At 52.8% G+C, this 57671-nt stretch carries 52 protein-coding genes, 3 tRNA genes and 1 other RNA gene (2 of these 56 cut by a window edge); 28 read left to right on the top strand and 28 right to left on the bottom strand.

Annotated elements, in window-relative coordinates; all coding sequences use genetic code 11:
* Window positions 1-2229, bottom strand: partial view of a type VI secretion system tip protein VgrG gene (locus ACXI0A_RS10635; protein ID WP_476148975.1) — the 5' portion only. The gene continues 288 nt to the left of window position 1, outside the view; the window shows 2229 of its 2517 coding nt (coding positions 1-2229); its start codon is at window positions 2227-2229; its stop codon lies off the left edge, out of view.
* Window positions 2230-3594: 1365 nt separating this feature from the next.
* Here ACXI0A_RS10635 and ACXI0A_RS10630 point away from each other — a divergent pair.
* Window positions 3595-4623: a zinc-binding dehydrogenase gene (locus ACXI0A_RS10630; RefSeq protein WP_476148977.1), complete on the top strand. Its 1029-nt coding sequence runs from the start codon at window positions 3595-3597 to the stop codon at window positions 4621-4623.
* Between the two features lie 32 nt (window positions 4624-4655).
* Here ACXI0A_RS10630 and ACXI0A_RS10625 read toward each other — a convergent pair whose 3' ends face one another.
* The gene (locus tag ACXI0A_RS10625; protein WP_476148979.1) at window positions 4656-5345 is read right to left on the bottom strand and encodes a CTP synthase C-terminal region-related (seleno)protein; all 690 of its coding nucleotides are present in this window, start codon (window positions 5343-5345) and stop codon (window positions 4656-4658) included.
* A 652-nt stretch (window positions 5346-5997) separates the two neighbouring features.
* Between ACXI0A_RS10625 and dtpA the strand changes: the two genes are divergently transcribed.
* From dtpA to gstA, 3 genes are all read left to right on the top strand, one after another.
* Entirely contained in the window at window positions 5998-7506 is a 1509-nt protein-coding gene (gene dtpA / locus ACXI0A_RS10620; RefSeq protein WP_224928770.1) for a dipeptide/tripeptide permease DtpA, read from the top strand.
* Window positions 7507-7662: 156 nt separating this feature from the next.
* The gene (locus tag ACXI0A_RS10615) at window positions 7663-8571 is read left to right on the top strand and encodes a LysR substrate-binding domain-containing protein (protein ID WP_476148981.1); all 909 of its coding nucleotides are present in this window, start codon (window positions 7663-7665) and stop codon (window positions 8569-8571) included.
* 74 nt (window positions 8572-8645) lie between these two features.
* Entirely contained in the window at window positions 8646-9251 is a 606-nt protein-coding gene (gene gstA, locus ACXI0A_RS10610) for a glutathione transferase GstA (RefSeq protein WP_476151083.1), read from the top strand.
* 81 nt (window positions 9252-9332) lie between these two features.
* On the opposite strand, the gene pdxY is transcribed toward gstA, so the two are convergent.
* From pdxY to anmK, 5 genes are all read right to left on the bottom strand, one after another.
* Window positions 9333-10196: a pyridoxal kinase PdxY gene (gene pdxY / locus ACXI0A_RS10605; RefSeq protein WP_224930258.1), complete on the bottom strand. Its 864-nt coding sequence runs from the start codon at window positions 10194-10196 to the stop codon at window positions 9333-9335.
* A gap of 65 nt (window positions 10197-10261) precedes the next feature.
* Window positions 10262-11536, bottom strand: coding sequence for a tyrosine--tRNA ligase (tyrS, locus tag ACXI0A_RS10600; protein WP_224928776.1), 1275 nt, complete (start codon window positions 11534-11536; stop codon window positions 10262-10264).
* Between the two features lie 138 nt (window positions 11537-11674).
* Window positions 11675-12331 carry a pyridoxamine 5'-phosphate oxidase gene (gene pdxH, locus ACXI0A_RS10595; RefSeq protein ID WP_224928779.1) on the bottom strand — a complete coding sequence of 219 codons (657 nt, stop codon included), beginning with the start codon at window positions 12329-12331 and terminating at the stop codon, window positions 11675-11677.
* Between the two features lie 14 nt (window positions 12332-12345).
* Window positions 12346-12675, bottom strand: a complete 330-nt coding sequence (locus tag ACXI0A_RS10590) for an MliC family protein (protein WP_476148984.1) — start codon at window positions 12673-12675, stop codon at window positions 12346-12348.
* A 10-nt stretch (window positions 12676-12685) separates the two neighbouring features.
* Window positions 12686-13807: an anhydro-N-acetylmuramic acid kinase gene (gene anmK / locus ACXI0A_RS10585; RefSeq protein WP_224928783.1), complete on the bottom strand. Its 1122-nt coding sequence runs from the start codon at window positions 13805-13807 to the stop codon at window positions 12686-12688.
* A gap of 285 nt (window positions 13808-14092) precedes the next feature.
* On the opposite strand from anmK, the gene slyB reads away from it, so the two are divergent.
* Entirely contained in the window at window positions 14093-14560 is a 468-nt protein-coding gene (gene slyB, locus ACXI0A_RS10580; RefSeq protein ID WP_034821586.1) for an outer membrane lipoprotein SlyB, read from the top strand.
* Window positions 14561-14601: 41 nt separating this feature from the next.
* Here the strand turns inward: slyB and slyA are convergent, their stop codons facing one another.
* Complete coding sequence (slyA, locus tag ACXI0A_RS10575) at window positions 14602-15039, bottom strand: transcriptional regulator SlyA (protein ID WP_224928786.1); 438 nt, start codon at window positions 15037-15039, stop codon at window positions 14602-14604.
* 152 nt (window positions 15040-15191) lie between these two features.
* On the opposite strand from slyA, the gene ACXI0A_RS10570 reads away from it, so the two are divergent.
* From ACXI0A_RS10570 to ACXI0A_RS10560, 3 genes are read left to right on the top strand one after another with little or no spacing between them, the layout of a single operon-like run.
* Window positions 15192-15428 carry a DUF1656 domain-containing protein gene (locus tag ACXI0A_RS10570; RefSeq protein ID WP_038647264.1) on the top strand — a complete coding sequence of 79 codons (237 nt, stop codon included), beginning with the start codon at window positions 15192-15194 and terminating at the stop codon, window positions 15426-15428.
* Between the two features lie 6 nt (window positions 15429-15434).
* Window positions 15435-16292, top strand: coding sequence for an efflux RND transporter periplasmic adaptor subunit (locus ACXI0A_RS10565; protein ID WP_476148987.1), 858 nt, complete (start codon window positions 15435-15437; stop codon window positions 16290-16292).
* A gap of 7 nt (window positions 16293-16299) precedes the next feature.
* Window positions 16300-18300 carry an FUSC family protein gene (locus ACXI0A_RS10560; RefSeq protein ID WP_476148988.1) on the top strand — a complete coding sequence of 667 codons (2001 nt, stop codon included), beginning with the start codon at window positions 16300-16302 and terminating at the stop codon, window positions 18298-18300.
* Here the strand turns inward: ACXI0A_RS10560 and ACXI0A_RS10555 are convergent, their stop codons facing one another.
* The 4 genes from ACXI0A_RS10555 to ACXI0A_RS10540 all read right to left on the bottom strand — a co-directional run bounded on the left by ACXI0A_RS10555 (window position 18301) and on the right by ACXI0A_RS10540 (window position 20711).
* On the bottom strand, window positions 18301-18768 hold the full coding sequence (locus ACXI0A_RS10555; protein ID WP_224928795.1) for a hypothetical protein: 468 nt from the start codon (window positions 18766-18768) through the stop codon (window positions 18301-18303).
* A 134-nt stretch (window positions 18769-18902) separates the two neighbouring features.
* On the bottom strand, window positions 18903-19421 hold the full coding sequence (gene sodC, locus ACXI0A_RS10550; RefSeq protein ID WP_476148990.1) for a superoxide dismutase [Cu-Zn] SodC: 519 nt from the start codon (window positions 19419-19421) through the stop codon (window positions 18903-18905).
* 81 nt (window positions 19422-19502) lie between these two features.
* Window positions 19503-20399: an aldo/keto reductase gene (locus ACXI0A_RS10545; RefSeq protein ID WP_476148992.1), complete on the bottom strand. Its 897-nt coding sequence runs from the start codon at window positions 20397-20399 to the stop codon at window positions 19503-19505.
* Window positions 20400-20471: 72 nt separating this feature from the next.
* Window positions 20472-20711 (bottom strand): DUF1289 domain-containing protein, encoded by a 240-nt coding sequence (locus ACXI0A_RS10540; protein WP_476148994.1) that lies wholly within the window; start codon window positions 20709-20711, stop codon window positions 20472-20474.
* A 227-nt stretch (window positions 20712-20938) separates the two neighbouring features.
* Here ACXI0A_RS10540 and eptA point away from each other — a divergent pair, with 227 nt between their 5' ends.
* The 5 genes from eptA (at window position 20939) to rnt (ending at window position 25654) form a co-directional block, all read left to right on the top strand.
* A complete protein-coding gene (gene eptA, locus ACXI0A_RS10535) occupies window positions 20939-22576 on the top strand; it encodes a phosphoethanolamine transferase EptA (protein WP_476148996.1) in 1638 nt (545 codons plus the stop codon).
* A gap of 39 nt (window positions 22577-22615) precedes the next feature.
* Entirely contained in the window at window positions 22616-23212 is a 597-nt protein-coding gene (locus ACXI0A_RS10530; RefSeq protein WP_476148998.1) for a TetR family transcriptional regulator C-terminal domain-containing protein, read from the top strand.
* Window positions 23213-23262: 50 nt separating this feature from the next.
* The gene (nemA, locus tag ACXI0A_RS10525; RefSeq protein WP_476149000.1) at window positions 23263-24360 is read left to right on the top strand and encodes an N-ethylmaleimide reductase; all 1098 of its coding nucleotides are present in this window, start codon (window positions 23263-23265) and stop codon (window positions 24358-24360) included.
* 109 nt (window positions 24361-24469) lie between these two features.
* Window positions 24470-24877, top strand: a complete 408-nt coding sequence (gene gloA, locus ACXI0A_RS10520; protein WP_224928815.1) for a lactoylglutathione lyase — start codon at window positions 24470-24472, stop codon at window positions 24875-24877.
* Window positions 24878-24985: 108 nt separating this feature from the next.
* Window positions 24986-25654, top strand: a complete 669-nt coding sequence (gene rnt / locus ACXI0A_RS10515; protein ID WP_224928818.1) for a ribonuclease T — start codon at window positions 24986-24988, stop codon at window positions 25652-25654.
* 70 nt (window positions 25655-25724) lie between these two features.
* Here the strand turns inward: rnt and ACXI0A_RS10510 are convergent, their stop codons facing one another.
* Complete coding sequence (locus ACXI0A_RS10510) at window positions 25725-26060, bottom strand: Grx4 family monothiol glutaredoxin (protein WP_197079559.1); 336 nt, start codon at window positions 26058-26060, stop codon at window positions 25725-25727.
* Window positions 26061-26424: 364 nt separating this feature from the next.
* Here ACXI0A_RS10510 and ACXI0A_RS10505 point away from each other — a divergent pair, with 364 nt between their 5' ends.
* The gene (locus ACXI0A_RS10505; RefSeq protein WP_224928821.1) at window positions 26425-27213 is read left to right on the top strand and encodes a C40 family peptidase; all 789 of its coding nucleotides are present in this window, start codon (window positions 26425-26427) and stop codon (window positions 27211-27213) included.
* Between the two features lie 85 nt (window positions 27214-27298).
* Here the strand turns inward: ACXI0A_RS10505 and cydH are convergent, their stop codons facing one another.
* Complete coding sequence (gene cydH, locus ACXI0A_RS10500) at window positions 27299-27388, bottom strand: cytochrome bd-I oxidase subunit CydH (protein ID WP_097119278.1); 90 nt, start codon at window positions 27386-27388, stop codon at window positions 27299-27301.
* Between the two features lie 274 nt (window positions 27389-27662).
* On the opposite strand from cydH, the gene purR reads away from it, so the two are divergent.
* A complete protein-coding gene (purR, locus tag ACXI0A_RS10495; RefSeq protein WP_476149003.1) occupies window positions 27663-28688 on the top strand; it encodes an HTH-type transcriptional repressor PurR in 1026 nt (341 codons plus the stop codon).
* On the opposite strand, the gene punR is transcribed toward purR, so the two are convergent.
* Entirely contained in the window at window positions 28685-29596 is a 912-nt protein-coding gene (gene punR / locus ACXI0A_RS10490; RefSeq protein WP_476149004.1) for a DNA-binding transcriptional activator PunR, read from the bottom strand. The two genes, purR and punR, sit on opposite strands and share 4 nt — an antisense overlap.
* Before the next feature lie 108 nt (window positions 29597-29704).
* Here punR and punC point away from each other — a divergent pair, with 108 nt between their 5' ends.
* Window positions 29705-30907, top strand: coding sequence for a purine nucleoside transporter PunC (gene punC / locus ACXI0A_RS10485; protein WP_476149005.1), 1203 nt, complete (start codon window positions 29705-29707; stop codon window positions 30905-30907).
* A 309-nt stretch (window positions 30908-31216) separates the two neighbouring features.
* Window positions 31217-32365, top strand: a complete 1149-nt coding sequence (cfa, locus tag ACXI0A_RS10480) for a cyclopropane fatty acyl phospholipid synthase (protein WP_224928834.1) — start codon at window positions 31217-31219, stop codon at window positions 32363-32365.
* Window positions 32366-32411: 46 nt separating this feature from the next.
* Here cfa and ACXI0A_RS10475 read toward each other — a convergent pair whose 3' ends face one another.
* Window positions 32412-33062 carry a riboflavin synthase subunit alpha gene (locus ACXI0A_RS10475; RefSeq protein ID WP_224928837.1) on the bottom strand — a complete coding sequence of 217 codons (651 nt, stop codon included), beginning with the start codon at window positions 33060-33062 and terminating at the stop codon, window positions 32412-32414.
* A gap of 198 nt (window positions 33063-33260) precedes the next feature.
* On the opposite strand from ACXI0A_RS10475, the gene ACXI0A_RS10470 reads away from it, so the two are divergent.
* The 6 genes from ACXI0A_RS10470 (at window position 33261) to ACXI0A_RS10445 (ending at window position 37333) form a co-directional block, all read left to right on the top strand.
* Window positions 33261-34634: an MATE family efflux transporter gene (locus ACXI0A_RS10470; RefSeq protein ID WP_476149007.1), complete on the top strand. Its 1374-nt coding sequence runs from the start codon at window positions 33261-33263 to the stop codon at window positions 34632-34634.
* A 154-nt stretch (window positions 34635-34788) separates the two neighbouring features.
* Window positions 34789-34865, top strand: a tRNA-Val gene (locus ACXI0A_RS10465).
* 3 nt (window positions 34866-34868) lie between these two features.
* A tRNA-Val gene (locus ACXI0A_RS10460) sits at window positions 34869-34945 on the top strand.
* A gap of 12 nt (window positions 34946-34957) precedes the next feature.
* A tRNA-Val gene (locus ACXI0A_RS10455) sits at window positions 34958-35034 on the top strand.
* Between the two features lie 344 nt (window positions 35035-35378).
* The gene (gene pykF, locus ACXI0A_RS10450; protein ID WP_224928843.1) at window positions 35379-36791 is read left to right on the top strand and encodes a pyruvate kinase PykF; all 1413 of its coding nucleotides are present in this window, start codon (window positions 35379-35381) and stop codon (window positions 36789-36791) included.
* A 305-nt stretch (window positions 36792-37096) separates the two neighbouring features.
* Window positions 37097-37333: a major outer membrane lipoprotein gene (locus ACXI0A_RS10445; protein WP_007374746.1), complete on the top strand. Its 237-nt coding sequence runs from the start codon at window positions 37097-37099 to the stop codon at window positions 37331-37333.
* A gap of 69 nt (window positions 37334-37402) precedes the next feature.
* Here the strand turns inward: ACXI0A_RS10445 and ACXI0A_RS10440 are convergent, their stop codons facing one another.
* Genes ACXI0A_RS10440 through sufA form a run of 7 tightly spaced genes read right to left on the bottom strand, consistent with a single transcriptional unit; the run spans window position 37403 to window position 44069 of the window.
* Window positions 37403-38440 carry a L,D-transpeptidase family protein gene (locus tag ACXI0A_RS10440; RefSeq protein ID WP_476149009.1) on the bottom strand — a complete coding sequence of 346 codons (1038 nt, stop codon included), beginning with the start codon at window positions 38438-38440 and terminating at the stop codon, window positions 37403-37405.
* Window positions 38441-38500: 60 nt separating this feature from the next.
* Window positions 38501-38917, bottom strand: coding sequence for a cysteine desulfuration protein SufE (gene sufE / locus ACXI0A_RS10435; protein WP_038647304.1), 417 nt, complete (start codon window positions 38915-38917; stop codon window positions 38501-38503).
* A gap of 20 nt (window positions 38918-38937) precedes the next feature.
* Entirely contained in the window at window positions 38938-40161 is a 1224-nt protein-coding gene (sufS, locus tag ACXI0A_RS10430; RefSeq protein WP_476149010.1) for a cysteine desulfurase SufS, read from the bottom strand.
* Window positions 40158-41435, bottom strand: a complete 1278-nt coding sequence (gene sufD, locus ACXI0A_RS10425; protein WP_476149012.1) for a Fe-S cluster assembly protein SufD — start codon at window positions 41433-41435, stop codon at window positions 40158-40160. Before sufD ends, sufS begins: the two co-directional genes overlap by 4 nt.
* Window positions 41410-42156, bottom strand: a complete 747-nt coding sequence (gene sufC, locus ACXI0A_RS10420) for a Fe-S cluster assembly ATPase SufC (RefSeq protein ID WP_034821684.1) — start codon at window positions 42154-42156, stop codon at window positions 41410-41412. The genes sufD and sufC overlap by 26 nt, the downstream gene beginning before the upstream one ends.
* A 39-nt stretch (window positions 42157-42195) precedes the next feature.
* Entirely contained in the window at window positions 42196-43689 is a 1494-nt protein-coding gene (gene sufB, locus ACXI0A_RS10415) for a Fe-S cluster assembly protein SufB (protein WP_038647310.1), read from the bottom strand.
* Between the two features lie 5 nt (window positions 43690-43694).
* Complete coding sequence (sufA, locus tag ACXI0A_RS10410) at window positions 43695-44069, bottom strand: Fe-S cluster assembly scaffold SufA (RefSeq protein ID WP_224928858.1); 375 nt, start codon at window positions 44067-44069, stop codon at window positions 43695-43697.
* A gap of 390 nt (window positions 44070-44459) precedes the next feature.
* On the opposite strand from sufA, the gene ACXI0A_RS10405 reads away from it, so the two are divergent.
* Window positions 44460-44864 carry a hypothetical protein gene (locus ACXI0A_RS10405; protein ID WP_100699891.1) on the top strand — a complete coding sequence of 135 codons (405 nt, stop codon included), beginning with the start codon at window positions 44460-44462 and terminating at the stop codon, window positions 44862-44864.
* A gap of 30 nt (window positions 44865-44894) precedes the next feature.
* Here the strand turns inward: ACXI0A_RS10405 and ydiJ are convergent, their stop codons facing one another.
* Window positions 44895-47948: a D-2-hydroxyglutarate dehydrogenase YdiJ gene (gene ydiJ / locus ACXI0A_RS10400; protein ID WP_476149014.1), complete on the bottom strand. Its 3054-nt coding sequence runs from the start codon at window positions 47946-47948 to the stop codon at window positions 44895-44897.
* Between the two features lie 206 nt (window positions 47949-48154).
* Between ydiJ and ydiK the strand changes: the two genes are divergently transcribed.
* Window positions 48155-49267 carry an AI-2E family transporter YdiK gene (ydiK, locus tag ACXI0A_RS10395; RefSeq protein WP_476149015.1) on the top strand — a complete coding sequence of 371 codons (1113 nt, stop codon included), beginning with the start codon at window positions 48155-48157 and terminating at the stop codon, window positions 49265-49267.
* A 315-nt stretch (window positions 49268-49582) separates the two neighbouring features.
* Window positions 49583-49691: antisense sRNA RprA (gene rprA / locus ACXI0A_RS10390), an RNA gene on the top strand.
* 99 nt (window positions 49692-49790) lie between these two features.
* On the opposite strand, the gene ppsA is transcribed toward rprA, so the two are convergent.
* Window positions 49791-52178, bottom strand: coding sequence for a phosphoenolpyruvate synthase (gene ppsA / locus ACXI0A_RS10385; protein ID WP_476149017.1), 2388 nt, complete (start codon window positions 52176-52178; stop codon window positions 49791-49793).
* Window positions 52179-52627: 449 nt separating this feature from the next.
* Between ppsA and ppsR the strand changes: the two genes are divergently transcribed.
* Window positions 52628-53455, top strand: a complete 828-nt coding sequence (gene ppsR, locus ACXI0A_RS10380; protein ID WP_058959746.1) for a posphoenolpyruvate synthetase regulatory kinase/phosphorylase PpsR — start codon at window positions 52628-52630, stop codon at window positions 53453-53455.
* A gap of 148 nt (window positions 53456-53603) precedes the next feature.
* The gene (locus ACXI0A_RS10375; protein WP_476149019.1) at window positions 53604-54650 is read left to right on the top strand and encodes a 3-deoxy-7-phosphoheptulonate synthase; all 1047 of its coding nucleotides are present in this window, start codon (window positions 53604-53606) and stop codon (window positions 54648-54650) included.
* Window positions 54651-54655: 5 nt separating this feature from the next.
* On the opposite strand, the gene ACXI0A_RS10370 is transcribed toward ACXI0A_RS10375, so the two are convergent.
* The 3 genes from ACXI0A_RS10370 to ACXI0A_RS10360 all read right to left on the bottom strand — a co-directional run.
* A complete protein-coding gene (locus ACXI0A_RS10370) occupies window positions 54656-56095 on the bottom strand; it encodes a protein adenylyltransferase SelO family protein (protein WP_476149020.1) in 1440 nt (479 codons plus the stop codon).
* A 97-nt stretch (window positions 56096-56192) separates the two neighbouring features.
* On the bottom strand, window positions 56193-56936 hold the full coding sequence (locus tag ACXI0A_RS10365) for an EAL domain-containing protein (RefSeq protein WP_476149022.1): 744 nt from the start codon (window positions 56934-56936) through the stop codon (window positions 56193-56195).
* Between the two features lie 312 nt (window positions 56937-57248).
* Window positions 57249-57671 carry the 3' portion of an NlpC/P60 family protein gene (locus ACXI0A_RS10360; protein ID WP_200571625.1) on the bottom strand. It continues 39 nt past the right edge of the window, so 423 of the gene's 462 nt are visible here — the last part of the coding sequence; its start codon lies off the right edge, out of view; it ends in the stop codon at window positions 57249-57251.

The raw sequence follows: 57671 nt of genomic DNA, 5'->3' as shown, positions 1-57671 counted from the left end.
ACCGTTTCCTATTCGAAGATAAGCACCACCGCTACCCACCAGCACAATATCCTGTTTAGCACGAATAATGATGTTGCCTTCGCTACTGCTGATACGTACATCTTTCAGTGCATCCAGAGCAATCTCGTCAGACTGAGCCTGAATTTCAACTCTCCCCTTCGCTGCAAATAACTTAAGGCCTAGCTTCTGAGCAAACAGACTGATTGCTTCGCCCGCCGCGACCGTGAAGGATTTAAATGCGCTGAAGTCGGTATTTTTACAGCTGGTTGCAATGAGGTTTTCACCCGCTGAAAGTTGTAAGCTTTTAGCCGTGGTGTGCGCGATGCCACTAGGCGCAGAGAGTAATAGTGCAGACTGTTTGAGCTCGGTGAGAGCATCACTCAGCAGCGTTTTTTGAGTTTGTAAATCCGCCAACTCGGCCTTTGCCGTCTCCGCTGCGCCCCGCAAGGATTCGGTTAACTGTTGCGCCTTATTAAGTTCCCTGAGAGCATCCTGCATCGCTAACATTTGGCCATGCGCCTGCGGCTGAATATCCGCACTGATAAACACGCCTTTGCCACCACGAATAGCGATATGATTATCAGTGCGCAGTTCTGCACCTTCGCCACGAAGCTCACGCCGTGCATTGACATTGTGCCCCAGATTCAGCTGCGTCTTCCCGCCATACTCCGTACTGAGTTTAATATGCTCCTCTCCACGCTTGTCTTCCATGCGCAGCTTGTTTAGCCCTGCCGTACGGATAACATTACGGGTGCTGTTTTTCTCGGTGACGTGATCCACATGCCGTGAATCATGCAGCGCATGAGCGATATAAGGCTGGTCCGGGTCTCCCTCACGAAACGCTATTGCCACCTCCGTCCCCTGTATCAGCGGGAAATGGAAGCCGTACATATCCCCACCGTAAGGTTTCGCGAGGCGAACGGGCATGCTTTCCAGTCCGCGCTCTCTGCCCTCCTCGTCCGCATCAAACAGCACACGGTATAAACCAGACGCATCCTGCCAGGCATAGATGTCGTTGTCTTTCGCGCTGGTTACGCGCGCCGTCATGGTGCCGCTGACTTTAGGACGAGCAAGCAGTGCGGGGCGCCAGCAAAGCGTCTCACTATAGGGCACAGCATTCAGCGTGGCCTGGAAGGCTGAACGCCGGCTCGCACTGACATTGAGTCGGGTTATTAATACTGGACTCTGCAACTGTGCAGGCAGAGTGGGTATGCCTGTTTCGGTAACAGATAAAACATGTCCGGGGCTGATAAAAGCATCGTTGCAAATACCGGATATCAGCGTCTGCCGGGCAAGAAAACGTTCATGATCGAGACGGGCATAAAAGTTTGCGGTCTCGGTCTCGGGAACAAACTTATCACCGCTGTAGAGATGACGGGGACGATAGTGATAAACCTCCCCGTAAGAGATATTGTCACCATCACCTCGCGTCATATCGGCCTTCACTGACCGCAGCACGCGCTGTGCCTCTCGGTGGTTGTAATCCTTTGCTATTACACCCGCTTCGACTACGGTATGGGTCAGATTCAGGTTCCAGATGGATTCCTGAGCGTTATCTTCCTGACCCGAGGGACTGTTCAGCGGCAGCGACCTCTGATCTGAATAACCGCTCTGCGCGTCACCAAAACGGATGACCTCAGTCTGCGTGTCCGGCTGAAGTGTGAAGTAGTAGAAGATGCCAATTTCGGACAACAGACGCTGAACAAACTTCAGGTCACTCTCATGATACTGGTTAATCTGCTCTCTTTTAGGGTAGTCATGCTTCAGGCTGAACTCATATTCCCACCCCTGAAAACCATGCTCATCCAGGATCTGACTGACAACTTGCGGAACGGATTTATTCACAAAGAAACGGTGTGAGCGGAATTGCTTATCCAGAAGCGCAAAGCGGGGTTCAATGACGATAAGATAGCTGACCTGATCCGCGGAACCCGTCAGACGACGGAAGTCGGTGATATAGCCGTGAACAATCTTCTTCGATTCGGGTTCCAACAGTGAGCCGGTTCCCATAGTCAGCGTTACCGCTTTACGCAGCATCTGCTCTGGTGAAATGTCTTTATCCGGGCTGGTGAAAAGCACGCTGTAAAGGTAATTCAAACTCAGCGCCTCCATTCCCGTCAGGTTTTCCACGTCAATAGATGAATTGCAGGCTGGAATCAATAAAGAATAACGATTGAGTGTTGAGGAAATTGCCGATGCTGTACCTTGTATTAGGTCAGAGTGGATCATTGTCATTCTCTCCGTGATGACGAATTGTTATATCCCTCGTTAATTGCAGAGAGAATAAAGTCTGTAATATTCTTATTTGTTTATTAACGGTAGCTGCATTTTTATCAAGTTCACAAGAATTGACGTCATTGACATCTCATGCTTTTTTCATTGGGAATAACCGCCCCCTGTTATTGTCATGCGACTGCTGTGTCTACCAAAATCGATAAAGTCATATCCCGAACTCTTTAAACGCACCGTATTTTTCGTACCCGTAAAAATTGAGGCTCTTTGGCAACTCACTCGTAATCTGAAGCTGGAATAGCAACGGTCTAAGCACTGATGGAATTTGATGTTTGAACAGGCTGCTAACGTTGCGCGCGGGCATCCAGCAGCAGTTGGTGTTCCATAAGTGCTCACTCCATTTCAGGCACGCTACCGCCCCTGGCCGTTAACCGAGGCCTATAAGGTCTGAGGCATCTGTAAATCGGTGTATTTTTCAGAGGCGTAACCGCGCGGAGGCGAACTCCTGAAAAAGCGGACAGTGAACCGGTCACAGGGCTTACGCGGGGGCGCGATCGTTTCAGGAATCGGAATGAATGATTTTAAACTCCTTGTAAGTACAGGTTTTTATTCACGGCGCAGTTCAATCTGCTCCTGGTTGTTGTGCTTCTTTTTAAAAGTACCCTTGATGTCGTGCATCACTGGATTAACCTTCGCCACCCTACGTTCTCCATATAAACGAGAGGGGTAGCTCGATTTACTTATGCCCCCCTGTGGTGTGTAAGCTCGGACGTAAATTGAAACGGACTTTCAGAGCCCCAATTCAATAAGACTCCCTAATTATTTATCTCGAAAAAATATTGACAAAGAACATTGAGATCCTACCTATCCAGTAAATTTGATCGCGAATATAAAATAAATAACGGACCTAAATCAACACCCTGCCGTGATCGCTTGCAGCTGATTTATATAAGGAAATTCTTAAAATTTACTTTAAGTCACTGATAGCTAGCTCATAATTTAACCTGAATTATCTGAAAAAATTTTTAAGAAAATTTATTTTCAGGCCGTCACTTTGTTTACATCAGCACAAATCAGTAAGCCAAATTAACAACTTCCAGTGAGGGATTACTTTGGTGGGTTATTGCTGAAATCATTGCGCCCGGAGCGCATTGTCGGGGTTGAGGGTGGTGGAAAAAGCGCCGGCTCTCTCTGTTACACAAATAGCACTCAGTCTGGAACACGTGATCCTCAGTGATGCCGGCAGATCTGAGCTCTCACAGAAGGGGGATATAATCCAATGCGTTACGGGTTGCTATAAATGGAAAAAAATCAAAAATGCTCATGTAGAATCAGAATAAATCGTCCTTAGGCTAAAATCTTATGACAATAAATAATGGTTTTTTTGGACTTCACCATCCTTATTCGACGCCAAAACCGAAGTCTGAGTCCATGCCGATAGCCGGTCGCAATCTCGCGCTCTGGTATCGGCAGTTTGGCGATCCTGTAGATGTGCTGACGCTGGAATCCTCCTCTTTAGCCCCTTGTTCCGCTGACCTGATGCGTGTGCAAATGCACTTTGCGCCGATTAACGCGTCTGATCTGATCCCGATTACCGGTGCTTATCGTCACCGTGTCGCGCCGCCACAGGTGGCCGGCTACGAAGGTGTGGGCACCGTGATCGCCGCACCTCCCTCTTTACAGCATCGGGTAGGCCAACGCGTCTTGCCGCTGCGTGGCGTGGGCTGCTGGCAACGTTATGTGGATATCGATCCACAGCTCGCCGTTCCGGTTCCGGACGATATCGTGAGTACGCTGGCCGCACGCGCCTATATCAATCCGCTGGCCGCCTGGCTGATGCTGCAGCAATGGCCGGTCAGCGGTAAAAACGTACTCATCACTGCCGGTGGATCCGCGTGCGCGCTTTTGCTGGCTCAGTGGGCACACCTGCACGGTGCACAACGTGTGGTGGTGGTGTATCGGTCATCAGCGCATGCAGAAAGGTTGCAAGCTCTGGGCCTGACGGCATTGCAGGACACCGAATGGGAAGCGATGGGTGCAGTAAGTGCGCAAACAGATATCGTGTTTGATGCGGTGGGCGGCGAGACGGGACAATACATCTTGCAGGCGCTGCCTGAGCACGCGCACTTTGTGGCTTATGGCGTCCTAAGCGGCACGCCGGTGCGCGTTAACGCCGCTCGTCCGGCACTGCACTGGTTTCATGTACGGCACACTTTGGGCGATATTGGCGCGGCACAGTGGCAACAGCTTTTCTCGGCGCTCTGGCCGCTGCTGCGCGACAGCGAGTGTGGTGAGGTCGAAATTTTCCCATTGAGCGAGTGGCGCGCGGCTATCGAAAGTTATCACCAGTCGGGTCGTGCGCGTAAACCCCTGCTGTGTCTGGACAAGTGAAGAGAGGCAAAGCACCCTCTCTGTTCAATCGATTATTTGGCCGCGGCCTGCAGCCAGGCGACCACCAGCGGGGATAGTCGATTTTGCAGCGCCGCTCGCTCTGACTGAAACAGCGTCGCAACATAGAACGGATGATCGGTCAGTTCAACGCCACGGACATCCTGATCCAAATCCCACGAGGTAATCTTCAGATTATTGGTCGCCAGCGCGGCGCTAAATTCTGGATTCACGCCGAAATTGCAGTGATAGCCTTCATTACTTTCGAGCGCGCCGTAGGCCTGCGCAATGCGTGAGCCTGCTTCGAATGTCACCGTGCCACGCTGTTCCACCAGCGAACAGGCTAGCGGGGCAATCACCCAGCGTCCACCTTCATCCGTTTCCGCATGTCCGGCATCTTCCCAACCCAGCACATTGCGGGCGTACTCCACCACCGCATACTGGAAACCGCCACACGAACCCAGGAAAGGTTTGTGGTTTTCTCGCGCCCAGCGGATCGTTGCAAAGACACCTTCGTCGTTCAGATACGGGCTACCTGGCACAACCCAGATGGCATCGTAATCGTTCCAGTTGTGTTGATGAATATCAGGAGTGGCGATCCAGTCGGCGGTAACGTCGAGCGAGAGGGATTTTGCGGCAAACTGTACAGCAGGAGGAATGGCTTGATGTGCAACGGCATTGGCACGGTAATCGCCAACAAGGGCGACACGAACTGACTGCGTCATGGCTACGTCCTTTTAGGGAAAAAACGAGGTTACAGCAAACATCACGACCTGTCTAAGCGCATTTCCGCGCGATATCACTCACTTTCGCTTGCGCGCATTGTGGTTAAAGCCTGCATTTTATGCGGTTAAAGACTGCCCTTTATGGTGATTAACTCGACAGACGTCGACCGCGCAATCGTTTACTTCTTTTACGGATTTAATTAATTCGTAATTTTGTGCGCAGGATCAACAAATTAGCCTATTGGAAACTTTAACCCGCCCATTACGCTCAACAATCAAGCAATTGTGCTTAGTAAGTGTGCAACCGCAAGCTTTATATTGGTATAAATAATCATCTACAGCGTTATATTCTGTAAAATACGCCTTAAGGAGTTTATATCAGGAAAATGATCCTCAGGATCTCCAGTTAGCACGATTATTCTGATATAATGCCACCCAGCAATATTTAACACTGATTTACAACTTCTTATAACGGCATTAACCCTACCTGTTACAAGTATTTCAGCGTGCAAAAAATGCTTGCCCTGATGGCCTGATTCAGCCAAATTAGGCGCCGTTTTTCCTTTCTAATAACAATGTTGCGCGGGATTGCTCAGCCCGACGCAGACTTAATTCCTGTCGTAAAACAGGCTATGTATAAACTGAGGTACACGTGTCAACTGCAAACAAACACACTGACGAGGCAGTAAGCCTCAACGCGTTCAAGCAACCGAAAGCGTTTTATCTGATTTTCTCCATCGAACTGTGGGAGCGTTTCGGCTACTACGGTCTGCAAGCCATCATGGCCGTTTACCTGGTGAAACAGCTGGGGATGTCCGAAGCGGACTCCATTACCCTGTTCACCTCGTTCAGCGCCCTGGTCTACGGCATGGTCGCGATTGGCGGCTGGCTGGGCGATAAAGTATTGGGCACCAAACGCGTGATTGTGCTCGGCGTGATCGTGCTGGCTCTCGGTTATGCACTGATCGCCTTCTCAGGCCACGATACCGCGATGGTGTACGTTGGCATGGCGACCATTGCCGTGGGCAGTGGCTTGTTTAAAGCCAACCCCTCTTCTCTGCTGTCTACCTGCTACGAGAAAGATGATCCGCGCATCGACGGTGCTTTCACCATGTTCTACATGTCGATCAACATCGGTTCACTGTTCTCGATGATGCTGACACCGTGGCTGGCTGCACATTACGGCTGGGGCGCTGCCTTCTCGCTCTCCGTAGTGGGTCTTGTGATTACCTTGCTGAACTTCCTGTTCTGCCAGCGCCTGGTAAAAAACTACGGCTCTAAACCTGACTTTGCACCGCTGAACGTCAGCAAATTGCTGATGACGCTGGTGGGTGTAGTGGCTCTGGTGGCGATCGCGGCCTGGCTGTTACATCACCAAACCATCGCACGCATTGCGCTGGGCGTGATTGCCATCGGTATCGTGCTGGTGTTTGCGAAAGAAGCTTTTGCGCTGCAGGGTGCGGCACGTCGTAAAATGATCGTGGCCTTCCTGCTGATGGTCGAAGCGATTGTGTTCTTTGTGCTCTACATGCAGATGCCAACCTCACTCAACTTCTTTGCCATTCGTAACGTTGAGCATGCCATTCTGGGCATCACTTTCGAACCCGAGCAGTTCCAGGCGCTGAACCCGTTCTGGATTATGCTGGCTAGCCCAATTTTGGCAGCGGTATATAACAAGCTGGGCGACAAACTGCCTATGCCGCACAAATTCGCCATTGGTATGGTGCTATGCTCTGCTGCGTTCCTGGTGCTGCCATTTGGTGCCAAATTCGCTAACGATGCCGGTATTGTCTCTGTGAACTGGCTGATCATCAGCTATGCACTGCAGAGTGTGGGCGAACTGATGATTTCTGGTCTCGGCCTGGCGATGGTGGCTCAGTTAGTCCCACAGCGTCTGATGGGCTTCATCATGGGTTCGTGGTTCCTGACCACTGCGGGTGCCGCAATGATTGCCGGTAAAGTGGCTAACCTGATGGCCGTGCCGAGTGATGTGACCGATCCACATGCCTCACTGGAAGTTTACAGCCATGTGTTCCAGCAGATTGGTATTGCTACCGGCGTGATCGCTATCCTGATGCTGATCACCGCGCCACTGCTGAACCGTATGACGCAGAGTGATGCTCCACAGCCTGAACTGAAAAGCGCTAACGCGAATCAGTAATGAAGGTGATGTGAACAAGCCGGGCAAACGCCCGGCTTTTTTATTTCCTGTTACTCATTTCTTCCCACCGCTTTAACGTTTCCTGCTGCCAAAGCTTCGCTTTTAATCCACTTACCCGCATGATGACGGCTTCTTGTTTATCAAGCGGTAATCATCATGGACCGATTCGAAGAGCTGCAGGTATTTGTCGCGGTGGTTCAGCAAGGCAGCCTGGCCGGCGCCGCACGTCTGCTACAGCGATCCCCACCGGTCATCACACGATCGTTAAACGCACTCGAATCCCGTCTCGGCACCACCCTGATTGAACGCACCACGCGTCAACTCGCGCCGACAGAAGCCGGCTGGCAGCTGTTTGAACGTGCGCAGCAAATATTAGGTGATTATCAGCACGCGCTGGACAGCGCGCATCACAGTGGCCTGCAGGGGTTGCTGCGTATCACTGCGCCCGTGCCTTTTGGTCGACGCCATATCATGCCGCTGGTCAATGCCTTTTTGCAGCAGCATCCTGAGATGCAGATCGAAGTGGTATTGAGCGACAGCTATCAGGATTTGATAGAAAACGGACTGGATATCGCGCTGCGCATTGGAGAATTACAGGATTCCTCAATGGTGGCACGTAAAGTGGGCAGCGCGCGTTCGACATTGGTGGCGAGCCCAGAATATCTCAGGCTTGCGGGTGCGCCTGCACATCCAACAGAGCTCCAGCAACATACCGTGATCACCAGCTTACGCCACACAAGAGAGTGGCGCTTTGCGCAGGATTTACGCGTGCGCATTTTGCCACGTCTGCGCGTTAACGATATTGAAAGCCAGCTGGAAACGCTGCGGGGTGGCCAGGGGATTGGTCGTTTGCTGTCGTACCAGGTGCTGGATGATATTCGTGATGGCAAACTGATCCGTCTATTACCCGAGTGGGAACCTGCCCCATTGCCAGTACAGCTGGTCACACAGCGGGTTAAGAACATGACACCCAAGGTACGGCAGTTCTGGGACTATGCGCTGGAACAATTGCCTTCGCTTCCTTGTTTTGCTCAAGAAAAGTTAAAAGCGGACCGTAATTCCTGATCGCGGTCACTGGTAAATTATTTTCGCAGATTTATGCTAATTCGATCACAACCACACTTCCAGGAGAAGCCATGATGAAACTCTATTGCAAGCCCGGTGCCTGTTCGCTATCACCGCATATTGTTGCGCTTGAATGCGGGCTGGACTTTACCCAGGTCAATGTCGATCTGCAGAAAAAGGTCACCGAGCAGGGAGAAGATTACTGGCAAATTAACCCCAAAGGACAGGTTCCCGCGCTGCAATTTGATGACGGCAGCTTGTTGACCGAGGGCGTTGCCATTGTGCAGTATCTGGCGGATCTGAAGCCAGACCGCAATTTGCTGGCACCGACCGGCAGCCTGACGCGCTACCACACCATTGAATGGCTGAGCTTTGTCAGCAGTGAACTGCACAAAACCTTTTCTCCGCTGTTCCGTCCGGACACACCGGAAGAGTACAAAGCGATTGTGCGAGCGCAGTTAGAGAAGAAATATCAGGCGGTAGATGAAGCGCTGCAAGACAAGCAGTGGCTGATGGGCCTGCGTTATACCGTGGCCGATGTCTATCTGTTCGTGGTCACACGCTGGGCAAAAGCCATCAAGCTGGATTTGAGCGGGTTAACGGCGCTTGAAGCCTGGTTTGATCGCGTCGCGGAACGCCCTGCGGTGCAGGCAGCGTTGAAGGCGGAAGGTTTGGTTTAAGACGATTCAGGCGCACACTGTGCGCCTGTTTTGCATCGTGTCTGCAGGCCATCGGATGGTTGCCTGCAGATTTCGCAGCTGTTACAGCTTCTCAGCAGCAAAATGCTGAGTCGGTTGCGCAATCGCGTCCTGTGCCGCCACCAGTTGCAGCTCATACTCGCCCATCTCATGGGTTTTCAGCATCACTTCATACACTGCTGCGGTAACGTGCTCCAGCGCATCCTGCAACGATTTACCGTGAAGCAGATCGACCAGCAGTAAACCACTGGTGAGATCGCCGACGCCTACTGGCTGACGTACCCCGAAATCCACCAGCGGACGGCTGATGTGCCAGCACTCGTCAGCGGTGACCAGCAGCATCTCAAAGCGATCGCTGCGGCGTCCGGCACGCGCCAGATGCTTCACCAGCACCACTTTCGGTCCTTGCGCGACTAAGGCACGGGCGGCAACCACCGCCTGCTCCACGTTAGACACTTCGTGACCGCTGAGCATTTCCAGCTCCAGCAGGTTCGGGGCGATGATATCGCTGGCCGGCATCGCCATCTTGCAATGGAACTCCGCGACGCCGGGCGCCACGATGCAGCCCTTCTCAGGATGGCCCATCACCGGATCGCAGAAGAACCACGCGTTCGGATTGGCGGCTTTCACCTGACGCACGATCTCCAGAATCTGCTCGCCCTGCTCTGCAGACCCTAAATAGCCGCTCAGCACCGCATCACAGGTCTTCAGACGGTCAATCGCCGCAATGCCTTTGACGATGTCGGTCAGATGCGTAGCGGGCATCACAGTGCCGGTCCAGTGACCGTACTGCGTATGGTTAGAGAACTGTACGGTGTTCAACGGCCAAACGTTTGCGCCCATACGACGCATTGGGAATTCGGCGGCGCTGTTACCAGCGTGGCCGTAAACCACATGAGACTGGATTGCGAGGATATTTTTCATTATTGCCCTGTACTGATTGCCCTGTACTGCCTTGCCATAAAAAAGGGCCGGAAACCGGCCCTCGAACCTTACTGCCAGTTAATCAGGCAGTAGTGTTTTTTACCGCGACGCAACAGCGTGAAGCGACCAAACAGTTTGTCGCTGTCGCTGAAACGATACTCGGCGTCAGATTGTTTTTCACCGTTAAGCGACACGGCGTTAGAACCGATCATGGTACGCGCCTGGCCACGAGACGGCACCAGTTCAGCGGCCACCAGCGCCTGCTGCAGATCGTCTTCCGCATTCAGGTTAATCACCGGCATACCGTCCTGAGCTAACTGCTCGAAGTCCGCTTCGGTCATTTCGGTCAGGCTGCCTGAGAACAGGCTGTCGGTGATACGTTTTGCCGCGGTCAGACCCGCTTCGCCGTGCACCAAACGAGTAACTAACTCTGCCAGCACATACTGCGCACGTGGCGCCTTACCGCTGTTCTTGTCTTCCTCTTCCAGAGCATTGATCTCTTCAATGCTCATAAAGGTGAAGAACTTCAGGAAGCGATACACGTCAGCATCGGCCGTGTTGATCCAGAACTGGTAGAACTTGTACGGGCTGGTTTTCTTCGCATCAAGCCAGACTGCGCCACCTTCGGTTTTACCGAATTTGGTACCGTCTGATTTGGTGATCAACGGAACGGTCAAGCCCCACGCTTGCTGCTGATGCAGGCGACGCGTTAGGTCGATACCTGAAGTGATGTTGCCCCACTGATCGGAACCACCAATCTGCAGCACCACATCGTGACGCTTGTTCAGCTCCGCGAAGTCATAACCCTGCAATAGGTTGTAGGAGAATTCGGTGTAAGAGATACCCTGATCTTCACGATTCAGACGCTGCTTCACCGCTTCGCGGTTGATCATCTGGTTAACGGAGAAGTGCTTGCCGATATCGCGCAGGAAGGTCAGCACGTTCATGCCGCCGAACCAGTCGTAGTTATTAGCCGCAATGGCGCTGTTGTCACCGCAATCGAAGCTAAGGAACGGCGCCACCTGGTTGCGGATCTTCTCGACCCACTCGCCCACGGTATCAGCGGTGTTGAGTTTACGTTCTGCTGCTTTAAAGCTGGGATCGCCAATCAGACCGGTGGCACCACCCACCAGCGCGACCGGCTTGTGTCCGGCGTCCTGAAAACGTTTCAGGCAGAGCAGCGGCACCAGATGGCCCAAGTGCAAGCTATCAGCGGTCGGATCGAAGCCGCAATAGAGTGCAATTGGCCCTTGCGCCAGTCGCTCTGCTAACGCTTCCTCGTCCGTTACCTGGGCGACTAAGCCCCTTTCTTGCAATTGTTGTATCAGGTTACTGCTGGTCATCACTGACTCCAAATTGATCAGACTGCACCTAGGCTGGTACACAGCTTTCCGCTGAGATGCGGATACGAAAAAAAAGAGGGCTATAGCATAAAGCGCTGACGCCAACTGCGCCAGCGTTGAAAGGGGATAAACGCAGTTTTACGGGGCTAAACGGTCAATCGTCCAGCCATCGGCTTCACGTTGATAGAGGAAGCGATCGTGCAGACGATGCTCGCCGCCCTGCCAGAACTCCACGGTGTGGAATTTGACGCGATATCCGCCCCAGAAACTGGGTAAAGGCACTTCGCCTTGCTGGAATTTCTGCTTCAGTTCAAGGAACTTGCCCTCCAGCACGCCGCGCGCCGAAATACGGCTCGATTGCTTCGACACCCAGGCACCAATCTGGCTGTCACGCGGACGGCTGCTGAAGTATTTCAATACTTCCAGTGGCGTCAGTTTCTCAACTTCACCCAGCACCATCACCTGACGCTCAAGGAAGTGCCACGGGAAGTGAAGCGAGATGCGCGGATTATCGGCCAGTTGCAGCGCCTTACGGCTGCCAAGGTTGGTGTAAAACACCATACCTTGCTCATCATAATGCTTCAGCAACACAATGCGCTGATAAGGCTGACCGCTGCTGTCCACGGTGGCGACGGTCATCGCCGTGGGATCAGGCAATTGCGCATCGCACGCCTGCCTGAGCCAATGTTCAAACAGCGCCAGCGGATTGTCTGGCAGATCGTTACGTCTCAGTCCGCCGCGGGTGTACTCACGACGCAAATGGGCAATATTTTGCAAGCTATCACTGTCGCTCATGCTGATTCTCTTCGTTACTGGGCGGACGCATCCGCATTTTGCAATTCACAGTCATTAATCACGATTTTGTCATTGCGCTCAACAAAAGCGCCATTGCCTTTCGACCAGAAGACATAAGTGCCGTCGCTGTAGCGCGCGCCGGAGGCCGATACGGTTTGCGTCAGAGTGAGCGGTTTACCATCCAGAATAAAGCTCACCTGCTGCTTTGGATTATCCAGTGTCACTGTCAACGGCAAAGTGCCGCACTGGTAGCGCAATGTCTGGGGTGCTGGCTGCTCTTTGTGCATCATGCCGCAACCACTCAGCGCAACGACACAGCCCAACATCATAGCGATTTTTTTCATCGTTCACTCCTTAACGTGTTAATCGGGCATTCGCCGGATAAATGGCGCCCAACACACTCATTTCTCGTGCACCGGTCACCGCTGGTAAATTACCAGGCAGACCCGATAAAGTGCGAAACGCCAGCCAGGCGAACGCCAACGCTTCCATATCATCGCCACTGATCCCGGCTTCATCGGTCGTCCCGACTTCCGTTCCCGGCAGATAAGCTGCCAGTCGGGCCATCAGCACCGGATTGCGACTTCCACCACCACAGACCAACAGGCGATCGCAGCCATCGTTCAGCTGAACTTGCTGAGCAATGGTTAGTGCAGTGAGTTCGCTAAGTGTGGCCTGCACGTCCTGCGGTGCCAGTGCCGGGAAGCGCTGTAGTTGGCGCTCAACCCAGCCAAGATTGAAATATTCACGGCCGGTACTTTTCGGTGGTGGCAGCGCAAACCAGGGATCGTTGAGCATCTCATCCAGCAGTGCAGGCACCACCTGACCACTGCGTGCCCAGCTGGCATCCTTATCATAGGGCACGCCCTTATGGCGCCAGATCCACGCATCAATCAGCATATTGCCGGGGCCGGTATCAAAGCCACGCACCGGCTGTCCAGGGATCAATAACGACAGATTGGCAATTCCGCCAATATTGAGCACCATGCGCCTCTCAGTGCTGTCCATCAGTAGCGCCTGATGGAACGCGGGAACCAGTGGCGCACCTTGTCCACCTAAAGCCATGTCGCGACGTCTAAAATCGGCCACTACTGTCACTCCCGTGGCTGCGGCGATCTGATTGCTATCACCAATCTGCAGCGTATTCGGCGCGTCGCTCTGTGGCTCATGCCACACGGTCTGACCATGGCAACCTATTGCCATGATGTCGCTGGCTTCCAGAGATTGCCGCTGCATCAGAGTCAACACCGCTTCTGCAAACAGCTTGCCCAGTCGGGTATCCAGTTGGCCGAGTTGCGACAGGGTCAACGATTGTCCCTGACAGATGGCCAGCACCTGTTGGCGAATTTCCTGCGGCATCGGGTGGCAATAGCTGGCCTGCTGCGCCACCATATGCTCATCAATGACCGCCAGCACCACATCTACCCCGTCGAGGCTGGTGCCGGACATCACACCAATATAGCGTCCTGATTTCATAGCGGTTCCTTACCCACGTGCGAGTCTTCAATACGATTCTGTTTAGCCTGGCAAATATCAGCGGCTAATTCTATGATAAAATTCCGCTTTTCAACCGCACAGCACACAGCATTTCAGCGCTAAAATATTTTCAGCACGAAATTGAATTTTTGTTGAGGGGCAATGGTCTATCCTTCGCCTAAGCCGCGTATTATTTGGACATAGAGTCAATTGCCAGCTTTCTGTCTTATACTCTTGCTGTAGAGGACGAGAACATGGCGTTTTTTTGCATTAAGGAGCTTTCTGATGATTAAGCGTTTTGTAGCCGTGGCACTGACCGGCCTGACGCTGGCAGGTTGTGTCAGCAATGACACCCTTTCCGGTGATGTGTATAGCGCCAATGAAGCCAAACAAGTACAAAGTGTTTCTTACGGTACTCTGGTGTCGGTTCGCCCGGTTAAAATCCAGGGTGGCGATGAAAATAACGTGATTGGCGCGATTGGTGGTGCGGTGCTGGGTGGTTTCCTCGGTAACACCATTGGTGGCGGTACCGGTCGTAGTCTGGCTACGGCAGGGGGTGCGGTACTCGGCGGCGTCGCAGGTCAGGGCGTACAGGGTGCAGTTAACAAGTCTGACGGTGTTGAGCTGGAAATCCGTAAAGACGATGGCAACACCATTATGGTGGTGCAGAAGCAGGCTGCAACCCGTTACTCCGTGGGTCAGCGCGTCGTGATGGCGTCTAACGGCAGCCAGGTGACCGTTTCACCACGCTAAGCGAACAGATAAAAAAAACCGACGCCAGCGCGTCGGTTTTTTTATTTCTCGCGGTTCTGGAACTCGAGAATGTTTTTTTCCAGCCGTGCAATCAGCGTGACCATCTGATTGATCTCTTCAAGGCTGATGCCTGAAAGGATGTCATCACGGGTGGCGTCAATCACATTTTCAACCTTCTCGATGATCGGCTCGGCCTGCTTAGTCAGCTTGATGCGCTTGGCACGACGATCGTTAGCGCAGGTGGCACGGGTGATTAATCCCTTCTCTTCCAGCTGATCCAGCGTACGCACCAGTGAAGGCTGTTCAATACCAATGGCTTTTGCCAACTGGATTTGCGACTGCTCTGGCGGGAGTTGATGAATATTGTGTAACGTCACCCAATGCGTTTGTGTCAGCTCAAGCGGCTTCAAACGCTGGTCAATCAAGGCACGCCAGATGCGTACCAGCCGAGACAGGTCTGTTCCGAGGGGCGTATCCATTTCATCTCCTTATAATTAGCTTGCTAGCTATCAAGCCAGATTTTACACTATTCTGCGAGTTTACAGGACAAATTACAAATCTCAGGCCAGACGGCACGCTCTCTTCTACGCTAGTTATAGAGAGAACCTGGGACCATGAAGGATGAAAACACGTGTCCATTACCGCACTTTCCGCCACCGCTCCGCTTACTGACCTGGTATTTGGTGCCTCGCTGTTCTTTCCGCCGCTGTTTAAAGCCGTGCTGCTGGGGTTCTTTTTCTGGTTACTGATTCATCCCTTGCTGCGCGGCTGGATGTACTCGGGCGACATCTGGCATCCCACCTTGATGGATCTTTCCCTGTTTGTTCTCTGCGTCACTGGCGCACTGTGGATACTGAGCCTCGGATAAATCACCATGAAATTCAACCCTTTTAAATACTTTTCAACTCTGGTGGTGTTTGCCCTGGCCCTGATTGCCGGCTGGTGGATGTGGAACTACTACATGCAGTCACCGTGGACGCGTGATGGCAAAGTGCGCGCTGAGCTGGTGGATATCACACCGGAAGTTTCAGGGCGAATCATTGATCTGAAGGTGCATGACAACCAGTTTGTGCATAAAGGTGACGTCCTACTGAAAATCGATCCCGTACCCTGGCAAATTGCCCTGGATAACGCAGATGCCCAGCTGGCGAAGGCGCAATCCGATCTGGCCAAAGCTCAACATGAGGCCAATCGCCGCGCCAGCCTGCCGCGCAACGTGATTTCAGCAGAAGATATGGATGCCGCGCGATTAACAGCAAACGCCGCCACCGCCACCACTAAAGCGGCACAGGCCAGTCTGGATCAGGCGCGCTGGAACCTGCAGCAAACCACCCTTACCGCCCCCACCGACGGTTGGATCAGCAACCTGACACTGCGTCCCGGCAATTACGCCACCGCCGGAACGCCACTCTTCGCGCTGGTGGATAGCCACTCTTATTACGTGATGGGTTATTTCGAAGAGACCAAGCTGCGTCACATTCAGCCCGGCGCAGACGCGCAAATCGTGCTGTACAGCAACGGTGCTCGCTTACAGGGCAAAGTGGAGAGTATCGGGCGCGCCATTTACGATCAGAGCGTTGCAACAGACAGCGGATTAGTGCCGGACATCAAACCGAATGTGCCTTGGGTGCGACTGGCGCAGCGGGTGCCGGTGCGCATTCGATTGGATGCAATTCCGGATGATGTTCCGCTGGTGGCGGGCACCACCTGTACGATTTCCATCGCACATTGAGGCCGCCATGAATCTGCAGTGGCTGGCCTGGCAAAATCTACCCTGGATTAAAGCAACCGGGAGCGAATGGCGCTATGCCTTACGTAACGCGATTGCCATGTGTCTGGCGCTGACCATCGCCTATGCGCTGCAACTGGACGAACCCTATTGGGCGATGACGTCCGCCGCTGTGGTGAGTTTCCCGACCGTGGGCGGCGCGATCAGTAAAAGTCTGGGTCGCATTGTCGGCAGTTTGCTGGGTGCCACGGCAGCCCTGTTGATTGCCGGACACACGCTCAACGAGCCCTGGCTATTTGCCTTTTTTATGGCTGGCTGGCTGGCGTTCTGTACGTGGATCGCCAACCACTATCAAAACAATGTTGCTTACGCGTTCTCACTGGCCGGATATACCGCGGCGATCATTGCCTTTAGCAGCGTCAACATTACCGATGTGACCCAGCTGTGGGATATCACTCAGGCACGCGTTTGCGAAGTGATTTCAGGCATTCTGTGTGCCGGTCTGATGATGATGGTTTTGCCCAGCACGTCGGATGGCAACACCTTAATGAACTCGCTGCGGCAGATGCACGCCCGTCTGCTGGATCATGCGGTTTTACTGTTGCAGCAAAGCAGCACCGATAACGTGCGCACCGCGCATGAGAATGTCATCAGCCAGATTCTCACCATGAACTTGCTGCGTATTCAGGCGTTCTGGAGCCATTACCGCTATCGCCGTCAGAACAACGTGCTCAACTATGTTTTGCACCAGCAGCTACGCCTGACCAGCGTTCTCTCCAGCCTGCGCCGCATGCTGCTTAACTGGCCGGATGCGCCTCCGGAACTCTACGCCGCCATTCAGCAACTGTTGCACGAACTGGCATTACCGCAGTGTGATAAGTATCGACTGGCGCGCATACTGCGCAGCGTGACACCGGAAGCAACCGGCGATTACCGCCAGCGCGCCTTTGTTCAGCGTCTGCGCTACTTCTGTTGGGTTTACCTCAACGTCAATCGCTGGATACGCTTGATTGAGCGCGCTGACGCCGATACGCGCTTTCAGCCCCCGGATGTGCCCTCTTTGGCACGTGAAAGCGACAGCGCTGAAGCCGGCTGGAGTGCGTTACGCACCTTCAGCGTTATCATGCTGGGCTGTGCCTTTTGGATCGGCACACAGTGGGATGCGGGCGCGGCAGCCCTGACGCTGACAGCGATTGCCTGCGTACTCTACTCTTCTGCTCCCTCCCCCAGTGGCAGCGTGTCACTGTTGCTGAAAACCCTGCTGTGGCTGTCGGTGTTCAGTTTTCTGCTGCAATACGGATTGATGGTGCAAATCAGCGCCCTGTGGCAATTTCTGCTGGTGCTGTTTCCGCTACTGATTACCTTGCAACTGTTTAAGCTGCAGCAGAAAAAACGCGCGGGGATGTGGGGGCAATTTATTGTGTTTATGGGTTCATTTATCGCCGTCACCAATCCGCCGGACTGGGATTATCAAAGCTTCCTCAACGATAATCTGGCCAAGGTGTGCGGCGTGCTGCTGGCATGGATGGCATTTCAGGTACTGCGTCCGAGTTCCGATGCGCGCCGAAGCCGCCGGCATATTCGCGCGTTACGCCATGCGTTTCTTGACCAGCTGCGACGCCATCCACGCCTAAGCGAAAGCCACTTTGAATCGCAGATCTATCATCACATTAGCCAGTTGAGCAATAGCCGTGATGAACAGGCGCGTGTCTGGCTGCTGCGCTGGGGCGTGGTGCTGCTCAACTGTTCTCACATCGTCTGGCAATTACGTGAGTGGCGACCCGCCTCAAGCACTCTGGCACAGATGCGCGATAGTAGTTTGCAGGATTTACAACGGATTATGAGCCTGCGCGGCGTGCGTCACACTTCGTTGCAGGCCACGCTGGATGAGCTGGAAGGTATGATTGCGCAACTGCAGCAGCAGCCTGATAGCGAGGCCAATACGTTGGCGGGCATTTTATGGCGCCTGCGCTGCTCACTGGCACAGTTAAGTCAGGCGGTGCCGGATTGATTACTGGCAATACTGCGTGGTCTGACGGTTGAAATCATCCTGCAACTGCTGCAAGGTTTTGTGCCCTTCAAAACGGGTTTTGTCCTGCTCGGTCATCGGCTCAATCACCAGAAATCGCTCTTCATACGAATAGATAAAGCGGCGATCGAGATAGGTGCCGGTGAAACTTTTACCCCGAATTGAGCCACACACGGTAGTTAACGCGCGGTGAAAAAACTCGGTGTGCAGGAAATTGGTTTCGGTGGCGCTGCGCAGCACGTTCTGGCAGCCCTGCGCCTGTAACCGCTCAAGGGTGTGCTGAGTCAGCCATTCCCGGCCACGGGCAATATCCTCACAACTTGCACGCAGCGGGTTGGTATCAATGGTGCGCTGTAGCTGGCGGCTGGTATCTAACCTCAACTGCGTTTCGTTGGGTTGATCACATCCCGCGAGTAATACACATAACAGCAAAATCCCACGCGTTTTCATTCCTGCCCCTGAGAGGTTCTATTCCTGAATCAACATCATAGGACGGATATCGTGCGGAGTGTAGCGAGAAAATGGGTCAGAATTTTTCCGGCAGTGAAAAGATGCAGACGGCAGATTGCCTGCCGCCTGATAGTTTAAATCACACCGCAGGCAAATCGGGCACCGCCTCCACCCAGCGGCTGCGGATGGTCAGCATGATTATCGCCACCCACATGAACCATTAACGCCTTACCTTTCACTTCGCTCAGCGATTTTATACGTGGCGCAACCACCGGATAGTCGGCCTTGCCATCGTCGGTGACATAAAGCGCAGGCAGATCGCCCAGATGACCGTCAGCGTAAGGTCCGAGGTGTTTGCCAGTATTCTGGGGATCAAGGTGTCCACCGGCCGCGCCGGCCGCAACGGGTTTGCCATCCGATTGTCCCGGCTCACAGCTGCCTTTGGCATGCACGTGGAAACCATGGACTCCCGGTTTAAGACCCGTCAGCGCGGGAGCAAACTGCAAACCATATGGCGTTTCACTGATAGTGACTTTGCCGATGGCGGCGCCGATACCTTGTGCAGTGACCTCATGCAGTGTCACCTCTTCAGAGGCGGCCTGAGCCCCAGCAGCACAGGCCAGCGCCAGTGTGGCGATGAGAATTTTCTTCATAACGTCTCCTTACGGTTGAAATGCCCTGTAAGCCTGGACTGGAATAGGCGAGGCTGCCGTAATTTGACGTAGTTTTACGCTTCAGGGCACATCAAAACCGAGCGCCGCTTTACGAATGCGGAACCACTGCTGACGATCGAGCGTCAATTGGCAAGCACCTGCTGCTTCGCTGACGCGCGTGGCTTTACCGGATCCGATGATCGGCAATGGGCGGCTTGGCAATTTCATCACCCAGGCATACACCACCTGTTCGATGCTACTCGCACCGATTTCCTGTTTCACCTGCTCAAGCTCATCACGCAATGGCTGATAATGCGCATCGTTAAACAGGCGCCCACCACCCAAACATGACCAGGCCATTGGGCGGATACGCACCTGCTGACACTGATCGAGCGTGCCGTCGAGCAGCGTTGACTGTTCCAGCGGAGAGATTTCCAGTTGGTTGGTGACCAGGCTAAACGGCAGGCGAGATTGCAGCAGCGTGAACTGGGAAGCGGTAAAGTTCGACACGCCGAAATGGCGCACTTTGCCGCTCTGGTGCAGCGCCATAAAGGCCTCGGCGATTTCATCCGCATCCATTAAGGGATCCGGACGATGAATCAGCAGCAGATCAAGATAATCGGTGTTGAAGTAGCGCAGGGAATTTTCCGCACTGTGCAGGATGTGGCTGGCTTCGGTAATGTAATGACCGATTTTATGTTCTGGTTTGGCGCGCGTCGCAATGCCGCACTTCGTCACAATCTGCAGTTTTTCACGCAGCCCCGGCGCCAGACGCAGCGCCTCACCAAAGGCGGCTTCACAACCGTAGTCACCGTAAATATCGGCGTGATCCACGGTGGTAATGCCTAATGCCAGATGATGCTCGATAAAGGCCACCAACTGCTGCGGCGTCATACCCCACTCCAGCAGGCGCCAGTAGCCGACGATCAACGGTGAGAATTGAGGCCCCTGTGGGGCGATAGTTTGCGGTTGTAACATCGGTAAACTCCCTTGAACGCGAATGCGGAAAGCGAATCTGGGAGTATAACGGAAAGGCAAATCATCGTTTTCTTAAAACAGTGAGGGTTGTTCCGGATCATGATTTTCATCGACTTTTTGTTGTCGATGCGAGCGCAGCCAGCGTTGACGACATAACCTCAACACATCGCGTTTTTGCGCATCGGTAAACGTCATCCAGTTAAAACGTTCCTCACGGCTACGCAGGCAGCCACGACAGTATCCACGTGCGTCACTCTGACAGATACCGCGACAGGGGCTGGGTACAGGGAAGAACTCTAATTGCTCGGCCACATCCACTCCGATTTAACAACAGGCTTCATATTGATAACAGCATAGTGACATTGTGCAAAGCGTATACGCAGTTCGGCCACATTTCATCCAGTCATGACTACGGAAATGGATATTTACCATTGATGCCAGCGCAGAAACCTTTGGTTCGGTACTGTTTAATAAGCGTTAAGGTTTTCCTCATGTTGAATTCATACGATTGTCACATTCCATCCTGCTACTGAGTTTTCATGAAATTCCCGAACAAGTTACAGTGCCATGCCAGCAGTTTTAATCTGATCGCCGCCCTGTTTTTTACCCTCGTGCTCAACGCCCTGTTTCTGCTGCGCGCCTGGGAAATTATCCCTTACGATCGCATTCACGATTACCTGTTTGCAGCCAGCATTCCGGTGGTTTTGGCCTCTGCGTTCTATCTGATTTTCTCGTTGCTGGCATGGCCCTATGTTCGCAAGCCGCTGCTTATTCTGTTGGTGCTGGCCAGCGCCGCCGCTAACTACTTTATGCACAGTTTCGGTACGGTGATTGACACCAATATGATCGAAAACGTGTTTGAGTCGGATGCTCAGGAAGCTGGAGCACTGATCAGCAGTGGTTATGTGGTGTGGATGATCTTGATGGGGTTGGTGCCCGTCGCCGCCATCTGCATGGTACGCATCAAAACCGGGCAACGCTGGTGGTGGAGCCTGCTGCAACGCCTGGCCGGGGCGCTGGGTGCGATTTTGCTGATTCTGCTGATGGCGGTGCTGTTCTATAAAGATTACGCCTCACTGATTCGCAACAATAAAGGGCTGGTGAAAATGATCACTCCGGCCAATATTGTTAGCGGCACCGGTCATTACGTTGATCAACGTTATCTGCAAGGCAGTCAGGCGCTGGTAAAAATTGGCCAGGATGCCAAAAAAGGCCCGCTGATCGCTGCTGAGCCGAAGAAAACGTTGGTGGTATTAGTGGTGGGCGAAACCGGACGTGCCGAGAACTTTTCACTGGGTGGCTATGCGCGTGAAACCAACCCTGAACTGAAAAAACAGCAGGTCATTTACTACCCCGACGCCAGCTCCTGCGGTACCGAAACGGCCATTTCCGTTCCCTGTATGTTCTCCAACATGCCACGTGAGCATTACGATGCCAATTTGGCGCATCATCAGGAAGGCGTGTTAGATATTCTCGCCCATGCTGGAGTTAGCGTACTGTGGCGTGAAAATGATGGCGGCTGTAAAGGTGCCTGCGATCGCGTGCCACACACCGATATGACGCAGTGGAATCTGTCGCAATATTGTCACGATGGTTTCTGCCTGGATGATGTCCTGCTGCATCGTTTTGATAACTATGTTGATAGTCTGCACAATGATGGGATTATCGTGTTGCATCAGATGGGTAGCCATGGGCCGGCCTATTATCAGCGCTATCCGGCGGAATTCCGTCGCTTCACGCCAACCTGCGATAGCAACCAGATTCAGGATTGCGACCATCAGGCGTTGGTGAATACCTATGACAACTCTCTGCTGTACACCGACGATATGGTGAGTCGCACCATTGATAAACTCAAAGCCTTAAGCGATCGCTTTAATGTAGCGCTGGTCTATCTCTCGGATCACGGTGAATCGCTGGGCGAACACGGTATGTATCTGCATGGTGCGCCCTATATGTTTGCCCCTTCACAGCAGACACACATCCCTCTGCTGATGTGGATGTCGCCTGGCTATGCTGCGGCCTACCACATTAATGAGCCCTGCTTACGTCAGCAGGCCGCGAGCGAGAAAGTGTCGCAAGACAATCTTTTCCATACCGTTTTAGGCATGTTCAACATTCAGACGCAAGAGTACCAACCGCAGCTGGACATGATCAGATCGTGCCAAAGTGCCGGATAAGGTTTGCATTAGACCGACTGGTCTAATACTGTGTGGCCCATGAACAAGACTGTGCAACGCAACGAAACCCGTGAACATCTGCTCGCCACTGGCGAGCAGGTTTGTTTGCAACGTGGTTTTACCGGAATGGGCCTGAGCGAAATGCTGGCGCTGGCAGAAGTGCCGAAAGGATCGTTTTACCACTACTTCCGCTCCAAAGAAGCATTTGGCGTCGCGTTGCTGGAACGCTATTTCGTTAACTACCTGCAGCAGGTCGAACAGCAGTTAAATCAGCCGGGCTTGTCAGCGCGTGAACGTTTGCTGACGCACTTCCGCTATGGCGCAACGCTGTTTATCGAGCAAGGCCATATTGTGGGCTGTCTGGGTGTGAAGTTATCCGCGGAAGTTTGCGATTTGTCAGAACCGATGCGTGATGCTTTACAACACGGTGCCAGCGCCATGATCGCGGCTTATGCACGCTGTCTGAGCGAAGTCGCCGCGGAGCAGACACTGCCGTATGGGCAAACGCCAGAGCAACTGGCTCAGCGCTGTTACCTGTTGTGGCTAGGTGCCAGTTTGCAAAGCAAGATTTCACGAGAGTCAGGCCCGATTAGCCTGGCACTTGAAACCATTGAACAGTGGTTAAATGACCACTGATTTTTAAAAACCGTAGTTTCTAGACGACCGGTCTACTTATAGGAGTCATCATGGCGAGTAAACAGTTGTTCTCCCCACTCAAAGTGGGCGCGATTACCGTACCTAACCGCGTATTCATGGCGCCGCTGACGCGTCTGCGCAGCATTGAGCCAGGCGACATCCCGACTCCGCTGATGGCGGAATATTATCAGCAGCGTGCCAGCGCCGGTCTGATCATTACTGAAGCAACGCAGATCTCTTTCCAGGCGAAAGGTTATGCTGGCGCACCGGGTTTGCATACTCAGCAGCAAATCGCCGCGTGGAAAGTGATCAACGAAAGCATTCACGCTGCGAAAGGTCACAGCGCCGTGCAACTGTGGCACACCGGCCGCATTTCGCATAATAGCGTTCAGCCGGAAGGCAAAGCGCCCGTTTCACCTTCTGCTATCGCCGCTGGAACGCGTACCTCACTGCGTGCTGAAGATGGCACCGTTTACCGTGAAGACACCTCACTGCCGCGTGAACTGAGCGTGGCGGAAATTCAGCAGATTGTAAAAGATTTCGGTCAGGCCGCGGCGAACGCGCGTGAAGCCGATTTCGACCTGCTGGAACTGCATTCTGCTCATGGCTACCTGATGCACCAGTTCCTGGCGCCCGCTTCCAACCAGCGCACCGATGAATACGGCGGCTCAATCGAGAAGCGTGGTCGTTTCGCGCTGGAAGTGGTGGATGCGGCGATTGCTAACTGGTCTGCCGATCGTATCGGCATTCGTATCTCGCCAATCGGAGCCTTCCAGAATCTGGAAAATGGTGCCGATGAAGAAGCTGCCGCGCTGTGGTACATCTCCGAGCTGGGCCAACGTGGTCTCGCGTATCTGCACCTGTCTGAGCCAGACTGGGCCGGTGGCCAGCCTTACAGCGACGCTTTCCGTGAAAAAGTGCGTGCGCTGTTCCCAGGCGTGATCATCGGTGCGGGCGCTTATAGCGTTGAGAAAGCTGACGACCTGATCGCCCGCGGCTTGATCGATGCTGTGGCGTTTGGCCGCGACTTTATTGCTAACCCGGATCTGGTTGAGCGTCTGCAGCAAGATGCACCGCTAAATCCACAGCGCCCGGAAAGTTTCTACGGCGGCGGCGCTGAAGGCTACACTGATTACCCAAGCCTGTAAGAATCAAGCTGCCGCACCGGATGTGCGGCAGTGCTGTTTCTTCAGGGCATTAACTGGCTATACTTGCTAGTCTTTGTCATTCCCTGATGACTTTTCAAAAGAGGATGTTATGCGTTTACTTCACACCATGTTACGCGTTGGCGATCTGCAACGTTCTATCGATTTTTATACCCGCGTGCTAGGCATGCGCGTACTGCGTCAGAGCGAAAACACCGAATACAAATACACCCTGGCTTTCGTGGGTTACACCGAAGAGAGTGAAGGTGCAGTGATTGAACTGACCTACAACTGGGGCGTGGATAAGTACGACCTCGGTAATGCTTATGGTCACATTGCGTTGGGCGTCGATAACGTCGCAGAGACCTGTGAGCGCATCCGCAGTGTCGGTGGCAACGTGACGCGTGAAGCCGGTCCGGTTAAAGGCGGCAGCACCATTATTGCGTTTGTCGAAGATCCCGATGGCTATAAAATCGAACTGATCGAAAACAAACACGCTGGTCACGGCCTCGGTCACTGATGCCGTTAGTCAGTCTGCTAATTTGCAGGCTGACTTCCCTCTCCTGCTGCACCCTCCTGTAATTTTTGCCATAATGCGCGCTGCCCCATTTCTTGCTATGAGATCCTGATGTCTGAATCGAACGCCTTAAACGCTCTTCATCAACGCTTCCGTGGTTTTTATCCAGTGGTTATTGACGTCGAAACCGCCGGCTTTAACGCGCAAACCGATGCACTGCTGGAAATTGCGGCCACCACGCTCAAAATGGATGAGGACGGTTGGTTACACCGTGATGAAACCCTGCACTTTCACGTTGAACCGTTTGAAGGCGCGATCCTTAATCCTGCAGCGCTGGCGTTTACCGGTATCGATCCCACCAATCCTTTGCGCGGCGCGGTGAGCGAATACGAAGCCCTGCATGCCATTTTCAAGATGGTGCGTAAAGGCACAAAAGATCATGGCTGTAATCGCGCGATTATCGTGGCGCACAATGCCACTTTCGATTTGAACTTTGTGATGGCCGCCGCCGAGCGTGCCAGCCTGAAGCGTAATCCCTTCCATCCGTTTGCCACTTTTGATACTGCGGCGCTGAGCGGTTTGGTGTTGGGACAGACGGTTTTGGCAAAAGCCTGCAAAGCTGCGGGGATGGAGTTTGATAGCACGCAGGCGCACTCTGCGCTGTACGACACCGAGCAAACGGCCACGCTGTTCTGCGAGCTGGTGAATCGCTGGAAACGTCTGGGGGGTTGGCCACTGGCTTTCAATGAAGAGCAGACTGAAGACGACGCCTCTGCCTGATGGGCTGAAGGGCTGGCTGATTGCCGGATGAGTACGCAAAGAAAAGGCCGACATTTGTCGGCCTTCGCAATTATTCCGCTTCTTTATACTTCTCAGCGGTTTCTTTCACCAGCGGCTGCAATTCGCCACGCTGGAACATCTCAACGATGATGTCGCAACCGCCGACCAGCTCACCATCAACCCACAGTTGCGGGAAGGTTGGCCAGTTAGCAAATTTCGGCATTTCAGCACGGATATCCGGGTTCTGCAGGATATCGACATACGCGAAGCGCTCACCACAGGCAGAAAGCGCCTGCACAGCTTGTGCAGAGAAACCGCAGCTTGGCAGTTTCGGGGAACCTTTCATGTATAACAGAATCGGGTTTTCTGCGATCTGGCGCTGAATTTTTTCAACAGTACTCATTATTGCCTTCCTTAATCCTTCACTTCGTGTTTGTTTATTGTAGCGACTTCAGCCCCACACTGAAAACGGGATTTTGCGTTACCGACCTGCTGATCGCCATGTTTGTTAAGTTCAAACAGGATAGATAACATTTCCCTATCATTAATAAGCATGAACAAATTAATAATTAGCAATAATTTCGCTGCGTTAAACAGCTGAAATCGCTCAATTTAGCGACATTATCCACCTGGTAACAGATTAATAGAAAAAGGCCTTACCTTTTAGAAAAAAAGTGGATTAGAATTGCTTCGGCGCTGATCGTTGATCAGATTTCTCTTACTCTGCCGCAGCCTGCTTTTTGCCAGACTGCTTAACCTGTAACCGGACTATGCGTTTACTGATTACGCTTTTCATACTGGCTTTTGCGCAACTGTTTTTTAACGTGGCTTCTGCTTCCCAGCATGCCCCGATTAATGCCAGTTTGCATAATGCCGAGAAAAAAAGTGCGCGCGAAGATGAGCGCCGCAAGCGACGCCCGGTTAAAACAACGGCTAAAAAGTCTCGCCTGACGACTACCGTGCAGAAACTCAAGCTGAAAAAGCAGACTAAGACCGAAACCGCCTTAAACAAAACCAGCCGCAAAAAATCCCTGCTTAAATCGCCATCGAAAAAGTATGGCCATCAACGCCTCGCGAAAAAGTCTGCTGATGTGGATGATGAAGTTCAGGGGCTGACCGGCATCAAGATGAGCAAAACCCACCGTCTGCGCTATCAGAAAGCTCGTGAAACCGCCATGACGAAGCTGATGGGACAGTTGGGTAAACCTTATCAGTGGGGCGGCACTTCCCCACACACCGGTTTCGATTGCAGTGGTCTGGTGTGGTATGCCTATAAAGATCTCGTGAAATACAAATTCCCGCGCACGGCGAATGAGATGTATCACCTGCACGATGCCTCGCCCATTAAGCGCGAGCTGCTGGAAAAAGGGGATTTGGTGTTCTTCCGCATTAATAACCGCGGGACGGCCGATCATGTTGGCGTCTACCTCGGCAACGGTAAATTTATACAGTCACCCCGTACTGGTAAAGACATTCAGATTAGCGCATTAGGCGAAGACTACTGGCAGAAACACTATGTGGGTGCGCGCCGTATGATGACACCAAAAACCATTCGCTAGTTGTTGCGCAACATTCTGTGGCATTGGCCACAAAAAAAGCCGGACGCTTAATCAGTGCCGGCTTTTTTTATTGATGCGTTTTGTATTAATGAAGAATGGCTGTAAAGCTAAACGCAATAATCATCAACAGTGCGCCAACCGTGGTCATTAGCGCCAGCTTTAGATCTGTACTCATCACTACTCCTTAGTCACACATTTATTAGGGTTAAAACAATTTTCGCACAGCGGTGGGCAAAAATCTCGTCTTATCCGCGTTGGCTTGCTAGAATCGCCGCCTTTCGTTGCGCAACTGATTTTGCGCATGCTGTATTTACAGCCTGCTGAAGTGATTTTCCCTGCCTGAAACGGCAGATTTGCCCCCCATTTTAGGGCGTAAAACCCTTCGCAGACGCAAACGTTTAACAATATACTTATCAGTGAGTTGTGATAAGCCGGGGAGTACCTTTTTCATGGCAACAATTAAAGATGTAGCGAAACGCGCTGGGGTATCCACCACCACCGTTTCGCATGTCATCAACAAAACGCGTTTTGTCGCAGAAGAAACGCGTAACGCCGTATGGGAAGCGATTAAAGAACTACACTATTCGCCGAGCGCCGTTGCGCGCAGTTTGAAGGTGAATCACACCAAAACGCTGGGACTGTTAGCCACGTCCAGCGAAGCGCCCTATTTTGCCGAAATCATCGAAGCGGTTGAAAACCACTGTTTTGAACGCGGCTACACCTTGATTCTGGGTAACGCGCATAACGATCTGCAAAAGCAGCGTGCTTACCTCTCAATGATGGCGCAAAAGCGCGTTGATGGTCTGTTGGTGATGTGCTCTGAGTATCCTGCCGATCTGCTGCAGATGCTGGAAGAGAACCGCAATATTCCGATGGTGGTCATGGACTGGGGCGCCTCGCGTGGCGACTTCACCGATACCGTGCAGGATAACGCCTTCCAGGGCGGTTATCTGGCCGGACGCTACCTTATCGAGCGTGGCCACCGAGATATCGGTGCGATTCCGGGTCAGATGGAACGCAACACGGGCGGCGGTCGTCATGCAGGCTTTCTGCAGGCGATGAGCGAAGCCGGCGTAACTGTGCGTCCGGAGTGGGTGGTTCAGGGCGACTTCGAGCCAGAATCGGGTTATCAGGCGATGCAGCAAATTCTCAATCAGAAGCAGCGTCCGACTGCCGTGTTCTGCGGTGGCGATATCATGGCGATGGGCGCGATATGTGCCGCCGATGAGATGGGACTGCGCGTGCCGCAGGATATCTCCGTCATTGGCTATGATAACGTGCGCAACGCCCGTTATTTCACCCCTGCGCTCACCACAGTCCACCAACCGAAAGCGGAGTTGGGCAAAAAGGCCCTCGAAATGCTGCTGGATCGCATCACCAGCAAGCGCGAAGAGCCACAGACCATTGAGGTGCAGCCAACATTGATTGAGCGACGTTCCGTGGGGGACGGTCCGTTCCGCGATTACCGCCGTTAAGGCTGATTTTCGCTGAGCCATTCGTGGTTCAGCGTTTCCGCATCGCCGAGATAAGCGAGTAACCACGCCAGCGCCGGTGACGCGCGCTGTTCTGACCAACTGACGCAGCAGGGACTTTCCGGAAACGGCTGCGGCAGTGATAGCTCAACCAACGCCCCCCTATCAAGTAATGGCCGCGCCAGGTGGCCCGGCACCATCCCCACGCACAGTCCCGCCTGTAAACAATCCATCCCCGTTTCCCACTCTGGCACCACCAGACGTCGCTGATTATCCAGCGTCCAGGTCATGCGTCTTGGCAATGCGCGAGACGTATCTTCCAGCACCAGTGATGGCCAGGCACGCAGCGCCTCTTCATTGAGATCGCTATGCGCCGCCAGGGGATGGCCGGGACTGACCACACAACGCCAGTTGAGGGCGCCCATATCCTGAAATGCAAAACGGCCACCCACCGGAATCGCCTGAGTGGCGCCAATCGCCACATCAACACGCCCGTCGGCCAGGGCATCCCATACACCGTTAAACACTTCGTAGCTGATGATCAATTCCATGTCCGGAAAATGACGGTAGAAGTCCTTCACCAGCTGCCGGGTACGCTGTGGTTTTACAATGCAATCCACGGCAATACTGAGCTGTCCACGCCAGCCATTCGCCAGTTGCTGACACTGTCTGCGTGTTGCCAGCATTTTTTTGATAACAGATCGCCCTTCACGTACAAAATGCTCGCCCGCCGGGGTTAAAACCACCTCACGGTGCTGACGTTCAAACAATGGCACCGCCAACCAGGTTTCCAACTGGCGCACCGTATAGCTTATGGCAGAGGGCACGCGATGTAACTCCTGCGCCGCCGCACTAAAACTGCCATTGCGCGCGACCGCATCAACCACTTCCAGCGCATATTCAGACCACATATTTTAGCCTTCAAAAATTTTAACAGCACTGCGCAAATATTAGCGTTTCACAAAGAATGACGCACTCTTTTACACTCCCCGGCGTTCAATCTGCCAATGAGAAACACTATGTTGTCGTCAAAAGGATTTATGCCCTATCTTGCCGTGCTCAGCATGCTCGGCTTCCTCGCCACGGATATGTATCTGCCTGCTTTTGGAGATATGCAGCGTGACTTTGCCACCGCGCCGGGCACCATTAGCGCCAGCCTCAGTCTTTTTCTCGGTGGATTTGCCTGCGCACAGGTATTTTGGGGGCCGCTGTCAGACCGCTTTGGACGTAAACCGATTTTATTGGCAGGTTTAACGATTTTTGCCTTGGGTTGCCTCGGGATGTTGTGGGTGACCGACGTTAACATGATGCTGGCACTGCGCTTTGTGCAGGCTGTGGGCGTGTGTGCCGCCGCCGTAAGCTGGCAGGCGCTGGTAGTCGATCGCTACCCCAAAGCCCAGGCCAACAAAGTTTTCGCCACCATTATGCCGCTGGTTGCCCTATCCCCCGCTCTGGCACCTCTACTGGGCGCGTGGCTGATGGGTCATTTCCACTGGCGTAGCATCTTTATCGCGCTGACAATTATCACCGTGCTGCTGATCATCGGTACATTTCAGCTTGCCGCGCCTAAAAAAACCAAAGCTGATAATACGCCGCAACCCGGCTGGCTGAATTTGCTCACCACGCGCATCTACAGCGGTAACGTGCTGATTTACTCCGCCTGTTCCGCCAGTTTCTTTGCCTGGCTAACCGGTTCGCCGTTTATTCTGGCTTCTGCGGGTTTAACTCCCGCCGATATTGGTCTGAGCTACATTCCACAAACTATTGCGTTTCTGATTGGTGGCTTTAGTTGCCGTGCGATGCTGAGCCGATATCAGGGATCACAGTTGCTGCCGTGGTTGTTGGTGCTGTATAGCCTGAGTATTTTGAGTCTGTTTGTTGTCGCGATGATGCCCGCGCCTTCTTTGATTGCACTGCTGCTGCCTTTCTGCGGTATGGCACTGTCTAATGGCGCCATCTATCCGATTGTCGTTTCCAGCGCCTTAGCGCCTTTCCCGCACGCCACAGGCAAAGCAGCAGGCTTACAAAACCTGTTACAACTGGGCCTGTGCTTTATTGCCAGCCTGGTAGTTTCGGCCGGATTAGAACAGGCGCTCTATAACACCACACTGGTGATGGTTGCCACGGTAGTGCTGGCCTGGGCCGGCTTCATCTGGCAACGCAGCTTAAACGCACAAAGTGATATTGCTCACACCTCCCGTCCCTGCGAAGATAATCACTGATGCAACGATTATCGTTAGCAAACTAACGATAACTCGTTGAATATTGACCCACGTGAGCATATACTCAGTGGGTCAGCATTTCTGTAACAAATCAATAACATAATTGCATTAATTTTAAGCGACTCTGTCGCTGGGATGGCGTCTGCACGATCTTCCTCTCCTGATTGGTGCCAGACATTTCTATTCAGATTCATACCTCTGTAAAACGTCGGATATCTGGCGCACGGATTTTCCGTGAGTTCTCTCACAGGCCTAAGGAAATTGACTATTATTTCCACAGGTTCAAATCGGAAAGGTGATGGAGAAGCTATGAGTTCATCGTGTATAGAAGAAGTGAGCCTTGAAGAAAACCACTGGTTTCGCATCGTCAACGAATTACTGGAACGCGCTGATGTTGCAGTCAATGGCACACGCCCCTGGGATATTCAGGTCAAGCATCCGGATTTTTTTAAACGTGTTTTGCAGGAAGGATCGCTAGGTCTGGGTGAAAGTTATATGGATGGCTGGTGGGAATGCGAACAATTGGATGTCTTTTTCCATCGCGTTCTGCAACAACATCTGGATAAACAACTCCCACGTCATTTTAAAGATACCTTGCGTATTGCGGCCGCGCGTTTAACCAATTTACAGTCGAAAAAACGTGCCTGGATTGTCGGTAAAGAACATTACGATCTCGGTAACGATCTTTTTTCACTGATGCTCGATCCCTTTATGCAGTACTCCTGCGGTTACTGGAAAGACGCTGAAACACTGGAACAGGCTCAGTCTGCCAAACTGGATATGATTTGCCGCAAGCTTCAGCTTGAGCCGGGCATGACGCTGCTCGATATCGGCTGCGGTTGGGGCGGGCTGGCAGAATTTGCTGCACGCAACTACGGTGCCAAAGTCCATGGCGTGACCATTTCTGCTGAGCAACAGAAATTGGCGCAGCAGCGTTGCGAAGGGCTCGACGTCACTATTTTGCTGCAGGATTACCGTGATTTGAATTTGCAGTTCGATCGCATCGTATCAGTCGGCATGTTCGAACACGTGGGGCCGAAAAACTATGCCACTTATTTTGACGTTGCCGATCGCAATCTCAAACCAGACGGCATATTTTTACTGCACACCATTGGTGCCATCACTACCGATATGAACGTCGATCCCTGGATTGATAAATATATCTTCCCCAACGGATGCTTACCGTCTGTGCGCCAGATTGCTGATGCCAGCGAAAAGCATTTTATTATGGAAGACTGGCATAATTTTGGTGCGGATTATGACACCACCTTAATGGCCTGGCATGAACGGTTTCTGACAACGTGGCCGCAGCTCGCTGATAAATATGGCGATCGCTTCAAGCGGATGTTTAGTTACTATCTTAATGCCTGTGCTGGCGCCTTCCGCGCGCGTGATATTCAACTCTGGCAGGTGGTATTTAGCCGTGGCAAAGAGGGTGGATTACGCGTAGCGCGTTAAGGGAAGTTAAGGAGAGAAAAGGCGCCGCGGCGCCTTTTTTTTTGAATTATTCGGTATCGGTGGCTTGTAAAAGTGCAACAGCCGCGGCTTCACGTTGGGCCAATACGCGCTCTACCGTTTCCACAATCGCCTGGGTATGCGGATCGATCTCGATATTCACTTTATGCCCCAGTTTTTTCGCACCCAGCGTGGTGCGATCCAGTGTTTCCGGGATCAGGTGCACACAGAATTTACTTTTAGTGACGTCACCCACCGTCAGGCTGATACCATCGATACCGACGAAACCTTTATGCAGGATATATTTGATCTGCGACGCATCCTGTAATTTAAACCACACTTCACGGTTATTTTCTGACTGGATAATTTTGCAGATTTCCGCCGTGGTCATAATATGGCCAGACATTAAATGACCGCCAATTTCATCACTGAACTTCGCCGCGCGTTCAATATTCACCACGTCGCCAACCGTTAATTCACCCAGGTTGGTAATGCGCAGGGTTTCCTTGATCAGGTCGAAGCTCACGCGATCGCCCTCAATCGCCGTCACCGTCAGGCAGCATCCGTTGTGCGCTACCGATGCCCCTAATGCTAATCCCGGTAAAAGGTCTTCCGGCAGACGCACGATATGGGTACGAAACAACTTTTTTTCTTCTACGGCGATAATTTCGGCCGTGCCCTGCACAATTCCAGTAAACATACTTTCAGCCTCTGCGAAGTTTGCGCCAGTTTATCACAGCTTAGGCTGCACGTTTAATTTGCCGGAGTTCAAACTTTACACAATTAACTTAACAAAATGCGATCAAAGTTTGGTGGAACGCAGCGCGGCCGCTACACTATGCCGCGCATTCTCTGGGGATATCTCCCCTCTTCTCTTCTTAATTTAAGCAGGTGTTACGTGCAGAAGTATTTAACAGAAGCGCGTCAATTGCTGGCCCTCGCGATCCCGGTCATCCTTGCTCAGGTGGCTCAGACGGCGATGGGTTTTGTGGATACCATTATGGCCGGTGCGGTGAGCGCCACGGATATGGCCGCCGTTGCTGTCGGCACCTCTATCTGGCTTCCCGCCATTCTGTTTGGTCATGGTCTTCTGCTGGCGTTGACGCCAACCGTTGCGCAATTCAACGGCTCAGGGCGACGCGAACGCATCGCGGAACAAGTGCGTCAGGGTTACTGGCTGGCACTGGCGGTGGCGTTGCTGATCATGGTGGTGCTGTGGAATGCCGGCTATTTGATTCATGCCATGCATGATATCGACCCGCAGCTGGCGGCTAAAGCCGAAGGTTACCTGCATGCATTACTGTGGGGGGCACCCGGCTACCTGTTCTTCCAGGTGGCACGTAATCAGTGCGAAGGATTATCTAAAACCAAACCAGCCATGCTGCTGGGATTTTTAGGCTTGCTGGTAAACATTCCGCTTAACTACGTCTTCATCTATGGCCATTTTGGTATGCCAGCACTCGGGGGCATAGGTTGTGGTGTCGCCACCGCCTCGGTTTATTGGGTGATGTTTATAGTGATGCGCTTCTGGGTGAAACGCATGGCGAGTATGCGCGATATTCGCATGAACAGCCGCTGGTCTCCGCCCTCACGCGTCATCCTGTCGCGGCTGTTTAACCTCGGGCTGCCGGTGGCGCTGGCGCTGTTCTTTGAGGTCACTTTGTTTGCGGTGGTGGCGCTGCTGGTCTCTCCACTGGGGATCGTTAAAGTCGCGGGTCATCAGATTGCACTTAACTTCAGTTCGCTGATGTTTGTTCTGCCGCTCTCACTCGGCGTCGCGACCACTATCCGTGTCGGTTATCGTCTTGGGCAGGGTTCGACGGAACAAGCACGCGTGGCAGCATGGACGGGACAGGGCGTCGGTATCAGCATGGCCGCCATCACGGCGATTTTCACCATCACCTTCCGTGAACATATCGCCGCACTTTACACCGCCAACCCAGAAGTGATTACTCTGGCTGCTCAGTTGATGCTGCTCGCCGCCATCTACCAGTTCTCAGATTCAATTCAGGTGATCGGTAGCGGGATTCTGCGCGGCTATAAAGACACGCGCTCAATCTTCTTTATTACCCTGATTGCTTATTGGGTGCTGGGTTTACCGGTCGGTTATATCCTGGCACTCACCAACTGGGTGATACCGCAACTCGGTCCAGCGGGATTCTGGTGCGGATTTATCGTCGGCCTGACATCCGCTGCGATTATGATGATTTGGCGCATTCGTCGATTGCAACGTTTGCCATCACAGGTGATTCTGGCGCGCGCGGCGCGCTAAGTGGCTGAACAGGCCGTTATTTGCCTCCGCAATGCCTAAAAAAACAGCGGGTCGCACAGATGCTGGTCAGTCGTCATGGAAAATCATTTTTTCCCTTGCCAGCATCGCGGCCTGCCGTTAATATTCGTCCCCGCTGTCGCCCTGACAGCATGTTGCGCTCTTAGCTCAGTTGGTTAGAGCACCACCTTGACATGGTGGGGGTCGATGGTTCGAGTCCATTAGAGCGCACCAAGTGCGTCCGTAGCTCAGTTGGTTAGAGCACCACCTTGACATGGTGGGGGTCGGTGGTTCGAGTCCACTCGGACGCACCAAATTTCTGAAATGCGCTCTTAGCTCAGTTGGTTAGAGCACCACCTTGACATGGTGGGGGTCGATGGTTCGAGTCCATTAGAGCGCACCACTTTTTGTTTTCTCTCCTTTTGCGCAACACCCCTTTCCTTGATCTGTATCGTTTTCTCTCTCAGCTTTTATATTGGTTTTCGCATACTTAGCGTCTATACTATGCCGCGTTGTCCACCTGAAAGGTTTCAGCGCTAACGTGCCTATGCAAACAACTCAAATGATTTGCGCAACACTGCTCTGCCAGTTCCCTCGCGTACTGCATAACTTCTCTGCACGCTTAGTCTCTGTCACCTATTCTTACTCCTGTACGATCCAAACCAACACCACACACATTTTCACTTCGCTGCCAAACGCTGCGAATCCCGACCTCTATCATCCATCACAACTTACAGAAAACCTGACATGAAAAAGACCAAGATTGTTTGTACTATCGGTCCGAAAACCGAATCTGAAGAGATGCTGACTCAACTGCTGGAAGCGGGCATGAACGTCATGCGCCTGAACTTCTCTCACGGGGATTATGCCGAACATGGTCAGCGCATCACTAACATGCGCGCCGTTATGGAAAAAACCGGTCGTCAGGCCGCGATTCTGCTGGACACTAAAGGTCCTGAAATTCGTACCATGAAGCTGGAAGGCGGTAACGATGTTTCGCTGAAAGCGGGCCAGACCTTCACTTTCACTACCGATCAATCTGTGATTGGTAACAGCGATCGTGTTGCTGTGACCTATGCAGGCTTCACCGAAGACCTGAAAATCGGCAATACCGTGCTGGTCGATGATGGCCTGATTGGTATGCAGGTGACCGAAGTCACTGAAAACACCGTCGTGTGTAACGTGCTGAACAACGGTGATCTGGGCGAAAACAAAGGCGTTAACCTGCCGGGCGTTTCCATCCAGTTGCCAGCATTGGCTGAAAAAGACAAACGTGACCTGATCTTCGGTTGCGAGCAAGGCGTTGATTTTGTCGCGGCCTCCTTCATCCGTAAACGTTCAGATGTGCTGGAAATCCGTGAGCATTTGAAAGCCCACGGCGGCGAGCACATCCAGATCATCTCTAAAATCGAAAACCAGGAAGGCCTGAACAACTTCGACGAGATTCTCGAGGCGTCTGACGGCATCATGGTTGCACGTGGCGATCTGGGTGTAGAGATTCCGGTTGAAGAAGTGATCTTCGCGCAGAAGATGATGATCAAGAAATGTAACAAAGCACGCAAAGTGGTCATTACCGCAACGCAGATGCTGGATTCTATGATCAAGAACCCACGCCCTACCCGCGCAGAAGCTGGCGACGTGGCGAACGCCATCCTGGATGGTACTGATGCAGTAATGCTGTCTGGTGAAAGTGCTAAGGGTCGTTACCCGCTGGAATCTGTGACCATCATGGCCACTATCTGTGAGCGTACTGACCGCGTAATGAAATCACGCATCGGTGAGCTGCAGGATTCACGCAAAATGCGCATCACCGAAGCGGTTTGCCGTGGCGCAGTGGAAACAGCAGAAAAACTGGAAGCCCCATTGATCGTGGTAGCGACCGAAGGCGGTAAGTCTGCTAAGGCGATTCGTAAGTACTTCCCGGATGCCACCATTCTGGCGCTGACCACTAATGCAACCACCGCACGCCAGCTGATTCTGAGCAAAGGCGTTGAGACGCGTCTGGTGACAGAAATTGCTTCTACGGATGATTTCTACCGTATTGGTAAAGAAATGGCGCTGGAAAGTGGCTACGCGCAGAAAGGCGATGTTGTGGTGATGGTATCGGGTGCACTGGTTCCAAGTGGCACGACCAACACCGCTTCAGTCCACGTAATCTGATTTTTAGCTGAAGTTTTATTTAAAAGCGCCTTTTTCAGGCGCTTTTTTTATTCCTGCGCTAATACAAAATCCAGAATTTTCCAATCGATAATAACTATTCAATATCTCGCACAGTTAAGGTTAGTCCGATTAAATCTCTCTGTTTTAGCTAAATATTTTCATCATCTTCTGCGAAACGCTGTTTCTTTGAGCGAACGATCAAATTTAAGCATGTTCTCATCAAAAATTTATTCTCAACTCAAAAAGCTTTGTGTAATACTTGTAACGCTACATGGAGATTAACTCAATTCTAGAGGGTATTAATAATGAATCGTACTAAACTGGTACTGGGCGCGGTAATTCTGGGTTCAACTCTGCTGGCTGGTTGCTCAAGCAACGCTAAAATCGACCAGCTGTCTTCAGACGTTCAGACTCTGAACGCTAAAGTTGACCAGCTGAGCAACGACGTGAACGCAATCCGTTCTGACGTTCAGGCTGCTAAAGATGACGCAGCTCGCGCTAACCAGCGTCTGGACAACCAGGCTCACTCTTACCGTAAGTAAGAGTTCTGGTTTGAAAAATGGTGCCCATGTGGCACCATTTTTTTTGTCCTGATTTTACTTCAATCTGAGTCAGGGTTTTGCGCCACTCTCACCCATTGCCTGGCTGATGGTCGCTTGTCCGGCCCCTGAACCATCCTGCTGCGTTTGCAGCACATCAGGTAACGTTGTGTCCTGCGTAACCGGCTCGCCGCTGCTAACCAGCACTGGCATCCCGGACCGACGCGCTATGACTTCTTTGATCATTGCGGTGTCGCTTTTCTGGCTATTGATGAACGCCTTCGATTTTGCCGTCAACGCAATCGGCATGGTTTGCGGATCGTCCTTATCATTGCGGGATAAAGGCTGATGCACCTCAACGTAACGCTTGCCATCCGGTTCCACCGCATACTTGATCGGCTCGTTGATAATTTGTACCCGTGTTCCTTTCGGCACGCTGTTGAACAAGGCTTCGATATCGTCCGGACGTAAACGAATACAGCCCGAGCTCACGCGCATCCCAATACCAAAATCGGCGTTGGTACCGTGGATTAGGTATTGGCCGGTACCCCGTGCCAGACGCATGGCAAACAGGCCCATCGGGTTATCTGGCCCTGCCGGAACGACACCCGGCAAGGTGATGCCTTCTTTGGCGTAGCGTTTGCGGATGTTGACGGTAGGCGTCCAGGTGGGATTGGGGATTTTCTGGCTGATGCTGGTGACCATACTCGGCGTCGCCGCACCCAACTGGCCGATACCGATCGGATACACCACCACGCGGTTCTCCCCTTTCGGATAGTAATACAGACGCAGTTCAGCAAGGTTGATGACGATACCTTCACGTGGCGCATCAGGCAGCAGCATCTGTAACGGCACGGTCAATTGCGTCCCCGCCTTAGGCAACCAGGGATCGACGCCAGGATTGGCCTCCAGCATGCCGAGCATACCAATCTTATAATGCGAAGCGATGCTCTCTAAGGGCCGTTTGTCGTCAGGGACAGTGGTCAGGGTATTCTCGCCAATTAAACGGCTGTTATCAGCTGGCAGGGGATATTCCGTTGCAAATGCAGGTGCAGAAAGCCCGAAGCAGGACAACAGCAATGCACCGGCTAAACGTAACGCTGGTTTCATGCAATTTCTCTTTGTCGGATTGAACAGACCCCGGTCATGCCGGGGTCTGGGGAGTGTAACTTAGCTGAGGCTTTGAGCGTTATGACGGATCGCGCGAATCATCGCTTCCAATCCTTGAGAACGTGTAGGAGTGAGGTGTTGAGTCAACTCTAATTCTGCGAACCAATGACCGACATCCAGCGCGAGAATCTCCTGCGCTTGCAAGCCCTGATAGAGGCTAAATACTACCGCAATCAAACCTTTAACAATGGCGGCATCACTGTCGCCTTCAAAGGCGATGGTGCCATCAGCTTGTGGGGTCATGCGTATCCACACCTGGCTCTGGCAGCCGGAAATCACATACTCTGGCTGCTGTAAGCTTTCAGAGGATTCTGGTAATTTCGCACCGAGTTCAATGATGTAGAGATACTTCTCTTCCCAATTAGCGCAACGGTTAAAGTTGCGCACCAGCTTCTCTTTCTCTGGCAAATTCGCCATGGATAACTCCTGAAATCTGCTCAACCGCCCAGCAGACGATGAATACGCGTCAAACCTGCTGCCAGGCGATCGGCTTCTTCTTCACTGTTATACAGTGCAAATGAGGCACGACACATCGCGGGCACCGCATAATGGCGCATCAGAGGCATAGCACAGTGATGTCCGGTGCGGATGGCAATGCCGTATTGATCGAGGAAACTCCCGACGTCGAATGCATGATGCTTACCGAGGTTGAACGCCACCACGCCACTGCGCTGTGCCGGACCGTAGATAATCAGGTCGGGTACCGACGCGAGTTTATCTAATGCATAACGCATCAGTGAGGTCTCACGTTCGTTGATGACATCTAATCCCAGCTCACTGATCCAGTTCAGCGCCGCGCCTAAGCCGATAATGCCACCGGTATTCGGTGTGCCAGCTTCAAAACGCCACGGTGTTGAGTTCCAGGTGGTGCCGGTTGGCAGCATCACCTGATCGATCATTGAACCGCCGCCTTCCCACGGTGGCATGATGTCCTGCAGTGCTTTACGCGCATACAGCACGCCAATCCCGGTTGGGCCATAGATTTTATGACCCGAGAAGACGTAGAAATCGCAATCGATATCCTGCACATCCACCGTGTGATGCATTACCGCCTGAGCACCGTCCACCAACGTGACAACGCCAGCGGCTTTCGCCTGCGCCACGATGGCTTTCACCGGATTGACGGTACCGAGCACGTTAGAAACGTGCGTCACCGCCAGCAAGCGCGTGCGGCTGTCGATCAACCCACTCAGTTGCTCAAGGGCTAATTCACCCTGCTCGTTGAGCGGCAGAACACGAATCTCAGCCCCGGTGCGCTGCGCCACCATCTGCCACGGCACGATGTTAGCGTGGTGCTCCATCTCCGTGATAATGATGTTATCGCCCGATTGCAGCTGACTGCCGCCCCAGCTGTTGGCCACCAGATTGATGCCTTCAGTGGTGCCTTTGACGAAGATAATCTCTTCTGGCGACGCCGCATTCAGAAAACGCGACGCTTGTGTGCGCACGTTTTCCATATCGGTGGTGGCCTGGGCACTCAGCGAGTGAATGCCACGGTGCACGGCAGCATAGCCGTGCTGGTAAAAATAGCTTTCCGCATTGATGACCGCGAGCGGGCGCTGAGCGCTGGCCGCGCTATCAAGGTAGGCCAGCGGATGTCCGTTGACCTCACGATTCAGAATCGGAAATTCCGCTCTGATTCGCTCGAGATCGAAAGTCATAACTCAACTCCAGGGAAACGCGCACTAATGCGTTCCAGCACCAGTTGGCGCAGCGGTTCTTCTTCCAGCATCTCGGTCAATTCAGCCGCGAACGCGTGGATAATCATCTGCTGGGCGGCATCTTCCGGGATACCACGCGAGCGCAGATAGAACATCTGCTCATCGTCGATGCGGCCAATGGTCGCACCATGGCTGCACTTCACGTCATCCGCGTAGATTTCCAGCTGCGGCTTGGTGTCCACTTCTGCCAGACGACCGAGCAACAGGTTGTTGTTGGTCATCTGTCCGTCAGTTTTCAGTGCATGCTTCGCCACTTTGATGTGACCGTTAAAAATCGAACGGCCTTTATCGCGCGAAATGGTTTTGTGCAGCTGACGACTCAGGCAGTAGCCTTTGTTGTGTTCCAGATAGCTGCGGGTATCCGCCACTTCTGCATTGATTGGCAGCACCAGGCTGTTCAGTGACAGCTGGGTGTTTTCACCGTTCAGCTGCACGCTGGTATTGTGACGAGACAAGCCAGCACCCAGCAGGAAGCTGGTGCTGCTGACCTGCGCATCACGACCAATCACAATGTCATTGTGCGCAAAGTGATAGCTGCTGCTCTCTTCAAAGGCCAGCTTAATGTGTTTCAGCTGAGCATTGTCGGCGACGGCAAAGGTAAAACGCGCACCGGTAAAGTGTGCCGCACCGTTCAGCGTCACGTAATGCTCTATCACTTCAGCTTCGGCGCTCTGCTCCAGCTCAAGGTGATGGCGGTGATGAACGGTGTTCAGCGCATCGGCTTTGCCGCTGGTGATATGCAGTAAATACAGCGGACGTGCCGCCGATTTACCGCGCGCCAGACGAATTGAGGTCACCTCTTCCGCCAGGCTTTCGGTCAGATGCAGGAACACTTCTGGCTGCACCGCAGCCGGCAGCGGACGGCGTTCAGCCGCGCGGCTGTGCTGCACGTCGAACAGTTCGGTGTCGCGCGCGCTCAATTCGGGCTGGAAACGGCCATCAACAAACACCAGACGAATCGCATCCACTGGCAGCGCCAGCTCAGCAACCTGTTCCGCCGTGACGGTCTGCGCTTCTGGCAGCACGAACTGATTGGCGAACAGTCCATCCAGTGCGGTGTATTTCCAGTTTTCATGCTTACGGGTCGGCAAGCCGACACGCATTAATTGCTGCCAGTGCTGCTGTGCCTGCAGAGAACGCACCTCACCGCGCGATTCAAACAGGTGATGCCACTGTTGCAGGGCGTTATCACTCTTCGTCGGTAAGCCAGCCATAGCCTTGCTCCTCCAGCTGTTTAACCAGCGAGAAATCGCCAGACTTAACGATTTTGCCCTGATACAGCACGTGCACGTGATCTGGCTTGATGTAATCCAGGATGCGCTGGTAGTGGGTCACGATGATGAATGAACGCTTGCCGTCGCGCAGGCTGTTAACGCCTTCGGCCACGATTTTCAACGCATCGATATCCAGACCGGAGTCGGTTTCATCCAGGATGCACAGCTCTGGCTCAAGAGCAGCCATCTGCAGAATGTCGTTACGCTTCTTCTCACCACCGGAGAAGCCGACGTTCACTGAGCGGGTCAGCAGATCTTCAGGCATCTTCAGCAGTTTAATTTTGTCTTCGATGAAGTCCTGGAAATCAAAACGATCCAGCTCTTCCTGCTCACGGTATTTGCGCACCGCATTCACAGAGGTCTGCAGGAAGAATTGGTTGCTGACGCCCGGAATTTCTACCGGATATTGGAACGCCATGAAGATGCCTTCGCCCGCGCGCTCTTCTGGTTCCAGCTCGAGCAGGTCTTTGCCATGGAAGCTGACAGAACCACCGGTCACTTCGTAATCTTCACGACCTGCCAGCGTTGCGGACAGGGTACTTTTACCTGAGCCGTTAGGGCCCATGATGGCGTGGACTTCGCCTGGTTTCACTTCAAGGTTCAGACCGCGCAAAATCTCTTTGTCTTCAACGCTAACCTGTAAATCTTTAATGCTTAACATACTCTTTCCTTCACATTGCTTCCGGCAACGCGTGTGGCATCAGCCCACACTGTGCTCAAGGCTGATAGCCAACAGTTTTTGCGCTTCCACGGCGAATTCCAGTGGCAGCTCGGAGAAAACGTCTTTGCAGAAGCCGTTGACGATCATTGAGATCGCATCTTCTTCGCTAATGCCGCGCTGCAGGCAGTAGAACATCTGGTCTTCACCAATACGCGAGGTCGTGGCTTCATGTTCCAGCTGTGCAGTGTTGTTGCGCGTTTCCACATACGGGAAGGTGTGCGCGCCGCACTCGGCACCAATCAGCATCGAGTCACATTGGGTGAAGTTACGCGCGTTGGTCGCGGTTGGCATGATTTTCACCAGACCACGATAGGTGTTTTCGCTCTTACCGGCGGAGATCCCTTTCGAGATGATGGTCGACTTGGTGTTTTTACCAATGTGGATCATCTTGGTACCGGTATCCGCCTGCTGGCGGCCGCTGGTCAGCGCTACGGAGTAAAACTCACCTACGGAGTAGTCACCACGCAGAATGCAGCTTGGGTATTTCCAGGTGATGGCTGAACCGGTCTCAGACTGCGTCCAGGACATCTTGCTGTGGTCGCCTTCACAAAGCGCACGCTTGGTCACGAAGTTGAGGATACCGCCCTCGCCTTCACCGCCTGGGAACCAGTTCTGTACGGTGGAGTATTTGACTTCTGCGTTTTTGTGGATGATGACTTCAACCACTGCAGCGTGCAGCTGGTAGGTGTCACGCACTGGCGCTGAACAACCTTCGATATAGCTGACGTAGCTGTCTTCATCGGCGATCAGAATGGTACGTTCGAACTGACCCGTTTTCGCCGCGTTGATACGGAAATAAGTCGACAGCTCCATCGGGCAACGCACGCCTTTTGGGATGTAAACAAAAGTACCGTCTGAAGCCACAGCAGAGTTCAATGCCGCGAAGAAGTTATCGTTGTGAGGAACCACAGTACCGAGATACTTCTGCACCAGCTCTGGATGATCGTGAATCGCTTCGCCGAATGAGCAGAAGATAATGCCTTGCTCAGCCAGTTTGTCACGGTAAGTGGTGGAAACGGATACGGAGTCGAAAATCGCATCAACGGCGACTTCACGGCCTTCACGCACCGGAACACCCAACTGATTGAAAGCGTCTTCAACTTCTTTGGTCAGGTAATCACTTGATGCAACGCTGCCAGAAGTTTGCTTCGCGCCCGGTTCAGAAGCGCAGCTATCGTCGCAATTGCCGCAAGACGGCGCGGAATAATAGCTGTAATCCTGATAATCGAGTGAGGCGTAGTTGGCTTTCAACCAATGTGGTTCTTCCATCTCTAACCAGGCACGGAAGGCCTTGAGGCGGAATTCCAGCATCCACTCAGGTTCGTTACGTTTGGCCGAAATGGCTCGCACTACATCTTCATTGATGCCGTGTGCCAATTCGTCGGTTTGCAACTGGGTAAAGAAGCCTTCTTTATAATTCAGGCTACCTTCCCACGTTTGTACATCGTCAGATGCTTCGCTGTGTCGTGACATTTTACTTACTCGACGCCAAAGCTCTCACCGCACCCGCAGGCGTGCTGAGCTTTAGGGTTGTTGAATTTAAAAATCTGGTTCAGGCCTTCGCGGACATAATCCAGTTCGGTTCCGTCAACAAACGGCATTGCCTGAAGAGGCACAAATAATTTTGCGCCGAATTGCTCAAACGTCAGGTCGTCATCGGCAGGCTCTTTTGCCAGATCCATAACGTACCCAAAACCGGCACAGCCGGACTGCTTCACACCCAGCTTAAGGCCCTTAACTTCAGGATCCGCCTCAACCAGGTTAAGAATCTGTTTCGCTGCCGATTCGGTCAGCGTTAGCCCTTTCCAGACGAAATCGTCAGGTGAAAAGGAAGCTGCATTTACTGATGACATAGTGCTACCTCGTAAGTCTGGGCCTTTTCAGGCTATCCCCCTATGGTAGTGATATCAGATACCACTTCAACCTCTTGTTTTGCAGGGATAATCATCTCGTGCTGTTTTTTACTGTTGCTTTATTAAGCATAGTCGCTTCAATCGAGCTTGTGAGCGGCAATCCCGTGCGCGCCACACCCGCGTAACCCGTTCAAATGACGTAAAATTTAGAAATTCAACTTTACGACATCGTCATGATTGATAGGTTACGCCTTTCTTCAATGTAAAGAGATTGTTATTGCCGATTTTAGTAACAGGCAAAGGAAATCAATAAAATTTCATTGCGGGAATTGCATTCCTGACGCGGTTGAATATGATAATGATTATCATTAACCCATTTAAGGTAGCGACATGACGCTTACCGTCTCAGCCTGGTTACAACACAAAATCGATGAATATAAGTTTTCGGTGCGTGATATCACCGTCGACTTCTACATGGCTCAGGCTAAGCTCAACCGCACCGATTGTACTATCGACCAACTGCGCCGCTTTAACGACACCTGTCTCGACATGGCAGAAATCTGCGAGCTCAACGGCGACGATCAAAGCTATCTGCATGCCATGGGCAAGCTCCATCACCGCTTAGTGCAGGAGATGGGCAATGCCGATCGCGACCGTTTATTCCGTATTCAGGCCTATCAACTGGCGCGCCTGTCTTTGACTCGCTTGTGTCATCAACTGGCGCTCAGCGGCGAGTGGGATCAAGCCACCAGCCTGCAGAGTGATTTCGTCCGTCACGCAGGCTGGATATTCTAATCCAGCTTTGTGACGACTCCTACAATTTGTTTACATCATTTCCAGTAATGCTTGCAGCGGATGGCGCATGCCGTTGCCTTCGGCGCGTTTAACCTGGCTGCGACACGAGAAGCCGGTTGCCAGACAACGCTGACGTGGCAGCTTCTGTAACTGCGGATGCCACGAGAGTTCGTAAATGCCCAGCGAATTTTCGAGGTTTTTGCTCTCATGTCCGTACGTCCCCGCCATACCGCAACACCCGACGTTGACGTTCTCCAGCTTCGCACCAAAACGCGCAAAGATGTCCTGCCACTGATTCGGCGTTGAAGGCAGCGCAGTGACTTCAGTGCAGTGCGCAAACAGATACCAGGCCTCGCCGCCGGCAGTTTGTACCGCGCGCGCATCCAAAGCTTGCTGCAACCATTCGTGGACCAGTTGCACCTTAAATTCACCGCGTTGCTCACCGAGCACTTCCTGATACTCATCGCGATAACAGAGCACCGTGGCGGGATCGACCCCAACCATCGGCATCCCCAATTTGGCGACACGATTAAGGAACTCGGCGGTTTTCCCGGCGGTGCGCGCAAAGCGCTGCAGGAAACCTTTCACATGCTGCGCTTTACCGTTCGGTGAGAAAGGTAATAACACCGGACGATAACCGAGCTTTTCAATCAATTTCACGAAATCGGTGACCAACTGTGCTTCGTAATAGCTGGTGAACGGATCCTGCACCACCAGCACACAGTTTTCACGCTGTGCGATATCCATCGCCTCCAGCTGTTCCAGCGTCACGCTCATGGCCGGATGTCCACCCAGCTGCTGCTTCAGGCTTGGAGAGGAGAGCAACGGCAGATCGACCATGCCAATGTGCGTTTTACTGAGATCGCGCACCCACGGCTGCTTAAGGAAGAAGTTGGACACCTTAGGCGCTTTGGCCATCAAAGGCGCATAACTCTCTACCGTCGCCACCATATGGTCGCTCATCGGACGCAGATAGCGTGTGTGATAAAGCTGCAGGAAGCGTGAACGGAAGCTCGGCACATCGATCTTAATCGGGCACTGGGTTGAACAGGCTTTGCAGGCTAAACAGCCCGACATTGCCTCTTTCACTTCATGCGAGAAGTCGTACTCACCCTGCTTTGCATGCCAGGAATTACGCGTGCGTTGGATCAGGGTACGCAGGCTGGCGCCCTGTTTCGGCAGCGCCTGCTCCAGCTGCGAAGGGTCAACCCCCTGCTCTGACAGCAAACGCAGCCATTCACGCGTTAGCGTCGCGCGACCTTTCGGTGAGTGAATGCGGTTACGGGTGATTTTCATCGACGGGCACATCGGGCTACGCGCATCAAAGTTGAAACATAAGCCGTTGCCGTTACACTCCATGGCACCACGCCACTCATTGCGCACCGTGACCGGAATCTGACGATCGTAAGTGCCGCGCTTTACTGCATCCACCTGCATCATCGGCTCGTTGCTGCCAAGCGGGGTACAAATCTTGCCAGGGTTCAGGCGATTATCGGGATCAAAGGCGGCTTTAATGGCGCGCAGTTCGTTAAACAGCGTCTCGCCAAAAAATTCCGGGCTGTACTGCGCGCGGAAACCTTTGCCGTGCTCACCCCACAGCAGTCCACCGTAGCGCGCGGTCAGCGCCACTACTTCATCGGAGATTTGCTTCATCAGCATCTCTTGCTGCGGGTCGCACATATCCAGCGCCGGACGTACGTGCAGCACACCGGCGTCCACGTGGCCAAACATGCCGTAGCTCAGGCCATGGCTGTCGAGCAAGGCACGGAAATCGACGATGTAATCCGCCAGTTGTTCCGGCGGAACCGCCGTATCTTCCACAAACGGAATCGGCTTGGCGCGCCCTTTGGCGTTACCCAGCAAGCCCACCGCTTTTTTGCGCATATTATAGATGCGCTCGATACCGCCTAAATCGTTACACAGTTGATAGCCGATCACGCCGCCCTGCTGCTGCGTCATCAGCTCATCCAGCCGTGCACACAGGCTGTTGACCTGCTGCTCAATCAATTCGCCATCATCACCGGCAAATTCAACAATATTCAGGCCGAGCATTTCCTTGTCCGGCACATCGGTAATCAGCTCTTTAACCGAATGCCAGACAATATCTTCACGCGCCAGATTCAGCACTTTTGAGTCAACGGTTTCCACTGACAACGCTTTGGCGTCCACCATAAAAGGTGCATTACGCAGCGCTGAGTCAAAGGAGTCGTATTTGATGTTCACCAAACGGCGCACTTTAGGGATTGGCGTGATATCCAGGCGCGCTTCGGCGATAAAGGCCAGTGTCCCTTCTGCACCGCATAAAAGGCGTGTCAGATCGAAGGTTTGCAGGTCATCGCTGAACACATGACGCAAGTCATAACCGGTCAGGAAGCGGTTAAGCTTAGGGAATTTATCCAGAATCAGGTCACGCTGATCGCGACAGCGATTCAGCACCTGATGATAGATACGCCCTTCTGCCGTGGGCGTTGTCGCCAGTTGCTCAGCCAGTTCTGTAGGCATCGCGCGGGTATCAAGGATATCGCCGCCGAGCAGAACTGCCCTCAGCCCTTCCACGTGATCTGAGGTTTTGCCGTAGACCAACGAACCCTGCCCGGATGCATCGGTATTGATCATACCGCCTAAGGTGGCGCGGTTACTGGTGGAAAGCTCCGGCGAGAAGAAGAAACCATAAGGTTTGAGCCAGGCATTGAGCTGGTCTTTAACCACTCCCGCTTCTACGCGCACCCAGCCCTGTTCAGGGTTGATTTCAAGGATGCGATTCATGTAGCGCGACATGTCGACCACGATGCCCTGATTAAGTGACTGGCCGTTGGTACCGGTGCCGCCGCCGCGCGGGGTGAAGACCAGGCTTTTAAACCGGGTTTCACCCGCCAGCCGCGCGATCAGTGCTACGTCCGCCGTCGAACGCGGAAATAGCGCAGCATCAGGCAACAGCTGATAAATGCTGTTATCGGTAGAAAGCGAGAGACGATCGGCATAACTGGTGGCGGTATCGCCGGTAAAGCCTTGCTCTTTTAATGACTGCAGGAATGTCAGCACCAGTTGAACGAGGCCTGGCGCCTGGGAAATCTGTGGGATCATTATTGCGTGACCGAGATGTTGTAAACGTTTGCGTGGTTATTTTTTTCAACCATTGGTTTTATCATATTTTTTTATCGCCTGCTGTTTTTTCAGGAAAGAGCTCCGCGACGCCTGCTTTTTTCTGTTTAATTTTCAGGAAATAGATCATCATTGATCAGGGCCTGTGCGGTCCACCATGAAGGATTAATTGAGGTCAAAACGTTGTGATGAAAAGCCTGCAACGCGGTATGGATCTACCGCAACTGCTGTTCTCGTTGATGTTCATGCTCATCATGATCATTGCCTGTCTGTGGGTGGTACAGCCCTTTATCCTGGGCTTTGCCTGGGCCAGCATGGTGGTGATTGCGACCTGGCCATTAATGATCCGTTTGCAGCATTTGCTGTGGGGACGGCGATCGCTGGCGGTGATCGCCATGACCATTCTGTTACTGCTGCTGTTTATTATTCCGATTGCCCTGCTGGTGAGTAGCCTGATCGATAACAGCGCGCCGGTGATTGCCTGGGCCACCCAACGTCATCTGGTTTTCCCGGATTTTGTCTGGCTGCGCGAAATTCCTTATGTCGGCAACAAAACCTACTCCAGCTATCACAAAATGGTCGATGGCGGCGGTACGGCAATTTTGAACCAGCTGCAGCCTTATATTGGTCGCACCACGGGCTTCTTCGTAGCGCAGGCCGGCCACTTTGGCCGCTTTATGATTCATCTGGCCGTGATGTTGCTGTTTAGCGTCCTGCTCTACTGGCGCGGTGAGCAGGTCGGTCAGGGTATTCGTCACTTTGCTTATCGCATGGGCGGACCTCGTGGCGATGCCGCCGTACTGCTGGCCGGTCAGGCGATTCGTGCCGTGGCGCTGGGCGTAGTGGTGACGGCGCTGGTACAGGGTGTGCTGGGCGGCATTGGTCTGGCAATCTCAGGCATCCCCTATGCCACCTTGCTCACCGTGCTGATGATTCTGACGTGCCTGGTGCAGCTTGGGCCGTTAGTGGTGCTGGTGCCGGCCATCATCTGGCTCTACTGGAGTGGCGATACCACCTGGGGCACGATACTGCTGGTATGGAGTTGCGTGGTCGGCACGCTTGATAGCGTATTGCGTCCGATGCTGATTCGTATGGGCGCGGATTTGCCGATGATTTTGATTCTTTCCGGTGTTATCGGGGGATTGATCGCCTTCGGCATGATTGGGCTGTTTATCGGCCCGGTGGTTCTAGCCGTATCCTATCGTTTGGTATCTGTGTGGATGCATGAAGCGCCCGCTCCGGATGATGACCCGCAAACAGCCATCGAAGCCCTTGCCGAGCATGAGGAAGAGCAACCTTAAAGCAGACCCTGCCAATCAGCGGTGCAGCCAATTGCACCGCTTTCCTCTTCCGCTGCCGATTTGTCTAATCCACCGCGCTGAAAACTTGTTAATCGCCGCCACACAATTGCCCACAACATTTATTTTTTTCCATAAGCGATTTTTAAGAAAAAACGCAGATTTAGGCGCTTTAGGTGGATTTCGCTAACGGAATGATTATTTTTCGAACTGAATCATCAGGCGCAACCGTTAAAAGGGCGAAGAAAAGATTATCAGCTTTAAACTAATAAGAGGATTCTTAAAGACGCCAGCAGGCCTGATGAATAACATGAATCCTAAGTTTGAGATCAAACCACTGATTTTTAAACAACCTTTTTCCCCTGAGTAGAGTGAAGAATTGCTGTGTGTAGTCTTTGCCCATCCCCTGTGATGGGCTTTTTTTTTGCATTTTTTATGGATAAAGAAAAGGCCAGCAGCGCTGGCCTTAATGATTTCATCATGGACGCTTCAGATTTACCCCGAACGCGTCCTAATTGATGCCTGATTAGTGCTTAGCCGCATTCAATTCCGCCAGATTTAACCAGGTTTGCACCACGGTATCCGGGTTCAAAGACAGGCTATCAATGCCCTGCTCCATCAGCCATGCAGCGAAGTCTTCATGATCTGAAGGACCCTGGCCGCAAATCCCAACGTATTTGCCCTGTTTCTTGGCGGCCTGAATCGACATCGACAGCAGCGCCTTCACCGCTTCGTTGCGCTCATCAAACAACGCCGAAACCACGCCAGAATCGCGATCCAGACCCAGCGCCAGCTGCGTCATATCGTTCGATCCGATAGAGAAGCCATCGAAGTACTGCAGGAACTGTTCAGCCAGCAAGGCGTTTGACGGGATCTCACACATCATAATCACTTTCAAACCGTTTTCACCGCGCTTCAGGCCCTGCTTACCGAGTTCCTCGACCACCGCCGCCGCCTGTTCAACGGTACGCACAAATGGAATCATGATCTCAACGTTGGTCAGACCCATTTCATTACGCACGCGTTTCACGGCTGCGCACTCCAGCGCGAAGCAGTCGCGGAAGCTGTCCGCTACATAGCGACCCGCCCCACGGAAGCCCAGCATCGGGTTCTCTTCTTCCGGCTCGTAACGCTCGCCGCCCACCAGGTTGGCGTATTCGTTAGTTTTGAAATCAGAAAGACGCACAATCACGCGTTTAGGCGCAAAGGCGGCGCCCAGTGTGGCGATCCCTTCCGTCAGACGTGCGATGTAGAACTCAACCGGATCATCGAAGCCTTTCATCATCTGACGGATCTGCTGCTGCAATTCAGGCGTTTGCTGGTCAAATTCCAGCAACGCTTTCGGGTGCACGCCGATCATACGGTTAATAATGAACTCGAGACGCGCCAGACCGACACCTTCGTTTGGCAGGCAAGCGAAGTCAAAGGCGCGATCCGGGTTACCGACGTTCATCATGATTTTCAGTGGCAGGTCCGGCATGGTGTCTACCTGCGAGCTGGTGACTTCAAAGTCCAGCAGGTCTTGATAAACATAACCCGTATCGCCTTCGGCACAGGATACCGTCACTTTGTGGCCATCTTTTAAGTGATCGGTGGCATCGCCACAGCCGACGACCGCAGGAATACCCAGCTCACGTGCGATGATCGCCGCATGGCAGGTACGACCGCCGCGATTGGTCACAATCGCTGAGGCTTTCTTCATGATCGGTTCCCAATCCGGGTCGGTCATGTCAGTGACCAGTACGTCACCTTTCTCGATGCGATGCATTTCGCTGATGTCGTGAATGACTTTCACTTCACCCGCACCAATGCGATGGCCGATAGCACGACCTTCGACCATGACCTTGCCTTTGCCCTGCAGGGTATAACGCTCCATCACCTGGCCGTTAGATCGCACGGTTTCAGGACGCGCCTGTACGATAAACAGCTTGCCGGTGTGGCCATCTTTTGCCCACTCAATGTCCATGGGTCGCTTGTAGTGCTGCTCAATCAGCACCGCCTGGCGCGCCAGATCCTGCACTTCCTCGTCGGTCAGGCTAAAGCGATCGCGCTGTTCCTGATCGACATCTTCAATGCGCACCTGCTCACCGTGTTCCTGAGAATCGGCATACACCATGCGAATTTTTTTGGAACCCATGGTACGTCGCACGATCGCCGGGCGATTGGCTGCCAGCGTCGGTTTGTGCACGTAGAATTCATCCGGGTTCACCGCACCCTGTACCACCATCTCACCGAGACCGAACGCCGAGGTGATAAAGACCACCTGGTCGAAGCCGGATTCGGTATCAATGGTGAACATCACGCCGGAAGACGCGAGGTCGGATCGCACCATGCGCTGAATACCAGCGGACAGGGCAACGCCACGATGGTCGTAGCCCTGGTGCACACGGTAAGAAATCGCACGGTCGTTAAATAAGGAAGCGTACACGTGCTTCACGGCCACCAGCACCGCATCAAAGCCCTGCACGTTAAGGAAGGTTTCCTGTTGCCCCGCAAACGAGGCATCGGGCATATCCTCGGCGGTAGCGGACGAGCGCACCGCAAAGGAAGCGTCGGCATCATCAGAGGAAAGTTGCTCGTAGGCAGTGCGGATCGCCTCTTCCAGTTCAGGCAGGAATGGCGTATCCACGACCCATTGACGAATTTGTTTACCGGCCTTAGCCAGCTCTTCAACATCATCAATATCCGTTTTGTCCAGCAAATCATAAATGCGCTGGTTCAGTCCGCTTTGATCGAGAAACAGATTAAAGGCGTAAGATGTCGTGGCATAACCGTTTGGTACGGAGACGCCTAGTGACGACAAGTTAGTAATCATTTCTCCCAGGGAGGCATTCTTGCCACCCACGCGATCAACATCATGCATGCCAAGCTGGTTGTACCAGAGCACTAGCGACTGTTGGTCTTGATTGGACATTGAGATTATCCTTCATTTAAATGATTGGAGCACATGGAACATTTTGCTATTCGCCAAAACAGCCTGGCACAATCAATAAATAAAGACTAAGTGTTGAATCGTTAAAGCAGAAAAAGAAACGCAAAATCGGACTAGTACCTGTAAGCGATCGCGTTGCGCAACAGGCTTATTAACGCAGATAAATTGCCGCAACGATATTTTTCCCCTTTTCAGAGAGTTAGCCATTGCTTTTTGTTGCGCAACGCATTCAGACTTTATTTTTACCTTGTGATAAAAATTGCGGGGAAATAGCCGTTTTCAAAACAGCATTTCATCTAATATTGGTCATCACACAAATTAATTGCCAGTAGATAGCGCCGACGATATGGATATTTCATTTTATTTTTAATTAAAATGAAATATCAGCAATGGCATTGTTACGTAAAAGTAAATGAGAGGGGATTTCGCCAATGAGCACTGAGCGCAGTGTGTTCTACATTTCAGATGGCACCGCCATTACCGCGGAGGTATTGGGGCATGCCGTGCTGTCGCAATTCCCCGTGAATATCAACAGTGTGACCCTGCCGTTTGTGGAGAATGTCCAGCGTGCCCAAGCGGTGAAGGCGCAGATTAACGCGCTGTACCAGCAAAGCGGCGTGCGCCCAATTGTGTTCTTTTCTATCGTTACCCCGGATGTGCGTGAAATCATTCTGGAAAGCGAAGGCTTTTGTCAGGACATCGTGCAGGCGTTGGTGGGGCCGCTGCAAAGTGAACTTGGCGTTTCTTCCATGCCGGTGGCACACCGGACCCATGGCCTGACGGCGAGCAATCTCGGCAAATATGACGCGCGTATCGCCGCCATCGATTACACCCTGGCGCATGACGATGGTATCTCGCTGCGTGGACTGGAAGATGCGCAGGTGATTTTGCTGGGTGTTTCTCGCTGTGGCAAAACGCCCACCAGCCTCTATCTGGCGATGCAGTTTGGTGTGCGTGCGGCCAACTATCCTTTTATTGCCGATGATATGGATAACCTGAAATTGCCGCCGGCTTTGCGCGCCCATCAACATAAACTCTTTGGATTAACCATCGATCCGGAACGTCTGGCGGCGATTCGTCAGGAACGCGCAGAGAATACCCGTTATGCCTCAATGCGCCAGTGCCGCCTGGAAGTGGGCGAAGTGGAAGCCCTGTTCCGCACGCATCAGATTCGTTACCTCAACAGTACCAACTATTCAGTAGAAGAGATTGCCACCAAAATCCTCGACATTATGGGTCTGCGTCGCAGCATGTATTGATCTGTATGCCAGGCCGTAAAGCCTGGCTTCCGTCCTGTTTCACTCACCTTTCTTTTTAGCGGGTTGAATTCGCGGCCTATTGGTTTATTGTGACCACCATCACTTCCCGGTATTTCACCGCTGCGAAGAACAGATTTTGAGAATCCCAATGAACAAGACTGATGAACTGCGTACCGCACGCATCGGCAGCCTGCTAACGCCCGCTGCGCTTGCGCAAGAACACCCCATTTCGCCGGAGGTGGCTGCCACCGTCACGACTGCGCGCCAACGTATTGCACGCATTTTAACCGGTGAAGATCCCCGCCTGCTGGTGATTATCGGCCCGTGCTCGCTACACGATCCCAAAGCCGCGCTGGAATATGCCGAACGCCTGAACGTTTTACGCGAGCGTTACCAGGATCGTCTGGAAATCGTGATGCGCGCTTACTTTGAAAAACCGCGCACGGTAGTAGGCTGGAAAGGCTTGATTTCAGACCCGGATCTGGATGGCAGTTTCGACGTCAATCGCGGCATCGCCATTGCACGCAAACTGCTGCTGGATATCAACGCCACCGGTATGCCGACCGCCACCGAGTTCCTTGATATGGTGATCGGCCAGTTTATTGCCGACCTGATCAGCTGGGGCGCAATTGGTGCACGCACCACTGAAAGTCAGATCCATCGTGAAATGGCATCGGCGCTGTCGTGCCCGGTCGGATTCAAAAACGGCACTGACGGCAATGTGCAAATCGCGGTGGATGCCATTCGCGCCTCGCGCGTCAGTCATATGTTCCTCTCACCGGATAAACACGGTCAGATGACGATTTACCAGACCAGCGGTAATCCGCACGGTCATGTGATTCTGCGCGGTGGCCGTCAGCCTAACTACCACGCCGAAGATGTTGCGGCCGCTGCCGCAAATCTGCGTGATTTTAATTTGCCGGAGCAGCTGATCATCGACTTTAGCCATGGTAACTGCCTCAAGCAGCATCGTCGTCAGCGCGACGTCGCAGATGATGTGGCAGCACAAATTCGTGCGGGATCACGTGCGGTCGCGGGCGTGATGATTGAGAGTTTCCTGCAGGAAGGTAATCAGAAAGTGGTGAGCGGTGAGCCGTTAAACTACGGTCAGTCCATTACCGATCCCTGCCTGAGCTGGGAAGACAGCGCAGAAGTGCTGGAAAAACTGGCTGCCGCCGTCGACAGCCGTTTTTAATCAGACTAGCTGGAGCAACTCACTTCCAGCGTTTTGCCCCACTCTGGCGGCCGTTGGCGTAACTCTGCGCTGACGGCCGCATCATTAAATGGCTGCTGTAATGCCAGATGGAGCCGCTCCAGCGCCGCCTTCTCACCCTGCTCAACCTCCTCAATCACCTGCTGTGCCAGATAGTTGCGCAACACCAGCGCCGGGTTCGCCGCTTTCATCACCTGCTGGCGTTGATCATCTGATGCCTCATCCTGCAGCAGACGCTGGCGATAACTTTCGTACCAGCGATCAAACGCCTCGCGATCGACAAATTCATCACGCAGCGGCGATCGCTGTTGATGCTGCTGTGTTTCACTCAGTAAGCGGAAGGTAAAGGTGTAATCGCTTCGCTCTTGCGTCATCAATGACAGCAGTTGCGTCAGAATCGCGTTGTCATTGCCATCGGCGGTCAGAAGGCCAAGTTTAGCGCGCATCTTCTCGCCCCAAACCCGCATCAGTTCCGTTTCATAGTGGCTGAGCGCCTGTTTCAGCTGATCCGTGCTCATCAATCCTGACAATGCATGTGCCAGACGGTTGAGATTCCACAAACCAATCATCGGCTGATTTTCAAAGGAGTATCGCCCCTGATAATCGCTGTGATTGCAGATGAATTCGGGTTGGTAATCATCAAGAAAACCATACGGACCGTAATCCAGCGTCAGTCCGAGGATCGACATGTTATCGGTATTCATCACGCCATGCGCAAAGCCTACGCTCTGCCATTGGGCAATCAGGCTGGCGGTGCGTTTCACGATATCGGTAAACCACAGCACATAGCGGTCAGCGTCATCGATTAACTGCGGCCAGTGATGTCGAATGGCGTAATCCGCTAGCTGCCGGACTTTTTCCTGCTCGCCGCCATAGTAAAAATGCTCAAAGTGGCCAAACCGCAGATGGCTTTCGGCGATGCGCATCAACATCGCACCGCGTTCCTGCGTTTCGCGCAGTACCGGCTCATCGCCAATCGCCAGTGCCAGCGCGCGGGTGGTAGGAATCCCCAGATGGTGCAGCGCTTCGGAAGCCAGGAACTCTCGGACGCTGGAACGAATCACCGCCCGGCCATCGCCCATACGCGAATACGGCGTTAATCCGGCCCCTTTCAGATGCCAGTCGAGTTTACGACCGTTCGTCAGTTGCTGCTCACCCAGCAAAATGCCACGCCCATCGCCCAGTTGCCCGGCCCACACGCCAAATTGATGTCCGCTATACACCTGCGCCAGCGGTGCCATGCCCGGCAGCAATTCACGACCGCTCCAGACGCCGTGGCCTTGCCCCGTGAACAATCCGGCATCCAGTTCCATCTCTGCCGCTAACGGCGCGTTGTGATAAAACAGACGTCCGCCTTCCAGCGGCGTTGGCATTAGCGCCGTATAGCATCCCGGCAGCTCTTGCTGCCAGCTATTAATAAATCGCATCACTACTCCAGAAGGTGCACAAGAAAAGCACCAACAGTGAGTTTATAGATTAGCGATCAGTGTAACGCTGAGCGTGCGCTGATGACAGTTGAAAGGACTACTGCTGAGAGGGAGTGTGCAGAGTGGCATCAGGATAAATAAGATCGCCTAACCGTTCCGCTTTGACAACCGGGAACAAACTGCCTTGCAGATTAGCACCGTTTAACGTACTGACCTTCTCGAGCATGTGATTATCGTCAATACCACAGATAATAATCTGGTCGGCATTATCAGCGAAATTATCGATCACCGTTTGTATAAAAGGTGTAAAGGATGCACGTTTAGCCAGGCTCTGGATAAAGGCTTTATCCAGTTTCAGCACACTAAACAGATTATCGTAAACTGCGGTTGCAGGCGCTTTACCCGCACCGAATTGAGAAAGCGATAAACGGAATTCCTGCTGTAACGCTGCCAACAATGGCTGCGCTTTTCCGCGCGCTAATTGCGGAAACGTTTCGCTAATATCGAGAATAATAAAAGGAAGTTGTTTAAATTTCCTTAACAGAAATTCACTTTCAAGCAGCGACAACGCCATTGAATCATCAATACGAACCAAAGCGGTAATTTGATTTAGCTCAAAAAAGTCACGGTACTTTTCCAGCAAAGAAAGCTGGCTCTGCATTAAGCGTAATTGCTGTGCATCGTCTAATTGCGGCAACAGCAAATCCTGCGGCAGCGTAATAGGTGCGCTGTCGTGAACGAATTGCGTTACCAGCTCGACCGCAGTCAGCTGGCCCGCCAGGGTATAAACTGGATAGAACCAGGTTTCCGACTGATAGTCGGCAGATAAATGGACTTTCATTTTAGCAGCCAGAAGCAGTGGCAATTGGCGCATCGTATATCAATGAAAACGGTCAGGCAATAGGACCAAACGTTAGAAGAGACGCAATTTTATGCCTGATTAAACCGTTTTAAGCCATAAATAAAACTTAAGCCAAATAGCCGGGGTTATTGTCCATACTGATTAAATAAATTCAGCCTTATTTTTAGTATTAAAGCGGGCTCAGGTAAAGTGCCATTTTAAATGAGAGTTAAATTTGGGGAGAATTCAATAATTCTCAGGCCGGGAAAACCCTGGGGAGAATACGTCATTTAGCACTGGTATGGTAAACATTCAGATACGACGTGCCTGCCAAAATACTTTGCGCCAATAGACATTATCCAGCGAAGAGCGAATCACGCCCTGGCTGGTGGAGGCATGGATAAAAGTGTTATCGGTATCATAAATACCTACATGCAGGCCGTTTTCACCGCTACCGGTTTTAAAGAAAACCAGATCGCCAGGCAGCAAATCACTTTTATCGATGCGGGTGCCAATATCGGTCTGGTCGACAGTAGAACGCGGCAGCTGCATGTCGAATTTATCGCGGAAGGTCAGATAAACAAAGCCAGAGCAATCCACACCGCCGCGACTTAATCCGCCGTAGCGATAAGGTGTGCCGCGCCAGCGACCTAGCTGATCGTTAAGTTGGGCAATCACGGTGATGGAATCAGACAGGCGGCCATTGGGCGGCGGCGCGCGATGGCTACTACATCC

The organism is Pantoea sp. C1E2 (genome assembly GCF_056491465.1).
The sequence above is the reverse complement of the archived record's forward strand: the minus strand, read 5'-3'. Positions and strand labels throughout refer to the sequence as shown.

What these genes read in the sequence shown, in the direction of transcription:
- ACXI0A_RS10630 (WP_476148977.1), top strand. Translation starts at nt 3,595, where the DNA reads ATGACAATAAATAATGGTTTTTTTGGACTTCACCATCCTTATTCGACG.
- ACXI0A_RS10625 (WP_476148979.1), bottom strand. Translation starts at nt 5,345, where the DNA reads ATGACGCAGTCAGTTCGTGTCGCCCTTGTTGGCGATTACCGTGCCAAT.
- ACXI0A_RS10615 (WP_476148981.1), top strand. Translation starts at nt 7,663, where the DNA reads ATGGACCGATTCGAAGAGCTGCAGGTATTTGTCGCGGTGGTTCAGCAA.
- gstA (WP_476151083.1), top strand. Translation starts at nt 8,646, where the DNA reads ATGAAACTCTATTGCAAGCCCGGTGCCTGTTCGCTATCACCGCATATT.
- tyrS (WP_224928776.1), bottom strand. Translation starts at nt 11,536, where the DNA reads ATGACCAGCAGTAACCTGATACAACAATTGCAAGAAAGGGGCTTAGTC.
- pdxH (WP_224928779.1), bottom strand. Translation starts at nt 12,331, where the DNA reads ATGAGCGACAGTGATAGCTTGCAAAATATTGCCCATTTGCGTCGTGAG.
- ACXI0A_RS10590 (WP_476148984.1), bottom strand. Translation starts at nt 12,675, where the DNA reads ATGAAAAAAATCGCTATGATGTTGGGCTGTGTCGTTGCGCTGAGTGGT.
- anmK (WP_224928783.1), bottom strand. Translation starts at nt 13,807, where the DNA reads ATGAAATCAGGACGCTATATTGGTGTGATGTCCGGCACCAGCCTCGAC.
- slyB (WP_034821586.1), top strand. Translation starts at nt 14,093, where the DNA reads ATGATTAAGCGTTTTGTAGCCGTGGCACTGACCGGCCTGACGCTGGCA.
- slyA (WP_224928786.1), bottom strand. Translation starts at nt 15,039, where the DNA reads ATGGATACGCCCCTCGGAACAGACCTGTCTCGGCTGGTACGCATCTGG.
- ACXI0A_RS10565 (WP_476148987.1), top strand. Translation starts at nt 15,435, where the DNA reads ATGAAATTCAACCCTTTTAAATACTTTTCAACTCTGGTGGTGTTTGCC.
- ACXI0A_RS10560 (WP_476148988.1), top strand. Translation starts at nt 16,300, where the DNA reads ATGAATCTGCAGTGGCTGGCCTGGCAAAATCTACCCTGGATTAAAGCA.
- ACXI0A_RS10555 (WP_224928795.1), bottom strand. Translation starts at nt 18,768, where the DNA reads ATGAAAACGCGTGGGATTTTGCTGTTATGTGTATTACTCGCGGGATGT.
- sodC (WP_476148990.1), bottom strand. Translation starts at nt 19,421, where the DNA reads ATGAAGAAAATTCTCATCGCCACACTGGCGCTGGCCTGTGCTGCTGGG.
- ACXI0A_RS10545 (WP_476148992.1), bottom strand. Translation starts at nt 20,399, where the DNA reads ATGTTACAACCGCAAACTATCGCCCCACAGGGGCCTCAATTCTCACCG.
- eptA (WP_476148996.1), top strand. Translation starts at nt 20,939, where the DNA reads ATGAAATTCCCGAACAAGTTACAGTGCCATGCCAGCAGTTTTAATCTG.
- ACXI0A_RS10530 (WP_476148998.1), top strand. Translation starts at nt 22,616, where the DNA reads ATGAACAAGACTGTGCAACGCAACGAAACCCGTGAACATCTGCTCGCC.
- nemA (WP_476149000.1), top strand. Translation starts at nt 23,263, where the DNA reads ATGGCGAGTAAACAGTTGTTCTCCCCACTCAAAGTGGGCGCGATTACC.
- gloA (WP_224928815.1), top strand. Translation starts at nt 24,470, where the DNA reads ATGCGTTTACTTCACACCATGTTACGCGTTGGCGATCTGCAACGTTCT.
- rnt (WP_224928818.1), top strand. Translation starts at nt 24,986, where the DNA reads ATGTCTGAATCGAACGCCTTAAACGCTCTTCATCAACGCTTCCGTGGT.
- ACXI0A_RS10505 (WP_224928821.1), top strand. Translation starts at nt 26,425, where the DNA reads ATGCGTTTACTGATTACGCTTTTCATACTGGCTTTTGCGCAACTGTTT.
- cydH (WP_097119278.1), bottom strand. Translation starts at nt 27,388, where the DNA reads ATGAGTACAGATCTAAAGCTGGCGCTAATGACCACGGTTGGCGCACTG.
- purR (WP_476149003.1), top strand. Translation starts at nt 27,663, where the DNA reads ATGGCAACAATTAAAGATGTAGCGAAACGCGCTGGGGTATCCACCACC.
- punR (WP_476149004.1), bottom strand. Translation starts at nt 29,596, where the DNA reads ATGTGGTCTGAATATGCGCTGGAAGTGGTTGATGCGGTCGCGCGCAAT.
- punC (WP_476149005.1), top strand. Translation starts at nt 29,705, where the DNA reads ATGTTGTCGTCAAAAGGATTTATGCCCTATCTTGCCGTGCTCAGCATG.
- cfa (WP_224928834.1), top strand. Translation starts at nt 31,217, where the DNA reads ATGAGTTCATCGTGTATAGAAGAAGTGAGCCTTGAAGAAAACCACTGG.
- ACXI0A_RS10475 (WP_224928837.1), bottom strand. Translation starts at nt 33,062, where the DNA reads ATGTTTACTGGAATTGTGCAGGGCACGGCCGAAATTATCGCCGTAGAA.
- pykF (WP_224928843.1), top strand. Translation starts at nt 35,379, where the DNA reads ATGAAAAAGACCAAGATTGTTTGTACTATCGGTCCGAAAACCGAATCT.
- ACXI0A_RS10445 (WP_007374746.1), top strand. Translation starts at nt 37,097, where the DNA reads ATGAATCGTACTAAACTGGTACTGGGCGCGGTAATTCTGGGTTCAACT.
- ACXI0A_RS10440 (WP_476149009.1), bottom strand. Translation starts at nt 38,440, where the DNA reads ATGAAACCAGCGTTACGTTTAGCCGGTGCATTGCTGTTGTCCTGCTTC.
- sufE (WP_038647304.1), bottom strand. Translation starts at nt 38,917, where the DNA reads ATGGCGAATTTGCCAGAGAAAGAGAAGCTGGTGCGCAACTTTAACCGT.
- sufS (WP_476149010.1), bottom strand. Translation starts at nt 40,161, where the DNA reads ATGACTTTCGATCTCGAGCGAATCAGAGCGGAATTTCCGATTCTGAAT.
- sufD (WP_476149012.1), bottom strand. Translation starts at nt 41,435, where the DNA reads ATGGCTGGCTTACCGACGAAGAGTGATAACGCCCTGCAACAGTGGCAT.
- sufC (WP_034821684.1), bottom strand. Translation starts at nt 42,156, where the DNA reads ATGTTAAGCATTAAAGATTTACAGGTTAGCGTTGAAGACAAAGAGATT.
- sufB (WP_038647310.1), bottom strand. Translation starts at nt 43,689, where the DNA reads ATGTCACGACACAGCGAAGCATCTGACGATGTACAAACGTGGGAAGGT.
- sufA (WP_224928858.1), bottom strand. Translation starts at nt 44,069, where the DNA reads ATGTCATCAGTAAATGCAGCTTCCTTTTCACCTGACGATTTCGTCTGG.
- ACXI0A_RS10405 (WP_100699891.1), top strand. Translation starts at nt 44,460, where the DNA reads ATGACGCTTACCGTCTCAGCCTGGTTACAACACAAAATCGATGAATAT.
- ydiJ (WP_476149014.1), bottom strand. Translation starts at nt 47,948, where the DNA reads ATGATCCCACAGATTTCCCAGGCGCCAGGCCTCGTTCAACTGGTGCTG.
- ydiK (WP_476149015.1), top strand. Translation starts at nt 48,155, where the DNA reads ATGAAAAGCCTGCAACGCGGTATGGATCTACCGCAACTGCTGTTCTCG.
- ppsA (WP_476149017.1), bottom strand. Translation starts at nt 52,178, where the DNA reads ATGTCCAATCAAGACCAACAGTCGCTAGTGCTCTGGTACAACCAGCTT.
- ppsR (WP_058959746.1), top strand. Translation starts at nt 52,628, where the DNA reads ATGAGCACTGAGCGCAGTGTGTTCTACATTTCAGATGGCACCGCCATT.
- ACXI0A_RS10375 (WP_476149019.1), top strand. Translation starts at nt 53,604, where the DNA reads ATGAACAAGACTGATGAACTGCGTACCGCACGCATCGGCAGCCTGCTA.
- ACXI0A_RS10370 (WP_476149020.1), bottom strand. Translation starts at nt 56,095, where the DNA reads ATGCGATTTATTAATAGCTGGCAGCAAGAGCTGCCGGGATGCTATACG.
- ACXI0A_RS10365 (WP_476149022.1), bottom strand. Translation starts at nt 56,936, where the DNA reads ATGAAAGTCCATTTATCTGCCGACTATCAGTCGGAAACCTGGTTCTAT.